The sequence below is a fragment of the Bradyrhizobium sp. S3.12.5 genome, from assembly GCF_040548225.1.
GTDB lineage: Bacteria > Pseudomonadota > Alphaproteobacteria > Rhizobiales > Xanthobacteraceae > Bradyrhizobium > Bradyrhizobium cytisi.
Genome location: NZ_JBEPRF010000019.1, coordinates 1 through 54,970 on the forward strand (window position 1 = coordinate 1; position 54,970 = coordinate 54,970).

Annotated in this window: 53 protein-coding genes and 2 tRNA genes; 29 read left to right on the plus strand and 26 right to left on the minus strand. The window is 63.9% G+C overall.

What is annotated here, in order from left to right:
* Nucleotides 1-117: 117 nt before the first annotated feature.
* Together nikR and ABIC09_RS25920 are read right to left on the minus strand one after the other, a co-directional pair.
* A complete protein-coding gene (nikR, locus tag ABIC09_RS25915; RefSeq protein ID WP_148749059.1) occupies nt 118-564 on the minus strand; it encodes a nickel-responsive transcriptional regulator NikR in 447 nt (148 codons plus the stop codon).
* 215 nt (nt 565-779) lie between these two features.
* Complete coding sequence (locus tag ABIC09_RS25920; protein WP_354111039.1) at nt 780-3,230, minus strand: heavy metal translocating P-type ATPase; 2,451 nt, start codon at nt 3,228-3,230, stop codon at nt 780-782.
* Between the two features lie 50 nt (nt 3,231-3,280).
* Here ABIC09_RS25920 and ABIC09_RS25925 point away from each other — a divergent pair, with 50 nt between their 5' ends.
* On the plus strand, nt 3,281-3,556 hold the full coding sequence (locus ABIC09_RS25925; RefSeq protein ID WP_148749057.1) for a metal-sensitive transcriptional regulator: 276 nt from the start codon (nt 3,281-3,283) through the stop codon (nt 3,554-3,556).
* Between the two features lie 115 nt (nt 3,557-3,671).
* Here the strand turns inward: ABIC09_RS25925 and ABIC09_RS25930 are convergent, their stop codons facing one another.
* The gene (locus ABIC09_RS25930) at nt 3,672-4,640 is read right to left on the minus strand and encodes a YiiX/YebB-like N1pC/P60 family cysteine hydrolase (protein WP_354111040.1); all 969 of its coding nucleotides are present in this window, start codon (nt 4,638-4,640) and stop codon (nt 3,672-3,674) included.
* A 188-nt stretch (nt 4,641-4,828) separates the two neighbouring features.
* On the opposite strand from ABIC09_RS25930, the gene ABIC09_RS25935 reads away from it, so the two are divergent.
* The gene (locus ABIC09_RS25935; RefSeq protein WP_354111041.1) at nt 4,829-6,217 is read left to right on the plus strand and encodes a flavin monoamine oxidase family protein; all 1,389 of its coding nucleotides are present in this window, start codon (nt 4,829-4,831) and stop codon (nt 6,215-6,217) included.
* A gap of 5 nt (nt 6,218-6,222) precedes the next feature.
* On the opposite strand, the gene ABIC09_RS25940 is transcribed toward ABIC09_RS25935, so the two are convergent.
* From ABIC09_RS25940 to pheS, 4 genes are all read right to left on the minus strand, one after another.
* Nucleotides 6,223-6,993, minus strand: a complete 771-nt coding sequence (locus ABIC09_RS25940) for a sulfite exporter TauE/SafE family protein (protein ID WP_354031263.1) — start codon at nt 6,991-6,993, stop codon at nt 6,223-6,225.
* Complete coding sequence (gene pheT / locus ABIC09_RS25945; protein WP_354031264.1) at nt 6,990-9,398, minus strand: phenylalanine--tRNA ligase subunit beta; 2,409 nt, start codon at nt 9,396-9,398, stop codon at nt 6,990-6,992. The genes ABIC09_RS25940 and pheT overlap by 4 nt, the downstream gene beginning before the upstream one ends.
* Entirely contained in the window at nt 9,395-9,865 is a 471-nt protein-coding gene (locus ABIC09_RS25950; RefSeq protein ID WP_354111042.1) for an endonuclease domain-containing protein, read from the minus strand. The genes pheT and ABIC09_RS25950 overlap by 4 nt, the downstream gene beginning before the upstream one ends.
* A gap of 86 nt (nt 9,866-9,951) precedes the next feature.
* Nucleotides 9,952-11,034, minus strand: a complete 1,083-nt coding sequence (pheS, locus tag ABIC09_RS25955; RefSeq protein WP_354031265.1) for a phenylalanine--tRNA ligase subunit alpha — start codon at nt 11,032-11,034, stop codon at nt 9,952-9,954.
* Nucleotides 11,035-11,185: 151 nt separating this feature from the next.
* On the opposite strand from pheS, the gene ABIC09_RS25960 reads away from it, so the two are divergent.
* A complete protein-coding gene (locus ABIC09_RS25960; protein ID WP_354111101.1) occupies nt 11,186-11,614 on the plus strand; it encodes a hypothetical protein in 429 nt (142 codons plus the stop codon).
* 8 nt (nt 11,615-11,622) lie between these two features.
* Here the strand turns inward: ABIC09_RS25960 and rplT are convergent, their stop codons facing one another.
* Together rplT and rpmI are read right to left on the minus strand one after the other, a co-directional pair.
* On the minus strand, nt 11,623-11,982 hold the full coding sequence (gene rplT / locus ABIC09_RS25965; protein WP_014490867.1) for a 50S ribosomal protein L20: 360 nt from the start codon (nt 11,980-11,982) through the stop codon (nt 11,623-11,625).
* Nucleotides 11,983-12,062: 80 nt separating this feature from the next.
* Nucleotides 12,063-12,263, minus strand: a complete 201-nt coding sequence (gene rpmI, locus ABIC09_RS25970; RefSeq protein ID WP_008539890.1) for a 50S ribosomal protein L35 — start codon at nt 12,261-12,263, stop codon at nt 12,063-12,065.
* Nucleotides 12,264-12,534: 271 nt separating this feature from the next.
* Here rpmI and ABIC09_RS25975 point away from each other — a divergent pair, with 271 nt between their 5' ends.
* Nucleotides 12,535-12,930, plus strand: a complete 396-nt coding sequence (locus tag ABIC09_RS25975; protein ID WP_354111043.1) for a hypothetical protein — start codon at nt 12,535-12,537, stop codon at nt 12,928-12,930.
* 64 nt (nt 12,931-12,994) lie between these two features.
* Here ABIC09_RS25975 and infC read toward each other — a convergent pair whose 3' ends face one another.
* Nucleotides 12,995-13,534, minus strand: coding sequence for a translation initiation factor IF-3 (infC, locus tag ABIC09_RS25980; protein ID WP_148749060.1), 540 nt, complete (start codon nt 13,532-13,534; stop codon nt 12,995-12,997).
* 252 nt (nt 13,535-13,786) lie between these two features.
* Here infC and ABIC09_RS25985 point away from each other — a divergent pair, with 252 nt between their 5' ends.
* Together ABIC09_RS25985 and ABIC09_RS25990 are read left to right on the plus strand one after the other, a co-directional pair.
* Nucleotides 13,787-14,575: an alpha/beta hydrolase gene (locus tag ABIC09_RS25985; RefSeq protein ID WP_354111044.1), complete on the plus strand. Its 789-nt coding sequence runs from the start codon at nt 13,787-13,789 to the stop codon at nt 14,573-14,575.
* Nucleotides 14,576-14,717: 142 nt separating this feature from the next.
* Nucleotides 14,718-15,185, plus strand: a complete 468-nt coding sequence (locus ABIC09_RS25990) for a nuclear transport factor 2 family protein (protein WP_354111045.1) — start codon at nt 14,718-14,720, stop codon at nt 15,183-15,185.
* 256 nt (nt 15,186-15,441) lie between these two features.
* On the opposite strand, the gene queG is transcribed toward ABIC09_RS25990, so the two are convergent.
* On the minus strand, nt 15,442-16,647 hold the full coding sequence (gene queG, locus ABIC09_RS25995) for a tRNA epoxyqueuosine(34) reductase QueG (protein WP_354111046.1): 1,206 nt from the start codon (nt 16,645-16,647) through the stop codon (nt 15,442-15,444).
* Nucleotides 16,596-17,288: a glutathione S-transferase family protein gene (locus ABIC09_RS26000; protein ID WP_148749048.1), complete on the minus strand. Its 693-nt coding sequence runs from the start codon at nt 17,286-17,288 to the stop codon at nt 16,596-16,598. The genes queG and ABIC09_RS26000 overlap by 52 nt, the downstream gene beginning before the upstream one ends.
* 169 nt (nt 17,289-17,457) lie before the next feature.
* On the opposite strand from ABIC09_RS26000, the gene ABIC09_RS26005 reads away from it, so the two are divergent.
* The 3 genes from ABIC09_RS26005 (at nt 17,458) to ABIC09_RS26015 (ending at nt 20,431) form a co-directional block, all read left to right on the plus strand.
* A complete protein-coding gene (locus ABIC09_RS26005) occupies nt 17,458-18,264 on the plus strand; it encodes an undecaprenyl-diphosphate phosphatase (protein ID WP_148749047.1) in 807 nt (268 codons plus the stop codon).
* A gap of 94 nt (nt 18,265-18,358) precedes the next feature.
* Nucleotides 18,359-19,687, plus strand: coding sequence for an FAD-binding oxidoreductase (locus ABIC09_RS26010; protein ID WP_354111102.1), 1,329 nt, complete (start codon nt 18,359-18,361; stop codon nt 19,685-19,687).
* Between the two features lie 3 nt (nt 19,688-19,690).
* Nucleotides 19,691-20,431 (plus strand): SDR family oxidoreductase, encoded by a 741-nt coding sequence (locus tag ABIC09_RS26015; protein WP_354111047.1) that lies wholly within the window; start codon nt 19,691-19,693, stop codon nt 20,429-20,431.
* Nucleotides 20,432-20,557: 126 nt separating this feature from the next.
* On the opposite strand, the gene ABIC09_RS26020 is transcribed toward ABIC09_RS26015, so the two are convergent.
* Nucleotides 20,558-21,523, minus strand: a complete 966-nt coding sequence (locus ABIC09_RS26020; protein ID WP_354111048.1) for a complex I NDUFA9 subunit family protein — start codon at nt 21,521-21,523, stop codon at nt 20,558-20,560.
* A gap of 152 nt (nt 21,524-21,675) precedes the next feature.
* Between ABIC09_RS26020 and ABIC09_RS26025 the strand changes: the two genes are divergently transcribed.
* Nucleotides 21,676-21,762 (plus strand) — tRNA-Leu (locus ABIC09_RS26025).
* 221 nt (nt 21,763-21,983) lie between these two features.
* The gene (locus ABIC09_RS26030; RefSeq protein WP_148749043.1) at nt 21,984-22,193 is read left to right on the plus strand and encodes an addiction module protein; all 210 of its coding nucleotides are present in this window, start codon (nt 21,984-21,986) and stop codon (nt 22,191-22,193) included.
* A 595-nt stretch (nt 22,194-22,788) separates the two neighbouring features.
* Here the strand turns inward: ABIC09_RS26030 and ABIC09_RS26035 are convergent.
* On the minus strand, nt 22,789-22,989 hold the full coding sequence (locus ABIC09_RS26035; protein WP_148749042.1) for a hypothetical protein: 201 nt from the start codon (nt 22,987-22,989) through the stop codon (nt 22,789-22,791).
* Nucleotides 22,990-23,877: 888 nt separating this feature from the next.
* Nucleotides 23,878-25,149: an MFS transporter gene (locus ABIC09_RS26045; RefSeq protein ID WP_354111049.1), complete on the minus strand. Its 1,272-nt coding sequence runs from the start codon at nt 25,147-25,149 to the stop codon at nt 23,878-23,880.
* 277 nt (nt 25,150-25,426) lie between these two features.
* Between ABIC09_RS26045 and ABIC09_RS26050 the strand changes: the two genes are divergently transcribed.
* The 9 genes from ABIC09_RS26050 to ptsN all read left to right on the plus strand — a co-directional run bounded on the left by ABIC09_RS26050 (nt 25,427) and on the right by ptsN (nt 35,287).
* Nucleotides 25,427-26,749, plus strand: coding sequence for a UbiA family prenyltransferase (locus ABIC09_RS26050; RefSeq protein WP_354111050.1), 1,323 nt, complete (start codon nt 25,427-25,429; stop codon nt 26,747-26,749).
* Nucleotides 26,749-28,476, plus strand: coding sequence for a hypothetical protein (locus ABIC09_RS26055; protein ID WP_354111051.1), 1,728 nt, complete (start codon nt 26,749-26,751; stop codon nt 28,474-28,476). The genes ABIC09_RS26050 and ABIC09_RS26055 overlap by 1 nt, the downstream gene beginning before the upstream one ends.
* Before the next feature lie 153 nt (nt 28,477-28,629).
* Nucleotides 28,630-29,244: a ribonuclease D gene (locus ABIC09_RS26060; RefSeq protein WP_148749038.1), complete on the plus strand. Its 615-nt coding sequence runs from the start codon at nt 28,630-28,632 to the stop codon at nt 29,242-29,244.
* 184 nt (nt 29,245-29,428) lie between these two features.
* The gene (lptC, locus tag ABIC09_RS26065; RefSeq protein WP_354085065.1) at nt 29,429-30,154 is read left to right on the plus strand and encodes an LPS export ABC transporter periplasmic protein LptC; all 726 of its coding nucleotides are present in this window, start codon (nt 29,429-29,431) and stop codon (nt 30,152-30,154) included.
* A 5-nt stretch (nt 30,155-30,159) separates the two neighbouring features.
* Nucleotides 30,160-30,891 (plus strand): LptA/OstA family protein, encoded by a 732-nt coding sequence (locus ABIC09_RS26070; RefSeq protein ID WP_354111052.1) that lies wholly within the window; start codon nt 30,160-30,162, stop codon nt 30,889-30,891.
* Nucleotides 30,892-31,106: 215 nt separating this feature from the next.
* Nucleotides 31,107-32,120, plus strand: coding sequence for an LPS export ABC transporter ATP-binding protein (lptB, locus tag ABIC09_RS26075; protein ID WP_354111053.1), 1,014 nt, complete (start codon nt 31,107-31,109; stop codon nt 32,118-32,120).
* Between the two features lie 91 nt (nt 32,121-32,211).
* Nucleotides 32,212-33,840, plus strand: coding sequence for an RNA polymerase factor sigma-54 (rpoN, locus tag ABIC09_RS26080; RefSeq protein WP_354111054.1), 1,629 nt, complete (start codon nt 32,212-32,214; stop codon nt 33,838-33,840).
* A gap of 173 nt (nt 33,841-34,013) precedes the next feature.
* Nucleotides 34,014-34,613 (plus strand): ribosome hibernation-promoting factor, HPF/YfiA family, encoded by a 600-nt coding sequence (gene hpf, locus ABIC09_RS26085; RefSeq protein ID WP_354031283.1) that lies wholly within the window; start codon nt 34,014-34,016, stop codon nt 34,611-34,613.
* Nucleotides 34,614-34,825: 212 nt separating this feature from the next.
* Nucleotides 34,826-35,287 (plus strand): PTS IIA-like nitrogen regulatory protein PtsN, encoded by a 462-nt coding sequence (gene ptsN / locus ABIC09_RS26090; protein ID WP_014438750.1) that lies wholly within the window; start codon nt 34,826-34,828, stop codon nt 35,285-35,287.
* A 147-nt stretch (nt 35,288-35,434) separates the two neighbouring features.
* Here the strand turns inward: ptsN and ABIC09_RS26095 are convergent, their stop codons facing one another.
* Nucleotides 35,435-36,073 (minus strand): TetR/AcrR family transcriptional regulator, encoded by a 639-nt coding sequence (locus ABIC09_RS26095; RefSeq protein WP_354031284.1) that lies wholly within the window; start codon nt 36,071-36,073, stop codon nt 35,435-35,437.
* Between the two features lie 285 nt (nt 36,074-36,358).
* Between ABIC09_RS26095 and ABIC09_RS26100 the strand changes: the two genes are divergently transcribed.
* From ABIC09_RS26100 to ABIC09_RS26110, 3 genes are read left to right on the plus strand one after another with little or no spacing between them, the layout of a single operon-like run.
* Nucleotides 36,359-37,162, plus strand: coding sequence for an SDR family NAD(P)-dependent oxidoreductase (locus ABIC09_RS26100; protein WP_148749031.1), 804 nt, complete (start codon nt 36,359-36,361; stop codon nt 37,160-37,162).
* Between the two features lie 36 nt (nt 37,163-37,198).
* Nucleotides 37,199-38,329 carry a DUF5938 domain-containing protein gene (locus ABIC09_RS26105; protein ID WP_354085070.1) on the plus strand — a complete coding sequence of 377 codons (1,131 nt, stop codon included), beginning with the start codon at nt 37,199-37,201 and terminating at the stop codon, nt 38,327-38,329.
* A gap of 57 nt (nt 38,330-38,386) precedes the next feature.
* The gene (locus ABIC09_RS26110; RefSeq protein WP_354111055.1) at nt 38,387-39,925 is read left to right on the plus strand and encodes an AMP-binding protein; all 1,539 of its coding nucleotides are present in this window, start codon (nt 38,387-38,389) and stop codon (nt 39,923-39,925) included.
* Nucleotides 39,926-40,698: 773 nt separating this feature from the next.
* On the opposite strand, the gene ABIC09_RS26115 is transcribed toward ABIC09_RS26110, so the two are convergent.
* The 8 genes from ABIC09_RS26115 to ABIC09_RS26150 all read right to left on the minus strand — a co-directional run bounded on the left by ABIC09_RS26115 (nt 40,699) and on the right by ABIC09_RS26150 (nt 47,907).
* The gene (locus ABIC09_RS26115) at nt 40,699-40,971 is read right to left on the minus strand and encodes a BQ00720 family protein (RefSeq protein ID WP_148749062.1); all 273 of its coding nucleotides are present in this window, start codon (nt 40,969-40,971) and stop codon (nt 40,699-40,701) included.
* Nucleotides 40,972-41,022: 51 nt separating this feature from the next.
* Nucleotides 41,023-41,448, minus strand: coding sequence for an Hsp20 family protein (locus ABIC09_RS26120; RefSeq protein WP_011083554.1), 426 nt, complete (start codon nt 41,446-41,448; stop codon nt 41,023-41,025).
* 242 nt (nt 41,449-41,690) lie between these two features.
* Nucleotides 41,691-42,776 carry a sn-glycerol-3-phosphate import ATP-binding protein UgpC gene (locus ABIC09_RS26125; RefSeq protein WP_354111056.1) on the minus strand — a complete coding sequence of 362 codons (1,086 nt, stop codon included), beginning with the start codon at nt 42,774-42,776 and terminating at the stop codon, nt 41,691-41,693.
* Nucleotides 42,777-42,782: 6 nt separating this feature from the next.
* Entirely contained in the window at nt 42,783-43,631 is an 849-nt protein-coding gene (gene ugpE, locus ABIC09_RS26130; protein ID WP_354085075.1) for a sn-glycerol-3-phosphate ABC transporter permease UgpE, read from the minus strand.
* On the minus strand, nt 43,631-44,512 hold the full coding sequence (gene ugpA / locus ABIC09_RS26135; RefSeq protein ID WP_148749065.1) for a sn-glycerol-3-phosphate ABC transporter permease UgpA: 882 nt from the start codon (nt 44,510-44,512) through the stop codon (nt 43,631-43,633). Before ugpA ends, ugpE begins: the two co-directional genes overlap by 1 nt.
* 55 nt (nt 44,513-44,567) lie before the next feature.
* Nucleotides 44,568-45,884 (minus strand): sn-glycerol-3-phosphate ABC transporter substrate-binding protein UgpB, encoded by a 1,317-nt coding sequence (gene ugpB, locus ABIC09_RS26140; protein ID WP_148749066.1) that lies wholly within the window; start codon nt 45,882-45,884, stop codon nt 44,568-44,570.
* Between the two features lie 220 nt (nt 45,885-46,104).
* Entirely contained in the window at nt 46,105-47,307 is a 1,203-nt protein-coding gene (locus tag ABIC09_RS26145) for a CaiB/BaiF CoA transferase family protein (RefSeq protein ID WP_354111057.1), read from the minus strand.
* Nucleotides 47,308-47,481: 174 nt separating this feature from the next.
* Nucleotides 47,482-47,907, minus strand: a complete 426-nt coding sequence (locus tag ABIC09_RS26150) for an organic hydroperoxide resistance protein (RefSeq protein ID WP_148749068.1) — start codon at nt 47,905-47,907, stop codon at nt 47,482-47,484.
* A gap of 156 nt (nt 47,908-48,063) precedes the next feature.
* Here ABIC09_RS26150 and ABIC09_RS26155 point away from each other — a divergent pair, with 156 nt between their 5' ends.
* A complete protein-coding gene (locus tag ABIC09_RS26155; protein WP_354085077.1) occupies nt 48,064-48,522 on the plus strand; it encodes a MarR family winged helix-turn-helix transcriptional regulator in 459 nt (152 codons plus the stop codon).
* 74 nt (nt 48,523-48,596) lie between these two features.
* Here the strand turns inward: ABIC09_RS26155 and ABIC09_RS26160 are convergent.
* Nucleotides 48,597-48,672, minus strand: a tRNA-Ala gene (locus ABIC09_RS26160).
* Between the two features lie 91 nt (nt 48,673-48,763).
* Complete coding sequence (locus tag ABIC09_RS26165) at nt 48,764-49,174, minus strand: TIGR02300 family protein (RefSeq protein WP_148749070.1); 411 nt, start codon at nt 49,172-49,174, stop codon at nt 48,764-48,766.
* A gap of 111 nt (nt 49,175-49,285) precedes the next feature.
* Between ABIC09_RS26165 and aroA the strand changes: the two genes are divergently transcribed.
* The 5 genes from aroA (at nt 49,286) to ABIC09_RS26190 (ending at nt 54,930) form a co-directional block, all read left to right on the plus strand.
* Complete coding sequence (gene aroA, locus ABIC09_RS26170) at nt 49,286-50,671, plus strand: 3-phosphoshikimate 1-carboxyvinyltransferase (RefSeq protein WP_502917702.1); 1,386 nt, start codon at nt 49,286-49,288, stop codon at nt 50,669-50,671.
* Nucleotides 50,668-51,306: a (d)CMP kinase gene (gene cmk, locus ABIC09_RS26175; protein WP_354111059.1), complete on the plus strand. Its 639-nt coding sequence runs from the start codon at nt 50,668-50,670 to the stop codon at nt 51,304-51,306. Before aroA ends, cmk begins: the two co-directional genes overlap by 4 nt.
* Before the next feature lie 264 nt (nt 51,307-51,570).
* Nucleotides 51,571-53,277: a 30S ribosomal protein S1 gene (rpsA, locus tag ABIC09_RS26180; protein WP_148749073.1), complete on the plus strand. Its 1,707-nt coding sequence runs from the start codon at nt 51,571-51,573 to the stop codon at nt 53,275-53,277.
* A 185-nt stretch (nt 53,278-53,462) separates the two neighbouring features.
* Nucleotides 53,463-54,443 carry a signal peptide peptidase SppA gene (sppA, locus tag ABIC09_RS26185; RefSeq protein WP_354031291.1) on the plus strand — a complete coding sequence of 327 codons (981 nt, stop codon included), beginning with the start codon at nt 53,463-53,465 and terminating at the stop codon, nt 54,441-54,443.
* 181 nt (nt 54,444-54,624) lie between these two features.
* Nucleotides 54,625-54,930 (plus strand): integration host factor subunit beta, encoded by a 306-nt coding sequence (locus ABIC09_RS26190; protein WP_007598410.1) that lies wholly within the window; start codon nt 54,625-54,627, stop codon nt 54,928-54,930.
* The last annotated feature ends 40 nt before the right edge of the window (nt 54,931-54,970 follow it).

Sequence of the window (54,970 nt, forward strand, 5' to 3'; positions counted from 1 at the left end):
ACGGCTGGAACCGTCTCGCTGCTACGCTCGAGGGATATGCTCTTGCTAACCAAGAACAAAATCCGGGAATCCCATAGCCCACAAGGGGAGAGGGGACGCACCGTCCTTGCGGCAAGCCTACTCATGCCGATGCCCGTGCTTCCGCACCTTCGCCGGCTTGCTCTCTCCCGTCGGGATCATCACCACACGTCCATAACGTACGCCACGCTCCGCGATGATGTGGTCGGCAAAGTGCCTGACCCCGGCGGCGTCGCCGCGCAGCGCCGTCATCTCCATGCAATTGTTGTCGTCGAGGTGGACGTGCAGGGTCGCCAGCGCGAGGTCGTGGTGGCCGTGGAATTCCTGCACCAGCCGCTTCGAGAGATCGCGCGCGGCGTGGTCGTAGACATAGACGAGGCCGGCGACGCAAGCGCCGCTCTGCGCCGTGTCCTCGCTCGATTGCTGCAGCCCGGCGCGGGCGAGGTCGCGGATAATCTCTGAGCGGTTCTGGTAGCCGCGCGCTTCGGCTGCGGCATCGATCTCCGCCAGCAAATCGTCCTCGATCGTGATCGTAATCCGCTGCATCAGGTCCTCTCCGCGGGTGGCGCTCTTCTTACCTCGCCCCGCTTGCGGGGAGAGGTCGGAATTCAAGCGTAGCTTGAATTCCGGGTGAGGGGGACTCTCCGCGAACGCAACTCTTACCGTCGTTGTGGAAGCAGCCCCTCACCCCAACCCTCTCAGCGCGAGCGAAGCTCGTCGCGACCCCGCGAAGAGCGGGGAGAGGGAGCGCGCCATCATCTTCACAGCCGCGTCGCGCGCAGCCGCAGGGCATTGCCGACCACGCTCACCGAGGACAGCGCCATCGCCGCGGCCGCGATGATCGGCGAGAGCAGTACGCCGAAGGCGGGATAGAGGATGCCGGCGGCAATCGGAATGCCGGCAGCATTATAGATGAAGGCGAAGAACAGGTTCTGCCGGATGTTGCTCATCGTCGCCTGCGACAGTTTTCGGGCGCGGACGATGCCGGTGAGGTCGCCCTTGAGCAGGGTGATGCCCGCGCTCTCCATCGCCACATCAGTGCCGGTGCCCATGGCGATGCCGACCTCGGCCGCCGCCAGCGCTGGTGCATCGTTGATGCCGTCGCCGGCCATCGCGACGCTGCGTCCGGCCTTTTGCAACCTGGTCACGACTGCGCTCTTCTGGTCCGGCAGCACCTCGGCTTCGATATCGGCGATGCCGAGCCTGCGCGCGACGGCTTCGGCCGTGGTGCGGTTGTCGCCGGTCAGCATGATGACCTTGATGCCTTCGGCCGCGAGCGCTTTCAGCGCCTCCGCCGTCGAAGCCTTGACCGGATCGGCGATGGCGAACAGTCCGGCGAGCCTGCCGTCGATCGCCATGTTGATGACGGTGGCGCCGTCGCCACGCAGGCGTTCGGCCTCCGCATCGAGCGTACTGGTGTCGATGCCGATCGATGTCAGGTATTTGGCGTTGCCGAGGACGACAGCCTTGCCATCGACCTTGCCGGTTGCGCCCTTGCCCGTCGGCGAATCGAATTGCTCGACCTGGCCGAGCGTGAGCTGCTTTTCTTTCGCGGCGCGCATGATGGCGTCGGCGAGCGGATGCTCGCTGGCACGCTCGACGCTGGCTGCAAGCCGAAGGATGTCGTCCTCGGCAAAGCCGGCCGGCGGCACGATCGCGACCACTTTCGGCTTGCCCTCGGTCAGCGTGCCGGTCTTGTCGACCACCAGCGTGTCGATTATCTCCATCCGCTCCAGCGCCTCGGCGTTCTTGATCAGAACGCCTCCTTGCGCGCCGCGGCCGACGCCGACCATGATCGACATCGGGGTCGCCAGGCCCAGCGCGCAGGGGCAGGCGATGATCAGCACGCTGACGGCCGCGACGAGGCCGAAGGCGAGCTTCGGCTCCGGGCCGAACCAGGCCCAGGCGGCGAAGGCGATGACAGCGACTGCGATCACGGTCGGCACGAACCAGCCGGCGACCTGGTCCGCCAGCCGCTGGATCGGCGCGCGCGAGCGTTGTGCATCGGCGACCATCTGCACGATCTGCGACAGCAACGTCTCGCGCCCGACCTTGTCGGCGCGCATGATGAAGCTGCCGGATTGGTTGAGCGTGCCGGCGATGACTTTTGCGCCAACCTCCTTGCTGACAGGCATGGATTCGCCTGTCACGAGCGATTCATCGAGCGAGGAGCGGCCCTCGAGAATGGTGCCGTCGACCGGCACTTTTTCGCCGGGACGTACGCGCAGGGAATCGCCGGCGTGCAGAGAGTCGATTTCGACCTCATGCTCGCTGCCATCAGGCTCGACGCGCCGTGCGGTCTTCGGCGCGAGCTGCAACAGCGCCTTGATCGCGCCCGAGGTGGCATCGCGGGCGCGCAGCTCCAGCACCTGGCCGAGCAAAACCAGCACGGTGATGACCGCGGCGGCTTCGAAATAGACGGCGACCGCGCCCTCATGGCCGCGGAAGGTGGTGGGGAAAATCTGCGGCGCGATGGTGCCGATCAGGCTGTAGACATACGCTACCCCCGTGCCCATCGCGATCAGCGTGAACATGTTGAGGTTGCGCGTCAGCAGCGATTGCCAGCCGCGTACCAGGAACGGCCAGCCGGCCCAGAGCACCACGGGTGTCGCGAAGACGAGCTGGATCCAGTTCGACAGCACAGGCTCGATCCAGTTGTGCGGACCCGCCAGGTGTCCGCCCATCTCCAGCACCACGGGCGGCACGGCCAGCGCGCCGCCGATCCAGAACCGCCGCGTCATGTCGGCGAGCTCCGGATTGGGCCCGGTGTCCAGGCTCGCGACCTCCGGCTCCAGCGCCATGCCGCAGATCGGGCAGCTGCCGGGTCCGACCTGGCGGATCTCCGGATGCATTGGGCAAGTATAGATCGTGCCCGCCGGGGTCTCCGGCTCGGGCGTTCTCTCTTTTGCGAGATATTTGGCGGGATCGGCAGCGAATTTAGTGCGGCAGCCGGCCGAGCAGAAATGGAAGGTCTCGCCGTGACGCTCGAAGCGATGCTTTGAGGTCGCGGGATCGACCGTCATGCCACAAACGGGATCGAGGACTTTTGGCGCGGCTGCGCCAAGGTCATGGGCGTGGTGATGGGCATGGCCAGCATGATCGCCGCAGCAGGACGAAGCCGCAGGCTTGGGCGGCGCCGCGGTCTTAGGCGAGCAGCAGCCTCCGGAATGCGTGTCCCCGTCGTGATGGTGCTTGTGGTCCGCGTCGTTCATTCCTGCACTCCGGCCTTGTAACCTATACCCGGTACGGGTATATAGGCGCCATGCGCAAGGACATCAAGGCATCCGTCGGAAAACGTCTCGGCCGGATCGAGGGCCAGGTTCGCGGCCTGTCGAAAATGGTCGAGGAGGACCGCTACTGCATCGACATCGTCACGCAGATCTCGGCAGTGCGCGCCGCACTGCGCCGGGTCGAGGAGGAGGTCTTGAAGGACCACGTCGCCCATTGCGTCGAGCACGCGATCGCAAGCGGGGACAAGGCGGATCAGCGCGAGAAGCTCGCGGAGCTAATGGCGGTGATTGGACGGGCGGAAAGGTAGGGTCTCACCGTCGTCATTGCGAGCGCAGCGAAGCAATCCAGAATCCCTCCGTGGAAGGATTTCTGGATTGCTTCGTCGCTTCGCTCCTCGCAATGACGACGGCGGGAATGATGGTCTAAGCCGCGATCTCTTGCGCCCGCGCACGGTACATCGCGAGCTCGTTCAGCAGCACAAATTGATCGGAGAAGGTGGCGTCTATCTCGGCCACTGCCTCACGCGTCACTTGCTCAGCCGGAATTTCGGCCGGCGTTTCTTCGTCAGCCGCTTCAGGAACGAGCGGCGGCGCACGGAGCGTTTCTGGAAACACACCGAATGAGCCCGCTACCTCCTCGAGCGGCTTTTGCTTGTCGGCCCAGTGCAAGGCTGTGTAGTCGAAGCCGTGCACGATGGTGGGTTTGACCACTTCGAAATAGGGCGAGATGTCGAAGTCGCGGGGCATGTAGAGCGAGGAATCGCGGATGTGCAGGATCTCGCGGCGGGCGGCGCGGCTGCCGGCCTTGGTGATCTTCGGCAGGATCGGATAGCGCACCGCGTCGAACGCCTGCGCGATCAGCGCCGAGCAGATGATCTTGGTCGGATCGCCCGACCCGATCGCAATCATGCGCCGCCGCCATCGCTGCGGTATCGGCAGAGGAAACAGGAAGCGCATCAGATCGATGATGTTCTTGGTGTCGTAGCCGAAGCCGATGCGGTTGATCGCATAGCGGCAGACCGTGGTGCGGTCCTCGTAGGACAGCCCGACCGGGCGGCAGATGCGGGTGTGGTAGGGGAAATATTTCGACAGCGGCGCGGAGGTGACGCCCTCGCCGATATTGGCCTCGATCAGCACATGCGGCTCGCCGTCGGGCTCCACCGCGCCTTCGACCGGACCGACATAGAGTGCGGCATGCGACCAGGTCGACTGCGTCAGATATTTGATGATGCCGGAGATGCGGTTGTTGCCCTCGACCAGCATGACATCGCCGGGCTGGATCACGCCGCGGAGATGCTCGGGGTCGCTCGGCGTGAACGGCTCATAGCCCGGCACCTCCTTCGAGAGGTACGCGGCAATCAACTTGCCGACTGAATCCAGGACCGTCCCCATATCGAACTCCCCCAGGCCTTTCCGGCCGCTTTTTTCCTTCTCTATCATGGTCGAAACGTGTTGCCATTCGGTTCATCAGTCTGTGAGATCAAGCACGATTGATTCACCATGATAGTTGCTGCGCAACATCAGATGCGGCAAGGTTCGCTTGCTGTTCCCGTTCGCTGCAAGTCCCCGGAAACCATGACATGACAATCACGCGCCGCGGCTTCCTATCGGCTTCGGCGGCCTTTGCCGCGATGCCGGTCCTGGGCGCAACGGCCGCGCCGCTGCCGCGCGAGGCTGACATTGTCGTGATCGGTGCGGGTGCGGCTGGAATCGCTGCAGCGCGGCGCGTCATGGCCGCCAATCGCAAGGTCGTCGTGGTGGAGGCGGCCTCGCAAATCGGCGGGCGCTGTATCACTGACAGCACCACATTCGACGTGCCGTTCGATCGCGGCGCGCGCTGGATGCACAATCCCGACACCAACCCGATGATCCGGCTGGCGCGCAGTGCCGGGCTCGATGTGTTCCCGGCACCGTCGGGCCAGAAGATGCGCATCGGCCGCCGCAACGCGCGCGCGGGCGAGACCGAGGAGTTCCTGGCGGCGCTGGTGCGCGCCAATCGTGCCATCGACGAGGCAGCGCGCGGCAAGTTGGATACGTCCTGCGCGTCGGTCCAGCCAAAAGATCTCGGCGATTGGGCGGGCGCCACCGAGTTCGTGCTTGGTGCGAGTTTTGCCGGCAAGGACCTGAAGGAGCTGTCGGCGATCGACAAGGCGCGTGCGCAGGACCGCAATGCCCCGATCGCCTGCCGCCAGGGTCTGGGTACCCTGATCGCCAGGCTCGGCGAGCAGGCGCCGGTTGCGCTTGCGACACCGGCAAGCCGGATTGTCTGGAGCAATCGCGACGTCAGCGTGGAGACGCAAGGAGGGAAGATCGCCGCGCGCGCCGCCATCATCACGGTCTCGACCAATGTGCTCGCCGGCGGCGCGATCAAGTTCGCGCCTGACATCCCCAAGCGCACGCTCGATGCGGCGTCCAAGCTTACGCTCGGCAGTTACGATCACATCGTGCTGCAACTGCCGGGAAATCCGCTCGGGCTCTCGCGCGACGAAATCCTGATCGAGCAGAGCAGCTCGATGCGCACCGCGCTGATGTTCGCCAATATCGGCGGCTCCTCGCTGTGCTCGATCGACGTCGGCGGCTCGTTCGGCCGCGATCTCTCGGAGCAGGGCGAGAGGGCGATGGCGGCCTTCGCAAAGGAGTGGATCACGAAGCTGTTCGGCAGCGAGGCGGTGGCCAATGTGAAGAAGACCGCTGTGACGCGCTGGAACGCCTCGCCCTATGTGATGGGCGCGATGTCGGCGGCCTCGCCCGGCGGCCAGCTGTCGCGAAAAGTCTTGACCGAGCCGATCGGTAACATGTTCCTCGCCGGTGAAGCCACGCATGAAACGCTGTGGGGCACGGTCGACGGCGCCTGGGAAAGCGGCGAGCGCGCCGCGGACGCCGCGCTCCGCAAGATCGGTGCGCTGAAGGATGAGCCGGCCGAAGTGCCGACGCAGTCGACGAAGCGGCGGCGGGCGCCGCGGCAGTAGGCGAACTACCGCAACACCCGGTCCAGCGCGGGCAGCCCGGTGATCACCGCCATCGCAATCAGCGCGTAGCAGATGCCGCGGAATATCGTTTCGCTGGCGCGGCCGAACAGCGATGCGCCGGAGGCGACGCCGATCGCGTAGACCGGGCCGACAATCAGCGACAGCACGAGTGACTCGCGGGAGATCAGACCGGTCGTGGCATAGCTGACCATCGAGAAGAAATCCGACGCGCCGAAGAACAGCACGATATTGGCGCGCGCGACGATGGGAGCAATGGGGCGGCCGAGCCAATAGCCGACGATCGGTGGCCCGCCGGTCTGCGCCAGTCCGCTGCAGAAGCCGGAGAGGCCGCCGATACCGACTGACAGCCAGGCGTGGTCCTTGCCGCGGTAGCGCCAGCCCGACAGCAGTAGCAGCAGCAGCGCGGCCACGAAGCAGGAGATGATCCAGCGCGTGGTGACGGGCTCGAGCACGCTGAGGAAATAGGTGCCGACGGGCACGCCGACCAGTGCGCCCAGCACGATCACTGCGGTCGCCTTGCGGTCGGCCTTTCGCCACGCGTCGGGCAAGAGCGGTGCGGCAGCAACAAAATCGATGACGAGGAGCAGTGCCGCGACCAGCCGCGGTGCTGCGACACTGCTCGCCAGCGGCATGAAGATCAGCGCCGAGCCGAAGCCGGAGAAGCCGCGCGCGGTGCCCGAAACGAAAGCGATGGCGCAGAGCGCCATCGCGATGGTGAGACTGACGTCCTTCGGGAGAAAATCCGCGAGGGTCATCCGCGAAGAGTGCCGGCGGTCTTCTTCGTGACCTCCGCCACGATCTTCGCCGCGACGGCCTCGATCTCCTGATCGGTCAACGTCTTCTCGCGCGGCTGGATCGTCACCGCGATGCCGATCGACTTCTTGCCGTCGTCGATGCCCTTGCCCTCATAGACGTCGAACACGTTGACGCCGGTGATCAGCTTCTTGTCGGCGCCTTGCGCGGCGCGCACGATATCGCCCGCCTTCACGGCGCGGTCGACGATGAAGGCGAAGTCGCGCGACACCGGCTGGAACGCCGACAGCTCGATCAGCGGCTTGGCGCGGGTTGGCTTCTTCTTGGTCTCGGGGATGCGATCGAGGATCACCTCGAACACCATCAGCGGGCCGTCGGCGCCGAGCGCCTCCAGCGCGCGCGGATGCATCTCGCCGAAAGTGCCGAGCACGTTCTGCGGGCCGATCTGGATCGTGCCGGAGCGGCCCGGATGCAGCCAGGCGGGGCCGCCGGCAACGATCTGGAGCGCCTGCATCGGAGCACCGGCCGCAGCCAGCACCGCGAGCGCGTCGGCTTTGGCGTCGAAGACATCGGCCTGCGCTGAGCCCGACCAGTGCCGTCCCAACCCGTCCGACGACGCAAGGCCGCGGCGTACGCCGCTTGCGGCCATGAACTGATCCTGCGGGCGATCGCCCCTGAACACCTGACCGACCTCGAACAGCACGACGTCGCCAAAACCGCGATCGGCATTGGCCTGTGCGGCTGCGACCAGGCCCGGCAGCAGGCTCGGCCGCATGTCCGATAGATCAGCGGCGATCGGGTTGGCGACTTCGAGCTCGCGCTGGCCGCCGCCGAACAATTGTGCCGCGGGCTTGGTGATGAACGACCACGTCACGGCTTCGGTCATGCCGCGGCTCGCGAGTGCGCGCCGCGCGCGGCGGGTGCGAAGCTGCAGTGGCGTCAGCACGGATTTGCGGGCGTCCTCGCCACGCTCGAACGGCGTCATCGGCACCTTGTCGACGCCGTAGATCCGGATGACCTCCTCGACGATGTCGGCCTTCCCGTGCACGTCGGAGCGCCAGGAGGGTACTGCGACCTTCACCACAGGGCCGGGCCCCGCCATCATGAAGCCGAGACGGGTCAGGATGAGCTTCATCTCGACCTGCGGCACCTCGATGCCGGAGAGACGCTTGACCTCGGTGAGCGGGAAATCGATCACGCGATCGTCGCCGAAGGTTTTGCCCACCACGACGTTCTCTGACGGAGTGCCGCCGCACAGCTCCATCACAAGCTTGGTGGCGAGCTCCAGCCCGGGCACCATGAAGGCCGGGTCGACGCCGCGCTCGAAGCGGTAGCGGGCATCCGAGTTGATGCCGAGCTTGCGGCCGGTCTGGGCGACATTGATCTCGTTCCACAGCGCCGATTCGATCAGCACGTCGGTGGTGTTCTCATCGCAGCCCGAGGCTTCGCCGCCCATGATGCCGGCGAGCGATTCGACGCCGTGTTGGTCCGCGATCACGCAGATCGAGGGATCGAGATTGTAGGCGCGGCCGTCGAGCGCGAGCAGCGCCTCGCCGTTGCGGGCGCGGCGCACCACGAGATTGCCAACCACCTTCCTGGCGTCGAACACGTGCAGCGGACGCGCGCGGTCGTAGGTCATGAAGTTGGTGATGTCGACCAGCGCGTTGATCGGGCGCAGGCCGATCGCGGTCAGCCGCTTCTGCAGCCATTCCGGCGACGGGCCGTTCTTGACGCCGCGCACAAGGCGCAGCGCAAAACCCGGGCACAGCGCGGCGTCCTCGACCGTGACCTTCACCGGACACGGGAACTCGCCCTTGATCGGCTTGATCGAGGCGTCCTTGAACTTGCCCATGTCGGCGGCGGCAAGGTCGCGCGCGATGCCGTGCACGCCGGTGCAGTCCTGACGGTTCGGCGTCAGATTGATCTCGATCACGGGATCGCCGAGCGCGGCCCATTCGGCATAGCCGGCGCCGATCGGCGCATCCGCCGGCAATTCCATGATGCCGTCATGGTCGTTGGAGATCTGCAGCTCTGCCGCCGAGCACAGCATGCCGCGGCTCTCGACGCCGCGAATAGTGCCGACACCGAGCGTGATGTCCTTGCCGGGAATGTAGGTGCCGGGCGGAGAGAACACGCTGACGAGCCCGGCGCGCGCATTCGGCGCCCCGCACACGACTTGCACCGGCGCGCCACCGTCACCGGTGTCGACCATGCAGACGCGCAGCCGATCAGCATTGGGATGCTGCTCGGCCGAAATCACCTTCGCAATGGTGAAAGGCTGCAGCGCCTTCGCCTTGTCCTCGATGTTCTCGACCTCGAGCCCGATCATGGTGAGCTTGTCGGCAAGCTTTTCCAGCGGCTCGTCGGTGTCGAGATGATCCTTCAGCCAGGAGAGGGTGAATTTCATGGCTGTGTGCCTCGGCTCTTATCGGTGATGACTGAGTTGCTTTGGTCGGTGTCAGTGTTCCCTCCCCCCTTGTGGGGGAGGGTCAGGGAGGGGGGTAAGCCGCGGGCTCCGGCAGAAGCTGCCTGGCGAATTACCTCAACGACTCCCTCCAAGTTCGTCATCACCTGATCGTTGGTAAAGCGCAGAACCTGAAATCCCTCGGCAGCAAAGAACGCGTCGCGACGTTGATCTGCCTTTTGTCGCTCTTCAAACTCGTGCGACTCCCCGTCGAGCTCGATGATGAGTTTCGAGGAGAAGCACACGAAATCGGCGACGTAATTTCCGATCGGCGTCTGGCGACGGATGCCGACACCATCCATGCGGTTAGCCTTCAGATAGCGCCAGAGCAGTGTTTCGGCGCGCGTCATCGCGCGGCGAAGTTGCTTCGCCCGGCTGCGCTGACGTTCGCTTACAACTGCGTGCGGCATCCGCGGCTACCCCCCTCCCTGACCCTCCCCCACAAGGGGGGAGGGAACGGAGAGAGTCATCGCAAGCCCTTCATTGGGCGCAAACATCACGAGCTCAGCCCCCCGGCAAGTGTCGGCACCTCGAGCGGCTTGAAGCCGTAATGGTTGAGCCAGCGGACGTCGTTGTCGAACAGCTGGCGCAGATCGGCGATGCCGTATTTCAGCATGGCGATGCGGTCGATGCCCATGCCCCAGGCGAAGCCCTGGTACTCATCGGGATCGATGCCGCAGGCGCGCAGCACGTTCGGATGCACCATGCCGCAGCCGAGAATCTCGAGCCAGTCCTCGCCCTCGCCGAAGCGGATCTCGCCCTTGTCGCGGCGGCACTGGATGTCGACTTCCAGCGACGGCTCGGTGAACGGGAAGAACGACGGCCGGAAGCGCATGTTGATGTGGTCGACCTCGAAGAACGCCTTGCAGAACTCGTGCAGGATCCATTTGAGGTGGCCGAGATGCGAGTGCTTGTCGATGACGAGACCTTCGACCTGGTGGAATTGCGGCGTGTGGGTCGCGTCCGAATCGATGCGGTAGGTGCGGCCCGGGCAGATCACGCGGATCGGCGGCTTCTGGGTGAGCATGGTGCGCACCTGCACCGGCGAGGTGTGGGTGCGCAACAGCATGCGCGAGCCGTCCTCCTTCGGATGGAAGAAGAACGTGTCGTGCATCTCGCGCGCCGGATGGCCTTCCGGGAAGTTGAGCCTGGTGAAATTGTAGTCGTCGGTCTCGATGTCGGGACCTTCGGCGACCGAGAATCCCATGTCGGCGAAGATCGTGGTCAGCTCGTCCCAGACCTGGCTCAGCGGATGGATGCGGCCGGCATCAGTTGCCGCATCGCGCAGCGGCAAGGTCACGTCGACGGTCTCCGATGCCAGCCGCGCATCGAGCGCCGCCGACTTCAGCACGTCGCGCCGTGCGGCAAGCGCCTCGGTGACCTTGTCCTTGGCCTGGTTGATCGCCGCGCCTTGCGACTTGCGCTCGTCGGGCGACATCTTGCCGAGCGTGGCAAGCAGCGCCGAGATCGTGCCCTTCTTGCCGAGGGCTGCGACGCGCACCGCTTCGAGCGCGGCTTCGTCGCCGGCGGCGGCGATCTGGTCGAGGATGGATGTTTCGAGCGTTGCGAGGTCGGACACAGTCAAATCCTTAGCTCCAAATTCGGCTGGGTTGTCGCCGCCCGAAGGCCGTAACGTCAAGCAAAAAGCCGGTCATTTCGAGCGTGGGACCAGCTGGGTTGAACCTCGCATGGGGGCCGGGCACCAAGGGGGATACGTGGAGGCCTTTGCGATGCTTTCGAAACGCTGCCTTGCTGTTCTTCTTGCCGTCGTGGCGGTCGTTCTGTCGGTGGCAGGCACCCCGGCGCGCGCCATGGTCTGCATGGACAAATCCATGACGCTGGACGAGGTCGCAGACACCATCAGCGCGCAGAAGAGCTGCGAAAGCGCGATGAAGGTCTTCAGGGATTGCGAACTGACCGCAAGCGGCGATGTCGGGCTCGGTGCTGCCGTCGAAAAGAAATGTGAGGCCGACTTCAAGTCCGGCCTCAACGCCGCGCAGGCGCAGGCCTACCAACGCGAGCTGCGCGTGTGCGACCGCAAGTACCGGAACAAGTCCGGCACCATGTATCTCTCGTTTACGGCATTCTGCCGGGCGGAGGTGGCCCGGCGGCGTTACTCCCACCACGCGCTGAAGGCCGCGGGCCGGAACGCCCGCTAGCGCAAGCCTCAGGCTGCGAGCGCAGCTTTGGCCTTCTCGGCGATCGCCTGGAACGACGCGGGCTCGTGGATCGCGAGATCCGACAGCACCTTGCGGTCCACGGTGATGCCCGACTTGGCGAGACCGTCGATAAATCGGCTGTAGGTCAGGCCGAACGGACGGACGGCAGCGTTGAGGCGCTGGATCCAGAGCGCGCGGAAAGTGCGCTTCTTGCGCTTGCGATCACGGAAGGCGTACTGCTGGGCCTTCTCGACGGCCGGCTTGGCGGCGCGGATGGTGTTCTTGCGGCGGCCGTAGAAACCCTTGGCGGCCTTGTAGACTTTCTTGTGCTTGGCGTGGGCGGTCACACCGCGTTTGACGCGAGACATGACAAAATCCTTCAGAGATGACTTGGTTTTTCGGATCGCCGCTTAAAGCGCGGCAGAGATGGCAATGATCGTGGACGCGGTCAGGCGTTCGGCAAGAAGTACTTCTTGACGTTGTCGCCGTCGGTCTTGAACAGCACGCGGGTGCCGCGGAGCTGACGGATCTGCTTCTTCGTCCGCTTGATCATGCCGTGACGCTTGCCGCGCTGGGCGTGCATCACTTTGCCGGTGGCAGTCACCTTGAAGCGCTTTTTAGCGCCCGATTTGGTCTTCAGCTTGGGCATTTGGCTCTCCTAATGGCCACAGAGTTCCGCCCGCGAAGGCGGCTGGCCGTCAAAATGCTCGTTAGAGCGTTGATTGTGCTCAGGTTTTGCGAACAAGCGCGAAACCCGCACGAAACACCGCCACGGCAGCCCTTAATCAGCCGGGCGATGAAGGTCGGCCTTATGACAGAGGACAGGCCAATTGGCAACGATGAACCGCCGGAACCTGGCCGCCGACTATTGGGGGTTACCACCTCATTGTTCACGTCGTCCCGTCCGGAGCAGGACCAAAATGGCCCATTTTTCCCAATCGATTTTGTCGGTTTTCGCCCGTCCGCGCCACCTGGCGCTATTCGCCGTGCTCGCTGCCGCCGTCCCCTCGGCCGCCGATGCCCGCATCGTCAGTTATGACGGGGTCTGGAATGTCACCTTCGCGACCACCCGCGGCAGTTGCAGCTCCGGTTACAGCGTGCCCTTCACCGTGACCGGCAGCCGGGTGTCGTCCGCCGGCGGCGGCCGGGTGTCCGGCACGATCAATCGCGGCGGTGCTGTCGCGGTCCAGGTGTCGGTCGGCGCCTCCCATGCCAGCGGCGGTGGCCGGCTTGGCGGCGCGGCGGGTGCGGGCTCCTGGAGGGGTATCATCTCTGGCGACGAATGCAGCGGCACCTGGCAGGCAACTCGAACCTGAAAACACAAACGGCCCGCCGGAGATCCGGACGGGCCGTTGAACTTTCAGTCCTGAAGAGCCGGCGTCAGCGCGGCGCCAGGACCATGACGACCTGACGGCCCTCGAATCGGGCATCCTGCTCGACCTTGGCGAGCTCGGCGACGTCGGTCTTGATCTTGTCCAGCAGCTTGGTGCCGATCTCCTGGTGCGCCATTTCGCGGCCGCGATAGCGCAAGGTGATCTTGACCTTGTCGCCCTCCTCGAAGAACCGCAGCATCGCGCGCATCTTCACGTCATAGTCGTGATCGTCGATCATCGGGCGGAGCTTGATCTCCTTGATCTCGACGGTCTTCTGACGCTTGCGGGCTTCGGCGGCTTTCTTCTGGGCGGAATACTTATACTTCCCGTAGTCCATGATCTTGCAGACGGGAGGGCTGACATTTGGCGAGATCTCGACCAGATCCATGCCGGCTTCCTGGGCCAACTTGATGGCAAGCATCGTCTCGACGGTGCCTTTGTTGTCACCGGTCTGATCGATCAGCTGGATCTGCGCATTGCGAATATCATCATTGATGCGCGGCCCGTCTTTGGCGGCAGGGGCCGGGGCTCTATTGGGACGGCGAATGGGTGGTTCTCCAAAGTTGTGAAAGGAAGCGGCTATTTTGCAGGAAGATGCGTTTGCCGGCAAGCAAGTCGCTCCTGCGGAGAGCGAAAACCCTCAAATGCGAGGCATTTTGGTCACGCCCATCGGCACGGTGCTCGACATAGACACCTTGCACCCGTTCCGCAAGCGTCCCAAAGGGTCAATACCAATATAGGGTTGCTTCGCGGAAATGCGCCCGGACAGCTCAAACCCCACAGCCAGAGTAAACGTTCCATGACCCCAGCAATTCCCGATGCCGTGCTCAACTTTGTCGAATTGGGCGAGGGTCCGTCGGCGCGCCGGATCGCGGTGCGCAGCCGCGCCGGACAAGGGCCCGGTCTGGTCTGGCTCGGCGGCTTCAAGTCGGACATGCAGGGCGGCAAGGCGGTGGCGCTCGACGGCTGGGCCGGCGAGCATGGCCGTGCCGCGGTCCGGTTCGACTATTCCGGCCATGGCGAATCCAGCGGCGATTTCGCCGACGGGACCATCGGACGCTGGCTTGAGGACAGCGTCGCGGTGTTCGAGCGGTTCTGCACCGGTCCGCAAATCCTGATCGGTTCCTCCATGGGCGGCTGGATGGCGTTGCTGCTCGCGCGCGAGATCAGGAAGCGTTCGGGACAGGCATCACTCGCGGGCCTGGTGCTGATCGCGCCGGCGCCCGACTTCACGGAAGAGCTGATGTGGAAGAACTTTTCGCCCGAGGTGAGGAAAGAGATCGAGACCAAGGGTTTTTGGCTGCGGCCATCCGAATATGGCGACGGCACGCCCTATCCGATTACGCGGAACCTGATCGAGGAGGGGCGCAACCACCTCGTGCTCGGCAGCGCCATCGATCTCGGCTGCCCCGTCCGAATTCTGCAGGGAGCCCAGGATCCCGATGTGCCGTGGCAGCACGCGTTCGCGCTGACGCATCGCCTGCCGGCCGACGACGTCGTGCTCACCATGATCCAGGACGGCGATCACCGCCTGTCGCGCCCGCAAGACATCGCGCGCATTCTTGCCGCGGTGGCGGAGATCGGGTGACGTGGTGCCCAGAATTCGATGTCATCATCCGCGAAGGCGGATGATCCAGTATTCCAGAGGCCGTTGTGTTTGAGCCGAAAAGTCTCGGCGTACTGGATGCCCCGCCTTCGCGGGGCATGACGGAGGAGAGGGAGAAACCCCAATGACCACCACCGCCATGCTGCGCGCCTTCTGCGACGCGGTCGAACAGCACAACGGTCGCGCCTTTGCCGATCTGTTCACCGACGACGGCGTCTATCACGACGTGTTCTACGGCGCGTTCGCCGGCCGCGACAAGATCGCCGCGATGGTCGACGACTGGTTCTATCGCACGGCGACGGATTTCCGATGGGACATGCATGATCCCGTCAGCAATGGCACCACGCTCTATGCGCGCTACACCTTCAGCTACACATCGACCCTGCCGGAAGCGAACGGTTCGCGGGCGATGTTCGAAGGTGTTGCGATCATGACGCTGCGCGACGGCAAGATCGTATCCTATCACGAGGTCGCCAACACCGCGCCGGCGTTCGTCGATCTGAAGTTTGCACCGGAGCGGATTGCGAAGATCGTCGGCAAGCAGGGCGCGGAGCTGAAGTCGCGGCCGGAGATGAAGCGGCATCGGGCGTAGCTGTCGTTCCGGGGCGCGCCACTTGGCGCGAGCCCGGAATCCATTCCGCCACCATTCTTGCGGCCTGATGGATTCCGGGCTCGTGCTTCGCACGCCCCGGAATGACAGCGGGGTTACCAACAACCACTGTCATCGCCCGGCTTGACCGGGCGATCCAGTACTCCGAGAAGGCTGTGATTAAATCGAGAGGCCGCGGCGTACTGGATGCCCCGCCCCAGTGCGCAACTGCGCACAAGGCGGGGCATGACACCGAGTGTTAGGAAGCGGCCTGCCACTCTTGACGCACGCTTTCGTCGCGTTCGTTGGCAGTCGCATTCGTCTTCATCGTCGCAAACTCATCCCGCGACAGCAACTGCCGCAGCGCCCACACAGCGGCCCCGCGCACCAGCGCACTCTCGTCTCCGAGCAATCGCCGCGCCTCTTCTGCCAAGGCTGCATCGCCGGAGTTACCGATCGCAATCAGCACGTTGCGCAAGAAGCGATCGCGACCAATCCGCTTTACCGGCGACTTCGTGAACAGCGCGCGAAACGCGGTATCGTCGAGCCGTGAAAGTTCAGCAAGACCGGGCGCACGCAGCTCGTCGCGTGCGGAGAGCCTGGCTTCACGTCCCTCCTGCGCAAACTTGTTCCAGGGGCACGCTGCGAGGCAATCGTCGCAGCCATAAATGCGGTTGCCGATCGCTTTACGAAACTCGCGCGGAATCGGTCCCTTGTTCTCGATAGTGAGATAGGAGATGCAGCGCCGCGCATCGAGCTTGTAGGGCGCGGGAAACGCTGCGGTCGGGCAGATGTCGAGACAGGCGCGGCACGAGCCGCAATGATCGATCTCGGCGCCGTCGCGCGGCAGCTCTAGCGTGGTGTAGATCGCGCCGAGAAACAGCCACGAGCCGAATTCGCGCGAGACCAGATTGGTGTGCTTGCCCTGCCAGCCGAGATGGGCCGCTTGCGCGAGCGGCTTCTCCATCACCGCCGCGGTGTCGACGAACACCTTGACCTCGCAAGTCTTTACCTCACGAGTCTTCACCTCACAAGTCGCGGTTGCGACCAGCCAGCGCGCCAGCGCCTTCAGCCGCTTCTTGATGAGGTCGTGATAGTCGTCGCCCTGCGCATAGACCGAGATCGCCGCACGCGTGCGCTCTCGCAGGATCGCGAGCGGATCCTGGTCGGGGCCGTAATTGACGCCGAGCATGATCACGCTGCGCACATCAGCCCACAGCCCGCGTGGATCGACCCGGCGCTCCGGCTGGTTCGCGAGCCAGTCCATGTCGCCATGGCCGCCGGAGGCGATGAACTCGAGGAAATGTTTTCCAGCGTTCTCGATCGTGCCGGGCTCAGTGATGCCGATGCAGTCGAAGCCGAGCGCGCGCGCTTCGCGCGCCAGCGCCGCCTTCAGTTCAGTCGGATCGGCGTTCAGAAATCCAGGTCCACGTAGGTCCGCGACGCCGGCACGCCCGCCAACCATTCGCTCAGCAGCGGACGGAACGACGGGCGGGATTTCACCCGCGCGTACCACGCCTTTGCTGCGTCGTCCTCGCTCCATGGCACGTCGCCCAGATAGTCGATCGCCGAGAGATGCGCCGCGGCGGCGAAATCCGCGTAAGTGGGCCGGTCGCCGGCGAGGAAGTTACGCGTCTGCGCCAGCCAGCCGATATAGGCGAGATGGTAGCGCACATTGGCCTTCGCCGCGCGCATCACGTCGGGTGAGGGCGGGCCGCCGCCATTCTCCTCGCTCATGAAGCGCTTGTAGATGCGCTCGGTGACCAGCGGGTGGGAGACTTCCTCGAAAAACTTTTCGTTGAACCAGGCCATCAGCCGGCGCACCTCGACGCGCTCGGCGATCGTCTCCGGCATCAGGCGCTTGGGGCCCATCTCGGCGCCATAGGCCTCGTCGAGATACTCCGCGATGATGGCCGCGCCGGGGATCGGCGGCTGCTCGTCGTCGACCAGCACCGGCGTCGTGCCGGCCGCATTGAGCAGCAGAAATGCCTCGCGCCGTTCCCAGCTGCGCTCCTCGGCCAGCTTCAGTTCGAGCCCGTATTCGCCCGCGATCAGGCGGATGAAGCGCGAATGCGGACAGAACGGATGATGAAACAGCGTAAACATGAAGCCTTTGACTATTTGATGGTGCTTAAGAATCCATCAATGTTTGTGCGGCGCCACACTAGTCTTTCAAAACCGCGAAGCAAGGGTGCGATGCCGCATTTTGCGATTGCGGGAAAGGGGCGAATGGGCGAGAAGAGCCCCGCTTTTCCAGCGGAAATGGACCGTAAATATGTCAGATGCAATACGGGCAGTGATCCTCGGCATCATCGAGGGTGTGACCGAGTTCCTTCCTGTTTCCTCGACCGGGCACCTGCTGCTTGCGGAGCGCTTCTTCGGCCTTGGCGAGGGCGCCTTCTGGGATTCGTTTACGGTTTTGATCCAGCTCGGCGCAATCCTTGCGATCGTCGTGCTCTACTTCAAGAAATTGTGGGACGTCGCGATCGGCATGTTCACGGGTGATGCCTATGCGCGCCGCTTCGTGATCGGCGTGCTGGTGGCGTTCCTGCCTGCGGTGATCGTCGGTCTCATCGCCGGCAAATACATCAAGAGCATGCTGTTCAACCCCTGGGTCGTGTGCTTCTCGCTGATCGTTGGCGGCGCCATCCTGTTGTGGGTCGATCGGCTCGATCTCAAGGCGCGCGAGCATGACGCCACCAGGTTTCCGCTGCTGATGTATCTCTATATCGGCATCGCCCAGTGCGTTGCGATGATCCCGGGCGTGTCGCGCTCCGGTGCCAGCATCGTCGCCGCGATGTTTTTGGGTGCCGACAAGCGGGCGGCGGCGGAGTTCTCGTTCTTCCTCGCCATCCCCACCATGATCGGCGCGTTCGCCTACGATTTCTACAAGAACCGCTCCGAGATGACGATGGACCACATGGGCATCGTCGCGATCGGCTTCGTGGTGTCGTTCATCACCGCGGTCATCGTGGTGAAGGCGTTCCTCGGATACGTCACCCGCCACGGCTTCGTGGTGTTCGCCTGGTGGCGCGTCATCGTCGGCACACTCGGACTGATCGCACTGGCGCTCGGCCATTAACCTTTGACAATCTGCTGACAAGCCTCAACGCAATATCAGCTTTTGACCGGTAGGCAGTGTCCGGAGCGGGGTGGCCCGCAGGCGGAGCTGAATGATGACCCTCGTCAGCGGCTGGGGGCGCTTCCCGGTCGTCGATAGCGAAGTGCTGCGGCCGCGGTCGTTCGAGGCCGTGGGTGCGGCTGTCGCTGTGACCGGCTCCGTGGCCCGGGGCAATGGCCGCGCCTATGGCGATGCCGCGATCGGCGCCGTCAGGACGATCGGGATGACCACGTTCGACCGTGTCAGGTGGTTCGATCCGGCAACTGGCCGCATCCGGCTCGAAGCCGGCGTGCTGCTGTCCGACCTGATCGACACCTTTGGCCCGCGCGGCTTCCTGCCGTTCGTGGTGCCGGGCACGCGATTCGTGTCGGTCGGCGGCGCCATCGCGGCCGATGTGCATGGCAAGAACCATCATGGCGAGGGCGGCTTTGGCCGCTACGTCGACAGCATTCTGCTGCGCACAGGTGTGGGCGAGACGATCGAGATCTCGCGCGAGCAGAATTCCGATGCCTTCTTCGCGACCGTCGGCGGCATGGGCCTCACCGGAATCATCCTCGAAGCCACGATGCGGCTGCGCGCCGTCGAGACCGGCTGGATCCGCGAGCGCGTGATCTCTGCATCCGATCTCGACGCTGCGATGCGCGCGCTCGAGGCGAGCGAGTCCGCGACCTATTCGGTGGCATGGATCGATTGCGTGGCGCGAGGGCGCGATCTCGGCCGCTCGTTGATCTATCTCGGTGAGCACGCCCGCGCCGACGAGCTTACTGAGGCCGCCGATCGCTTTCCAATCGGGAAAAATCCCCACCTCGCCGTGCCCTTCGATCTGCCGTCGATGACGCTCAATCGCATCAGCATCCGCGCCTTCAACGAGCTCTACTACCGCATGGGCGCAAGGCGCGCTGGCGGCGACCACGTGGTCTCGCTCTATCCGTATTTCTTTCCGCTCGACAGCATCGCTGACTGGAATCGCATCTACGGACGGCGCGGCTTCCTCCAGCATCAATGCGTGATCCCGGAGCCTGGCGCGCGCGCCGTGCTCGGCGACATCCTCGATCGTGTCTCGAAGCGCGGCGATGCCTCGTTCCTCGCGGTGCTGAAGAAGCTCGGCCACGGCGATGGCCTGCTGTCGTTTCCGCTGCCCGGCTACACGCTGGCGCTGGATTTTCCGGTGAAGGGCGACATCCTGAACTTCCTCGACGAGATCGACCGTCTCGTCGTCGCCGCCGGCGGGCGGCTTTATCTCGCCAAGGATGCGCGGCAGTCGCGCGCGACTTTCGAGGCCGGCTATCCCGCGCTGTCGCGCTTCAACGCGATCCGCAGATCGCTCGATCCCGCCGGAAACATCCGCTCCAGACTTTCACAACGCCTGTTCGATGAGGTTTAAGCCGTGACATCACGCAAGACCGTTCTGGTGCTCGGTGCCTCCTCCGATATCGGCCGCGCCGCGGCACGCGCCTTTGCCAAGGCGGGATACGATGTCGGCCTCGCCGGCCGCGATGTCGCCGCGCTGGAGCCCGACGCGGCGGATCTGCGCGCGCGCTACAGCATCGAAGCGAGCACGTGGAGATTCGACGTGCTCGACACGGGATCATTCGATGGCTTTGTCGCCGGTCTTCCCGTGTTGCCGGACGTTGTCGTCTCGATCGTCGGCCTCCTCGGCGTCCAGCAAAATGCCGAGAGCGATCTCGCGCACGCCACCACGATCATGCGCTCGAACTACGAGGGACCGTCGCTGATCCTCGGCCTGTTCGCCGAAAAATTCTTAGGCCGCGGCAATGGCACGATTGTCGGCGTGTCGTCGGTGGCAGGCGATCGCGGCCGCGCCTCGAACTATGTCTATGGCTCGGCGAAAGCCGGCTTCTCGGCTTTCCTGTCGGGCTTGCGCGCCCGAGCCAGCCGCGGCGGCGTGCACGTCGTCACGGTGAAACCCGGTTTCGTCCGCACCAAAATGACCGAAGGCATGAAGCTGATCGGTCCGCTCACCGTCGATGCGCCTGTCGTCGGCGATGCGATCCTGGGCGCGGTCGAGAAGAAGACCGATGTCGTCTATGTCAGCGGCAAATGGCGTCTCGTGATGCTCATCATCAAGACGCTGCCGGAGGCGGTGTTCAAGAAATTGAAGTTCTGATGTTGCTGCAGCTCGCGCGACAAGCTCGTCATGCCCGGCCTTGTGCCGGGCATCCACGTTCTTAGCATCCGCGTTAAGAAAGACGTGGATGGCCGGGTCAAGCCCGGCCATGACGGCGCGGAAGCCTCACACGCTCTTACGCTGGAATTGGCCGGCGGCGCGAAAGCGCCAGAGATATTGCGGGGCGATCGCTTCCAGCGAATCGGGGGTGATGCCGAGGCCTTCCAGCGTCAGGCCGGCAGCCTTGGCCGCATCCGACACGACATTGTCGCGCTCGAGCAGCGTGACCTGGTCCGGCGTCAGCTTGAACGCACCCGGCGCAAATTGCAGGAAGTTGGCCTGGAAGCGGGCGAGGCCGAACGACAGCGGCACCAGCATCGGCTTGCGATCGGCAATGGCCACGATGGCCTCGATGATCTCGCGCATGGTCAGCACCTCCGGCCCGCCGAGCTCGTAGGTCGCGCCTGCCTTGGCCTTGCCGTCGACGGCGTCGGCGATGGCGGTTGCGACGTCGCCGACATAGACCGGCTGCATCCGGGTGCTTCCGCCGATCAGCGGCAGCACCGGCGACATCCGCGCCAGCGCCGCGAAGCGGTTGGTGAACTGGTCCTCGGGCCCGAACATCACGGAGGGACGGAAGATCGTGGCCGCCGGCACCGCAGCCGTCACCGCGGCCTCGCCGGCCGCCTTGGCCTTGGCATAGCGCGAGGGCGATTCGGCATCGGCGCCGATCGCCGAGACGTGGATCAGCCTTGCGCCGACGGCGGCCGCCGCCTTGGCGACGGTCTCGGCGCCCCTGGCCTGGACGGCGTCAAAGGTCTGCCCGCCGCCCTCAGTGAGGACGCCGACCAGATTGATCACGACATCCGAATCACGCACCGCCGCCTCGACCGAGGCCGGATAGCGCAGATTGGCCTGGATGGTGTGGACCTGGCCGACCTTGCCCGAGGGCTGGAGGTATCCGGCCAGTTCCGGCCGCCGCACCGCGACCCGGATCCGGTAATCCCGCTTGCACAGCGCGCGGACGACATTCCGGCCCAAAAACCCCGATCCGCCGAAAACCGTGACGAGAGTTTCCAGATTCGATGCCATGAGATCTATTCCCGGGGTCCATTCCTGCGGAAGAGCAGAGTGTTGTCAGGCTTGTATCGGCCCGGTTTGCAATGCGCAATCGGCAAGCCGAACCATGAATTGACAACAGCGTCACTGAACCGTAGTAACCGCCTCCGTGCCCCAAACGGCATGCCCAGGTGGTGGAATTGGTAGACGCGCTGGCTTCAGGTGCCAGTGGCTTAACGGCCGTGAAGGTTCGAGTCCTTTCCTGGGCACCAGCTTTTTTCTTTGGATGCCCCTCAAGGCGCAGCCCGAGGCTTGGTAGGCCGCTCACCCGTCGTGGGTGGTGGCGGTAGCTCGATACGCAATATTGTTGCGGAATAGTCCCAAAATCATCGGAGCCCGCTCTTTCCGTTCATCGCGGCGATAACGATATTGGTCTCGACGGTTCCGTGCGAATTGTGATTTCGTTGGCAAAAGGGCCAAAGGATTCGGGACTATGGCAACGCTCGACATCAGCCGATTAACGCCCAAGGAACGGCTCGACCTCATCGGCGAGCTTTGGGACAGCCTCTCCGCTGCCGACGTGACGTTGACCCCGGCACAGGTGGCCGAACTCGACCGTCGGCTTGCGACGTTTGACGCGGATCGTCGCGAATCGATCCCCTGGGAGGATATCGACACCGAGCTTGACCGCCGGTCCCGATAAGTGGCCAGGATTCTTTTTACGCTTGCGGCGAGGGCGAACCTCGCCGAGGCCGTCCGTTGGTATGACACCCCTCAAGAACACACGTCGCGCGTTGCTACGCCGCCTCCCTTACATTTTCTTATTTCGTGAAACGCACGATGCGGTCTATGTCGTTGCGGTGTTTCACACGAGTCGCGATCCCTTGGTCTGGAAGCAGCGCTCGTAGCATCGCCAAGCGTTCAAGAATTTGGTCCCAGCGGAATTGCTTTGCTTTTCGATTGAACGTTTAGAGCGAGCGCTTGCGGCAGCTGGGTTCAAGCCTCATCGAAACCTCGCTTTCATCGGCCGATCTTCTTGATGCATGTGGGTTCGCTGCTGGGGTGAGGGATGCAATCCCAGTCGGGTCCAAAGCCCGCACCAGCGTTCCGCTGTGGTAAGAAAGGGTAGTAAATTACAACCGCAGCAAACATGGTGACAACAATAATTGCTGACACCAGCATCCACACGATGCCTGCGCGATCGGGATTCCACTGGAGCCGCCGAATCAATCGATGCTTCCTTGGATTGGGTTGTTTCACGGTGGTGTCATCGATGCGGCATCAGCCGTGACAGCGGTTTAAGTCTCATCGAACTCGTCGCCTCCGGTGACAGAGAGATCCAGCCCGTCATCGACCGCGTCAACAAACAGGCGTGTCCCGTCATTGAACTCAATCCCGATCTCTTTTGGCCGGTGACGCCACACCACGTTTACGACTTTCCCTCGAAGTAACTCCGTTAGTCTCGCCGCTTCGTCATCTAAATTGGCATTGCGGGTCATGGAGAGCGATCCTCTCGACAGGTTGACCCGGTCACGACTGTGGGTCCGTGAAACATTCGATCGCAAGGGCCAGCTCAAGGTCGACCAGCTTCGCCAGAGTGGCTACGGGTAGCTCGTCACCCAAGTATCCGTCGCCAAAAAACTGAATGATTACCTGCGCTGTGCCGCCCGTCGATTTGAGGTCGGCGAAAAACGTCTTGTGAGGCTCAAGTCTATCGACAAATCTCGTCACCTCTGCGGCATACCATTGATCCACGAGACTGCACCGGACGCAGTGTCTCCATCGCGTATCGTGGTAATTTCCCTGGAGGAGAGTGCCCTTCGGGGTCTTCCTGGGCTCTCCAACACGATGACCAAAGTGCGCGTCCAACCCAAGCGCGGTGCTAATGTCTGTGGGCTCCAACGTTGGGTGCACAATAAATAGCTCAATATCGATCCGTCGCGGCATACCCCCTTCTGCGGCCTTAGCTTCAAACTGTTCCGTCACATCGTACTCCTGGCGCGGCTCGAACCGGCTTGAAAACGGTACACAACGCCGGTTCCTACCGGACGGCTGAAAATCCCAGCAAATTCGGGCTTTCTCGATGGTCGCAATCCGGTCCTTTCCTGGGCACCACTTTAAGTCGGTGCGACCGTTATTCGGCAGCGCCACCTCGTAGAAAATCTAGTCTTTTGGTCCCGTTTACGGATCACGTCTGGTCGACGTTACCGGCAAATTTCGCCTCTAGTCGGTCAAAATTCTCAGAACTCGGCTTTACCCGACCCGTCTTCGCGTCGTCGAGCCCGCGCGCGATCGCGGCGTCTAGCGCAACCAGCCTTGTGGGCAAGGTTTTCAAGGGCGTCGCCCGAGTTCGCTCGTATCGCCATGCTGCTTCACCTCCAGCGCCCTCACACCACACTCCGCCCCGCCCTTTCCGTCACCGACTTCTGCACAAAATACATCGCGACCAGCGTGATGATCGTCGTGGTGACGACGACGTAGCCGATCCGCTCGAAATGGAGCAGCGAACCATCAGGTTGTTGCGAGATGATCGCAGCCGCAAGCACCGAGCCGAGCCCGCCGGAAAGCTGCTGGAGCGAGGCGCTGACTGCGCTGAACGAGCCGCGTTGGCTCTGATCGGGGATCGCCGATATCAGCGCCTGCGACGGGATCATGCGCGAGAAGATGCCGACGAACAGCAGCACGTTGACGATGATCGCGGTCACCAGCGAGACGTGGCCGAGATGGGTGTAGATCAGCACCATGACGACGGTCATCGCGCAGCCGAACACGAAGGTCGGATATTTGCCGAAGGCGTCGCTGGCGCGGCCGACCAGCGGTCCTGTGACGATGCTGAACAGGCCGGAGACCAGATAGATCGTCGGCAGATGCACGATGTCGATGCCGATATTGTTCACGGTGAAGGCGCTGGAATACGGCATCAGCATGTAGCCGCCGGTCGCCAGCAATGTCGTGACCGCGAAGGCCAGCGTGTAGCGCGGCTCGCCGATGGTCGCGACCAGATGGTGGAACGGGTTCTTGTCCTGCTTCAGCTTCAGATGCGCGTCGACCGGCTCCATGGCGAAGGCGATGACGGCGATCGCCAGGATCGACAGGGCGATGATCGCAAAGAAGCAGACATGCCAGCTCCAGTGACTGGCGAGAAACAGTCCGGCCGGAACGCCCAGCACCTGGCTCGCGGCGAACGCCGTCTGCACGAATCCCATCACGCGGCCGCGCAAATGCAGCGGAAACAGATCGGTCACGATGGCCAGCACGATCGAGCCGATCACGCCGCCAAACAATCCGGTCACGATCCGGCCGAGCAGCAGCACGTGGTAGGTCTGCGCCAGCGCGCAGAGCAGCGTTCCGAGCGTGAAGCCGACATAGAAGAACAGCAGCAGCCGCTTGCGATCGAAACGGTCGGCAAAGCCGGCGGCGAGGATGCCGGAGAGTCCGGCGCTGAACGCATAGGCCGACACCGCGACGCCGAATTGCCCAGCGGTGATGTCGAGCGAGGGCATCAGGATGGCGCCGAGCGGCGACATGATGATGAAATCGAGGATGATCGTGAACTGGGCGAACGCGAGCAATGCCACGAGGAGTGACTGGTAGCGCGAAAAGCCGCGCTGGCGTTGCTGTTGATCGTCGATCGGCGCGGCGAGCGTCTGGTCTGTCATGGCACCTGATGCATGTGAGAAGCTGGGCTCAGATAGGGTGGGCGAGCGCGATTTCCACGGGCGCGGGCCTCAAGTTCCGCTGGTATATCGCGCGCACGCCGGATTGTGGGATCCCGGCAACACAGCCTGGCGGCGGACCCTCTCGGCCGCCGTTCGGCCGGTCGAATTAAGCCGCCCTTAGCGAATGCTCCCTAGGCTCGCGGCCGTCCATTTTCCTGCTCCCCGGCCTCCCCAGCCCTTGGGCCGGCCGTGTCGCGGTCAGTCAGAGCGTTTTCGGATGGAGCAGCCCGTCAGGCAGCATGATCGGAGTGAGGCCGCGCCGGCAGCGCCCGCGTCCGGGCGCACCCTCGTCATCGATCTCGAGGGCGCCCTGTTGCGCTCGGAGCTGCTGATGGAGGCGCTGTTCTCGAGTCCCGCGCGCATGCTGGCCCGCTTCGGTGCGGGGGGGCGCGCCGGCATGGCGGCGCTCACGGATATTCTGGCGCGCGCCGAGCTCGACTACGCCCAGCTTCCCTATGATGCCGACGTGCTGAACCAGGCGCTGGCGGCGCGGGCGCGCGGCGCCAAGATTTTCCTGGTCGCCGGCCGCTTCGCCAATCATGCCGCTTGCATCGCCGCCCATCTCGGTTTTGACGGCGTCATTACGGCGGCCGATCTTGCTGCGGGCGATCATCTGCCGTTCGATCGCGCCGCGATCGAGCGCATCGGGCATCGAAGCCGCGGCCGCGCGAGTCTGAATACCTGGGCGAAGGCGCTGCGGGTCTATCAATATGCCAAGAACACGCTGGTGTTCGTGCCTGTCATCACGGCGCATCAGCTGAACCTTGCCACGCTCGGCACCACGCTGCTGGCGTTCCTGGCGTTCTCGGCCTGTGCGTCGGGCGCCTATCTGATGAACGATCTGCTCGACCTCGCCGCCGACCGCGAGCATCCGACCAAGCGCCATCGCGCGCTCGCGGCGGGCGACTTGCCGATCTCCTCGGCGCTATCGGCGATCCCCGCGCTGTGGCTGTTTGCCTTCGCCGCCAGCCTCTGCATCTCCTTGACCTTCCTCGGCGTGCTCGCCGCCTACCTCGCCACCACCATCGCCTATTCGCTCGTGCTCAAGCGCAAGATGCTGGTCGATGTCGTCACGCTCGCCGGCCTCTACTCCTTGCGCATCGGCGCGGGCGCGGTCGCGGCCGGCGTCGTGCTGTCGGAGTGGCTGATGGTGTTCTCGCTGTTCGTGTTCACCTCGCTCGCGCTGATCAAGCGCTTCAGCGAGCTCAGCATGCGCCAGGGCGAAGGCCTCGCCGATCCCTCCAACCGCGACTACCGCATCAGCGATCTGCACATCATCGCCGCGATGGCGGCGGCGAGCGCCATGAATGCGGTGACGGTGTTCGCGCTCTACGTCTCGTCCTCCGCGGTGACGCCGCTCTACAGCCGTCCCTGGCTGCTGTGGCTGCTGGCGCCGCTGCTGCTGTACTGGTTCGGCCGCGCCCTGATGATCGCGCATCGCCGCGAGATGCCCGACGATCCCATCATCTACGCCTTCCGGGACGGCGCGAGCCGCACCACCGTGGCGGCGATGGTCTGCATCATGCTGGCGGCGATCTGATGAGCCTGGCGATATCGAGCCTGGGTACCGCGAGCCGGAAGGGCTTGCGGGCGCTCTCGCCTGCGATCGTGGATACGCTGGTGATTGCGGCGTTCGCGGCCGTGGTGTCCCTGCTGCGCACCGGCTTCGCCTTCGGCATCTGGAACAACCTGTTCCATCTTCCGATCGTCGCCGGGCTCGGCAACGAGCCGCAGTTTCACGATGACGCCTTCATCCAGTCCCTGCGCTATTTCGCCTCCGGCGTCTGGATCCTGCTGAACGACACCCAGAAGGACGTGGGGCAGACGGAAGTGCTGTTCTTCGTCCTGAATTATCTGTCGCGCCTGTTGTCTTTCGTCGGGTTCCTGTGCTGCGCCTCGCTGCTCGGCGTCGTCACGCGGCGCGACAAGATCGTCTTCAGCCTGATCCTGTGCGCGATCGCGTTCCTCGATGGTTACGGCCGGGCCGGCATGGGCGGACTGTTCGTGAACTATTTCACGCATTCCGAGATCGCCAACGGCACCGTCCTGCTCGCAATCTATTTCGCGGCGCTAGGATGGTTCACGTCGGCGGCCATTGCCTGCGGTGTCACGTTCTTCGTCAATGCCTTCGTTGCCGTCTGGCTGGCGCCGCTGCTGGTTCTCGTCGCGGTCACCTCGATGCTTCGAGGCGAGACGACGCTGCGGACCGTCTGCTGGCGGACCCTCGCCGGGCTCATGATCTCGCTCCCCATTGCCTATCCGGTCTTGCATGCCGTGCTCGGCAATCCAGAGTTCGGCAAGCCGCCCGGTTTCGACTATCCGGCCTATCTCCGTGAATATTATGCCGGCCATTCGCTGATCACGGCGGTCGATTTCGACAGCATCCTCGTGATGGTCGCGGTGATCGCCGCCGGCGCCGCCGCGTTTGCGTGGTTCGGCGCCGGGGCGCGCGCGTTGCGGGCGGCCTATCTCGGCGCGGTCCTGGTCTATGCGGTCGGTATCGTCATTCCATTCGTCTCCGGCGCAAATCTCGTTCTCAATCTTCAACTGCTGCGTTCGGGGACCCAGATCTATCTGTTGGCCGGACTTGCCATGGCGGCGCTCGCGACCAACTGGCTGAGCCGTGACCGTGCGATCGCCTTCCTCCCGGGGTGCCTGATGGTGCTTTGCCTTGGCATCAACGGCATCGCAATCGCGCTGGTCGTTCCACTGGTTGTGGGCGTGATCCTGGCCACGGGCGTGACGGACGACGCGCCCGCCTCGCATCGCCGGTTCGGCTATGCGGCGTTGGCGCTGGCGGGTCTGGTGCTATGGCCGCTTGCGGTCTGGCAGAACGTCGCCGTCAACCGCCTCTTCAACGATGCGGTCGGTGAGTGGCAGGACGTCGGCAATTGGGCGCGCGCTGCGACACGGACCGATGCGATCTTCCTGCCGCTGCCCCATCGCGCGGAAACCACGACGGCGCATCCCGGGGACCTCGCGCTCGCGCGGGTGACGATCTTCGAATTCGTGGCGCATCGCCGCATCTGGGTCGACCAAAAGCGCGGCGCCGCCGCGATGTGGACGCCGTCCTACTACCCAATCTGGCACGAGCGCATGACCGAGACGGAGGCGCTGGAGTCCCACGCCGCACGATTGGCCTATGCCGCGGGGCACGGCATCGATTACGTCGTCGATCGCTGCGAGACGTTGTCCTCGCAGCGTGACGTGGTGTTCCGGACCGGACGGCTCTGCATCTCGGCCGCCGAACGCGCGCCGGCCGGTTGAAATACGGCCCCGATGCTTGCGCCGACCGTGGCCAGCAGCTACATCGCGGCGCGCAAGGCTGCTGGCGGATGTTCGGTCCGGCCGGCCCTCGCCAGTTGCCGCTTCAGGCATTAATTTGATCTAGCGCCGATTCGATTGAGGGTTTGAAACGCCATGACCGTACGCCTGCATCGCGGCGACCTGCCTGACCTCACCCGCTACACCGGCGCGGTGGCGATCGACACCGAGACCATGGGGTTGAACCCGCACCGCGACCGGCTCTGCGTGGTCCAGCTCTCGCCCGGCGACGGCAGCGCCGACGTGGTGCAGATCCCCAAGGGTCACACCGACGCGCCGAACCTGAAGGCGCTGCTAGCCAATCCCGCCATCACGAAGATCTTCCATTTTGCGCGGTTCGACGTCGCGGTGCTGTACCAGAGCCTCGGTGTGATGACCGGGCCGATCTACTGCACCAAGATCGCCTCCCGCCTGACCCGTACCTATACCGACCGCCATGGCCTCAAGGACCTCGTGCGCGAGGTGCTCAATATCGACCTCTCCAAGCAGCAGCAATCCAGCGACTGGGGTTCCGACAGCCTGAGCGAGCCGCAGCTTGCCTACGCTGCCTCGGACGTGCTGCACCTGCACGCCCTGCGTGAGCGGCTCGACGCCATGCTGGTCCGGGAGGGCCGCACCGCGCTGGCCAAGGCCTGTTTCGACTTCCTGCCGACCCGCGCCCTGCTCGACCTCCAGGGCTGGGCGGAAGAGGACATTTTCGCGCACTCCTGAGCCGTTTAGCGGCACCCAGGCTGAGGCTGCCGCCCCGTTTCGGACACTTTCGTAACGGCCTGTCCAAAGCTGGTATGCCCAAGGCTGCCTATTCCAAAGGCTGCATATTCCTGAGGTCGCGGGTACAATGGGGCGCCCTCGATTGGAGCCTTCTGACCAGGCAAGCGATGCCCCCGGAGCAGCGGTGAACTCGGCCCAGTTTCCAACCTACGACGCCGCGCTTGCGGCGAAGTTTGCCCGCGCGGCGCGCCACAGCCGCCTGGTGCGGATTCTGCGCATCGCGGTGCCGGTGACCGTGGTTCTGGCCATGGCCTCGATCGTCGCGGTGTCGACCTTCCTCAACCCCTTCACCATGATCCCCGTGAAGGTCGATTCCGGAAACATGGTGGTGACCGGCACCAGGATCACGATGGAATCGCCGCATTTGTCCGGCTTCACACCGGACCAGCGGCCCTACGAGCTCTGGGCCAAGACCGCGACACAGGACATCACCGACCCCGACCACGTCGATCTCAATGACCTCAAGGCAAAGGTGCTGATGGAAGACCAGTCGACCCTGTTTCTTGATGCCCGCACCGGCCGCTTCGACAACAAGCAGCAGCAGCTCGATCTGCACAAGGACATCTTCCTGCGCACCTCGACCGGCTACGAGGCGCGGTTGAACTCGGCGTTCGTCGACATGAACAAGGGCACGGTCTCCTCCGATGACCATGTCGACGTCAAGCTGACCAACGGCACGCTGACCGCGGATAGACTGCGCATTACGGAGGGCGGCGACGTCATTCGCTTCGAAGGCAATGTCGTGATGCATCTGGACAAGATCAGCACGGATGACGCGGCGCCCGCGCCGGTCGAGCAGCCCGCGCCAGCGCCTGTGAAGTCCAAGAACAAATCTGCGAACTCAAAGTGATTTTCATGGCTGATTTTTTTCCGCGCAACGACAGCAGGCGTCGCGCCATCGTCGCAGCGATCGCGCTTGGCGGCGCTGCGCTGATTGCGGCCGGCGCAGCCCTCGCGCAAAGCACGATGCAAGGCGTGCCCAATGCGATGCAGGGCTTTTCGCAGAACCGCGATCAGCCGATCCAGATCGAGGCCGCCTCGCTCGAGATGCGCGACAAGAAGAAGGAAGCGACCTTCGCCGGCAATGTGAAGGTCGTGCAGGGCGACACCACCATGACCTCGAAGACGCTGGTGGTGTTCTACGAATCGAGCAGCGACAAGGCGGCCGCGCCGCAGGCTGCGCCGGCCCAATCCGCTTCTGCAAAAGGCCAGAAGGCGGCGCCGATGCAATCGGCGACACCGGGGCCGGGCGGCGCCTCCTCGATCAAGCGGCTGGAAGCGCGCGGCAGCGTCGTCGTCACCCAGAAGGACCAGGTGGTGACCGGCGAGACCGCGGTGTTCGACACCAAGACCAACCTCATCACCATGCTCGGCGGCGTGGTGCTGACGCAGTGCCAGAACGTGCTGCGCGGCGACCGCCTCATGGTCGACATGACCACCGGCGTCTCCCGGGTGGAATCCGACAGCGGCAAGGTGCAGGGCCTGTTCATCCAGTCTCAGGGCGGCGCGAACGGCAAATGCGGAACGCCGGTAGCCCCGGGCGCGGGCTCGCCCTTGCAGTTGCCAGGTTCAGGTAAACAAAAGTAAATTCAAGAGCTTGGCCCAGGTGCGGCCGATCCGAGGTTGAAGCTTGCCCGGCGAGGCTGTATCTAGCGCGCAGGGCTTTCTAAGCGGGGTCCGCCGCTTTTCGGGCGTGTTTCACTGGGCATGAGACATCCCTACACTCATGCTGCGTCGGCGAAGCAAGCGGCCGGCGCGGCAGACCGCGCGAGCACCGCGCAGGATCCGTAAAGAAGGCGGGGATGGTCGATCTATTCAGCATGTTCCGTCGGCGCCCCGCCAAGCGCGGCCGGCCAGGATTTGCCCGTCAGGACATTACCGCGCTCGGTGACAGCGTCGGCGGCCTGGTGGCGAGCCCGGTGCGGGACGCGCCGCCGATTGCCCGTGACCAGCCCATGCAGGCCTCGGACCCTTATGGCGTTGAGGCCCGGCCGCGGACGCGTCAGCCGGCCGCTCAACCGCCCAAAGCCAAATCCAGCGCCAGGCCCGCTGCAAAGTCCAACGGCACGGGCGGACCGCAACTCCTGAAGCGGCCGGGCTTCCTGGCTGTGCATAGCGTGGAAAAGAGTTTCGGCAGCCGCCAGGTCGTGCGCGGCGTCAGCATCTATGTGCGGCGCGGCGAAGCGGTCGGCCTGCTCGGTCCGAACGGCGCCGGCAAGACCACCGTGTTCTACATGATCACCGGGCTGATCAAGGCCGATCGCGGCGCGATCGAACTCGACGGCCACGACGTCACCAAGCTGCCGATGTATCAGCGCGCGCGGCTTGGCATCGGCTATCTGCCGCAGGAAGCCTCGATCTTCCGCGGTCTCACCGTCGAGCAGAACATCCGCGCCGTGCTCGAAGTGGTCGAGCCCTCGCGCAAGAAGCGCGAGCATCAGCTCGATTCCCTGCTCGACGAGTTCAACATCACGCGCCTGCGGAAATCGCCGTCGATCGCGCTGTCCGGCGGTGAGCGCCGCCGCGTCGAGATCGCGCGCGCGCTCGCAACGCGTCCGAACTACATGCTGCTCGACGAGCCCTTCGCCGGCATCGATCCGATTGCGGTCGGCGACATTCAGGACCTGGTTCGCCATCTCACCAATCGCGGCATCGGCGTGCTCATCACCGACCACAATGTGCGCGAGACGCTCGGCCTCACCGATCGCGCCTATATCGTCTATGCCGGTGAAATCCTGACGGAGGGGAGCCCGGACGAGATCGTCGCCGATCCGGATGTTCGTCGCCTTTACCTTGGCGAGGAGTTCCGCCTCTAGCCCTTTTTTCCATTTCGTCAAGGCGTGTACATCGGGCCAGGACTAAGATAAGCAAGAATTGGACCAATTTTTTGGGAACGGTTCTTGTTAAATGGCGCTTACGCAGAGATTAGAGTTCCGGCAATCGCAGTCGCTGGTCATGACGCCGCAGCTGATGCAGGCGATCAAGCTGCTGCAATTGTCCAATCTCGATCTCACCACCTTCGTGGAGGAGGAGCTCGAGCGTAATCCCCTGCTGGAGCGGGCCAATGACGAGGCCCCCGGCGGCGAAGCCCCGGCCGAGGCCGGCCAGTTCAGCGACAACGATGGCGATGATTCAGGCAGCCATGGTGCTGATGACGGTTTTGGCGGCAGCGGCAACGCCTTCGAGCCGGGCCAGGAAGAATGGATGAGCAAGGATCTCGGCACCCGCGCCGAGATCGAGCAGACCCTGGATACGGGCCTGGACAACGTCTTCTCGGAGGAGCCCGCCGAGGCGGCGGCGCGCAACGCCCAGGACGTCGCGCCGACCACCTACACGGAATGGGGCGGCGGCGCCTCCGGCGACGAGGACTACAATCTCGAAGCCTTCGTCGCGGCGGAAACCACGCTGGGCGACCATCTTGCCGAGCAGCTCTCGGTTGCCTTCACCGGTGCGGCGCAGCGCATGATCGGGCAGTATTTGATCGACCTCGTCGACGAGGCCGGCTATCTGCCGGGCGATCTCGGGCAAGCCGCCGAACGGCTTGGCGCGTCGCAAGCCGACGTCGACGGCGTTCTTGCCGTGCTGCAAAAATTCGATCCGCCCGGCGTCTGCGCGCGCAATTTGAGCGAATGCCTGGCGATCCAGCTCCGCGAGCTCGACCGCTACGATCCCGCGATGCAGGCGCTGGTCGAGCATCTCGATCTCCTTGCCAAGCGCGACATCGCAGGTCTGCGCAAGGTTTGCGGCGTCGACGACGAGGACATCGCCGACATGATCGGCGAAATTCGCCGCCTCAATCCCAAGCCCGGCATGAAGTTCGGCTCGGCGCGGCTGCAGACCATGGTGCCGGACGTCTATGTCCGCCCGGGTCCGGACGGCGGCTGGCATGTCGAGCTCAACAGCGACACCTTGCCGCGCGTGCTGGTGAACCAGACCTACTATTCCGAGCTGTCGAAGAAAAAAGGCAAGGACGGCGACAAGTCGTATTTCACCGACGCGCTGCAGAACGCGACCTGGCTGGTGCGCGCGCTCGACCAGCGCGCCCGCACCATCCTGAAAGTCGCGACCGAGATCGTGCGCCAGCAGGACGGCTTCTTCACGCACGGTGTCGCGCATCTGCGGCCGCTGAATCTGAAGGCCGTCGCCGACGCCATCCAGATGCATGAATCCACGGTGTCGCGCGTCACCGCCAACAAATACATGGCGACAAATCGCGGCACATTCGAGTTGAAATATTTCTTCACGGCGTCGATCGCCTCGGCCGACGGCGGCGAGGCGCATTCGGCCGAAGCCGTGCGTCACCACATCAAGCAGCTGATCGATTCGGAGCTACCGGCCGCGATCCTGTCGGATGATACCATCGTGGAACGCTTGCGCGCCTCGGGCATTGATATTGCCCGCCGCACGGTCGCGAAGTACCGCGAAGCCATGCGCATTCCGTCCTCGGTGCAACGCCGTCGTGACAAGCAGAGCGCTCTTGGTAACGTCCTTTCCACCGCAATGTCCGATCGCTCCCGCAACACCGAACCGGCCTGATTGCGCTGGCGCGAAATCGCGCTACTCTCATCCTCCCTGTCGCGATCGATCCAAGCACGCGCATGATCCGGAAAAGTGTCCGGCGGTTTTCCGGCCAGATCATGCGCAGGGAACAACCCGAGCTGCGATGACGCAGTCATGGTAGCTCGGCGTCAAACCAAGCGAGGCATCACATGACTCTTCGGATTTCGGGCAAGAGCGTCAGCGTTGGCGAGGCCCTGCGCGGCCGCGTGACCGACCGGACCGATGAGGTCCTGCGTAAATATTTCGACGGCAATTATTCCGGCCACATCACCCTGAGCAAGGATGGCTTCGGCTTCCGGACCGATTGCGCGCTGCATCTCGATTCGGGAATTACGCTGGAGGCCGAATCGAACGCGCCGGACGCCTATGCTAGCGCCGACCAGGCTCTGATCATGATCGAGAAGCGGCTCAAGCGCTACAAGAGCCGGCTCAAGGACCGTTCGGCCCGCAAGACCCATGTCGCTTCCGCGGCGCTGGCTGCGCTCGACGCGACTGCTTACGTGCTCGAGGCGCCGGGCGAGGGGGAGGACGACGACGAGGTCACCGGCTACAGCCCCGTGATCATCGCCGAGGCCACGACGTCGCTAAAGCAGATGTCGGTCAGCGAAGCCGTCATGGAACTCGACCTCAGCGGGGCACCCTGCCTGGTATTCCAGCACGGTTCCTCGGGCCGGGTGAACATCATCTACCGCCGCGCCGACGGGAATGTCGGCTGGATCGACCCCCCGGGCGCCAAATCGGGCGGCTAGGAGTCCCCGTATCAACCACAGCCCTTAACAATGAGCAGGGCAAAGCCGCACGCGGGAGTTGGCACCGGGATTGCGTTGGAGTAGAAGCGCCCCAACATCAGGATCGGGGCTAAGTCCGCCTCCTGCTTCACCTTCTTGACGCCGGCCGGGCTCGATCTGATCGAGCCGGCCAATTCGGAACCTGACGGTTTAATTCACCTCGGAACACTTCCATGCCGATTACCGATCTGGTCGCGCCCGAGGCGATACTTCCGGCATTGAAGGTCAACAGCAAGAAGCAGGCGCTCCAGGAGCTCGCAGCCAGGGCCGCTGAGCTGACCGGCCAGAACGAGCGCTCCGTGTTCGAGGTGCTGCTCCAGCGCGAGAAGCTCGGCACCACCGCGGTCGGCTACGGCGTCGCCATTCCCCACGGCAAGCTGCCCAAGCTGGAAAAGATTTTCGGCCTGTTCGCCCGGCTCGATCGCCCGATCGATTTCGAAGCGATGGACGGCCAGCCGGTCGACCTCGTCTTCCTGCTGCTCGCCCCCGAAGGCGCCGGCGCCGATCATCTGAAGGCACTGGCCCGCATCGCCCGCCTGCTGCGCGACCAGGACATCGCCAAGAAGCTGCGCGCCTCGCGCGATGCGCAGGCGATCTATTCGGTGCTGGCGCTGCCGCCCGCGACCGCGGCGTAATCGCTCGTCATCGAGCGCGTAGCTGTCTCAACGCCGTCATTGCGAGCGCAGCGAAGCAATCCAGAGTCCCTCCGCGGAAAGATTCTGGATTGCTTCGCTGCGCTCGCAATGACGACGCGGAAACATCGCCGACGCGTCTCGTGCGCTTCAGCAGACCGTCGGCAGCAGGTGCCGGACTTCGTCGAGCAGTTCGGGCATCGCCGTCTTGTCACCCGCGAGGTGCTTGAGCAGAGCACTCTGGAATAGACCGTCGAACAGTGCATAGAGCGCGGCTGGCGACGACGCCGGCCGCTTGCCGCCGAGCTCGGCATAGCGGGAGGCGATGCGCCAGATCATCGCTTCCAGGCTCTTGTCGATCTCGAGCACGTCCTTGCGAAACGCCGCCTCGAACATCGCCTGCGAGCGCAGGTCGTACCAGAGACGGTGCATACGGGCTTCGTTCTGCAGCGTTGCGGCGAGCTTGGCGAGGAAACCCTCCGTCAGCTCGTCGCGGCTCGTTGCTGTTGCGACGACATCATCATATCGCGTCACGCACTTCGCCTTGTAGTGGCGGACGCAGCAGCAGATCAGGTCGAGCTTGTCGCTGAAATAATAGTGGAACACGCCGTGCGTGAACGCCGAGTTCTGCGCGATTTCGCGCAGGCTGGTGCGTGCGAAGCCGAGCTCTCCAAGCGTTTCGAGCGCGGCCTCGGCAAGCTCGATGCGCCGTGCATTGAACTTCTCGTCGCGCAGCACCTCGGCCGCATCAGCCACACGCCGGGCCGCTCCCGTCACCTGCCGCGCCATCTTGTCCTTATCCTCAGTCCCGTTCTTTTAAGGACTTATACCGCGCCGACCGCGGAATGCTCCATCCCCTCACAACCACTTCCTTTGACAACTGTCAAATTCGTTCTTGACAAGTGTCAAGCTTCTAGCGGAGGTTCGCACCAAGAATTTGGACAGTCGTCAAGACATCCGACCATGGAGGAACGCTTCGCTGGGTGCCGCCGAAAGGCTTGGCACCCATCGACCTGGTGCGCGCCGATTGGCGCAGCACGCATCGATCAATCACCAGCAACGGAGGAGTGCGTCATGAGTGGGAAGAGCCTTGCAGGCAGGAAAGCCCTGGTCACCGGCGGTGCTAGAGGAATCGGCGCGGCCATCGCGCAGGCGTTGGCGCGAGCCGGCGCCTCGATCATGATCGCCGACATCCTGGAAGAGACCGGCCGTGCCAGCGCGGCCGCAATCGCGAAGGAAGACGTGACGACGGGATTCGTCCAGCTCGACGTCACCGATGACGCCCAATGGGAGCGGGCGATCGCCAAGACGGTCGCAACCCTCGGTGGCTACGACATCCTGATCAACAATGCCGGCATCGAGATCACGTCGCTGATCTCCGAGGTCAAGGCCGAGGACGCGCGGCGGATGTGCGACGTCAATATCGTCGGCACCGTGCTCGGCATGAAGCACGCCTTCCGTGCCATGCGCCCGGGCGGGCCGGCCGGCAAGGGCGGCGCCGTCGTCAACATCGCCTCGGTTGCGGCGACGATCGCCTTTCCCGGCATCGCGGTTTATTCGGGCACCAAATCCGCGGTCGACCGCATGACGCGGGTCGGAGCGATGGAAGCCGGCAAGCTCGGCTTCGGCGTGCGCGTGAACTGCATCTATCCGGGCCTGATACCGACCGACATGGGCATGCAGCTCGCCAACGACATCGTCAAGGTAGGACTCGCGGCTGACGTCAACGCCGCAGTCGGCTCGGTGGTCGAGCAAACCCCACTCGGCCGGCTCGCAGAGGTCTCGGACATTGGCGATGCCGCGGTGTTCCTGTGCTCGAATGAGGCGCGCTTCATCACCGGCATCGGACTGCCGGTCGATGGCGGCATGGGCATGTGACAACAAGGCCGACAACAAGCAATTTGGAGGATCGCAATGAGCGAGAAGAAGCCCGTCATCGTCTATGGCGCTTCCGGCTACACCGGCCGGCTGGTCTGCGAATACTTACGCGAGTACAACATCCCCTTCATCGCCGCCGGCCGCAGCGCTGAGAAGCTCAACGCCGCGATGAAGTCGAATGTGGCCGGCATCGAGACCGCCGACTACGAGGTGGTTAAGGTGCCGCACACCGTGGCCGCGCTGACTGAATTGTTCAAGGGCGCCTCGGTGGTGCTCAACACCGTGGGCCCCTTCGCCAAGTTCGGTGGCGAAGTGGTGCAGGCTTGCCTGGCTTCCAAGTGTCATTACAGCGACACCACCGGCGAGCAGGACTGGCTGATCACGCTCGAGCAGGAGTGGGGCGCGAAGTTCGCCAATGCCGGGCTGCTGTTGGCGCCAGGCATCGCGCAGATGTACACCACCGGCGAGATCGCCGCGCAGCTGTGCCTGGAGACGCCCGGCCTCGACACGCTGGACATCGCCGTGTTCTGGGGTGGCAGCCCGACCATCGCATCGACGCAGACCATCCTGGTCAACGCCGCGATGGCCAAGGCCTACTACTTGGAGCAGAACAAGTACGTCGAGCATCAGCCCGATGCCGGCCTCTACAACCTCGCCATCCCCGGCCAGCACGAGCTGGCGCTGGCGCTGCCCTGGGGCGGCACCTCGCACCCGGTGTGGTTCAAGCGCGATCCGCGCGTGGCCAACGTGAAGGTGCTGGGCGGCGTGTTCAACCGCGGGCTGATGCTGGCCGTGCCGCAGATCGTCGCCGCCGCGCTGGACGCGACCAAGGACATGAAGCCCGACGACCGCTACGCCGCGTTGGCGCAGACCGCCGCCGGTGTGATGAACACTATGCCGCCGCGCGAGAACCCGCGCGTCAACAAGTCGCTGGATTCGGTGCATGCCTCCGGCCCGTTGGGGCGCGCGCACTGCGTCATCAATGGCAACAGCAACTACAAGCAGACCGGCATGTTGCAGGCCTATGCCGCGGCGCACCTGCTGCAGCAGCCTCCGAAGCGCGTGGGGTTCGCCTCCGGCTGCCAGGCGTTCGGCCATCACGAGCTGCTCGGGCAATTGCGCAGCTTCGGGCTCGTCAGCAAGCCTGTTCTGACCGTGCACGATTAAGTCAATCGCGGGTGGCGCGGTCCTCCGCGTCACCCGCTACCGCTTCGGGTGTTGATCATGCGCTTCATCGATTACCTGGACAAAGGTGCCTCGCTCGGCGCTGGTGCGCCGTGCCTGACCATGGACGGGCGCGACCTCAGCTATCGCGAGGTGCAGCGGCTGAGCTACCGCGTCGCGCGCGGGCTCGCGCGATCGGGTATTGCTGCCGGCGAGAAGGTCGCAATCCTCTCCGGCAACGATCCGGTCGCGTTTGCTTGCGTGTTCGGCATTTCCCGTGGCGGTGCGGTCTGGTGCCCGATCAATCCGCGCAACGAGGCGGTCGAAAATCGGCTCATCCTCGACCAATTCGACTGCAGCCTGCTGCTGTTCCATTCAAGCTTCGCACCGATGGTCGAGGCGGTGCGTGCAGAGCTGCCAAAGCTGCGCGCCCTCGTCTGCCTCGATGCCGAGTTATCCTTCGCCCCCTCGTTCGACAGCTGGCTCGCCGGCCTCGCCGACGACCGCTATCAACGCGAGACGGTCGACGATCTCGCGATGATTCCCGGCACCGGCGGCACCACCGGCAAGCCGAAGGGGGTCATGCTGTCGGGCCGCAATATCGAGGCTATGACGGCCCTGACGCTGATGGGCTATCCTTTCAAGGGGCGTCCGATCTATCTCGCGCTCGCGCCGCTGACCCACGCGGCCGGCGTGCTGTGTTTCCCGATCATGGCGCTTGGCGGCCGCATCGTGATCATGCACCACCCCGACATCGCCGAATTTCTTGATTTGATCGAGCGCTATCGCGTCACGCATACCTTCCTGCCGCCGACCGTGATCTACATGCTGCTCGATCATCCAAAGCTCGATTCCGCGAAGCTCGGGTCTCTGCAATGCTTCTGGTACGGTGCGGCGCCGATCTCGGCCGCGCGGCTTGCGGAGGCGCTCCAGCGTATCGGGCCGATGGCGCAGTTGTTCGGTCAGACCGAAGCGCCGATGATGATCTCGATGATGGCGCCTAGCGAGCATTACAATGCCGACGGCACGATCGCGATAGAGCGTCTCGCCTCGGCCGGGCGGATCAGCCCGCTGGTGCGGGCCGGCATCATGGATGGCGACGGCAATTTGCTGCCGACCGGCGCACGCGGCGAGATCGTGGTCCGCGGTTCGCTGGTGATGGAGGGCTATTACAAAAATCCCGAGGCGACAGTGGAGGCCTCGGCGCATGGCTGGCACCACACCGGCGACATCGGCTACATCGACGACAACGGCTACCTCTATATCGTCGATCGCGCCAAGGACATGATCATCACCGGCGGATTCAACGTCTACTCGATCGAGGTCGAGAACGTGCTGCGGGCGCATGAGGTGGTGCAGGATTGCGCCGTGATTGGCCTTCCGGACGAGAAATGGGGTGAGCGGATCGTCGCCGTGGTGCAGCCCCGCGCCGGCCAAAGCGTCGATACGATTGCGCTGGCGGCGTTCGTCAAGCAGCGGATCGGCAGCGTCAAGACGCCGAAGCAGATCGAAGTCTGGGACGATCTGCCGCGCTCCAAGGTCGGCAAGGTGCTGAAGCCGGACATCCGCGCGCGGCTGTCGGATCGCTCAGGCGATTAGAGGGTGCGCGACAAATAGCGCACGATCTTGCTGCCGTTGTGCATGATCGCGCTGCAGACCTCGGCAAATCCCAGCGCAGCGTGAAAGGCATCCGACGCCGGTTTCGGCGGCTGCCGATTGACTTCGCAGACGATGCGATCGTGTCCGGCCTGACATGGGCTTGGTTTCCGGAACGTGTGGCGGCGCCTGCGGCGTAACTTAAAGCCACTCGTCCATATCGTGTGGTTCCGATCGGACCTTCGCGCGAATCGATAGTCGAGCAAAGTTGACGATTGCGAGCGGCGAATTCGCGAGCGCAGCGACAATGTCTGCACCGGTTGGCTGAGTATTTGACTCACGAAGGCCTGGTTGAGCCGACACTCTGTTGGAATCGACAGTCAGCACTTCCCCCCTATCTTGATCGCTTTCGTCGAGTCCGGGCATTCCGCGCTCCGTCCTAGTCGTGATTTGAAGAAGCTCAGTCGCAGTCGTGAAGACGGTGTACTCCCTCTCCCGCTTGCGGGGGAGGGCTGGGGCGGGGGTGTCTCCGCGTTGGGAGTGTTTGAGGGCTGCGGAGAGTATCCCCGCGAGGAGGGAGCCCCCACCCGGCGCTTCGCGCCGACCTCCCCCGCAAGCGGGAGAGGTTGAGGGAGCCCGTGGCTCGATCGAGCGAATCTCGAGCGGTCCTGGTGCTTTGCCAAGTGTGCAAAATGAAAACTGTGCAAAATGAAAACGGGCACGCCTTCGTGCGAAGGCATGCCCGCCAAAACTCAAATCGTGCGACGCGCGCGTGCTCAGTGCACGCTCACCGCTTGCAGCTCGTTGCTCCAGGCATTCGCAACCGCGGCTTCGCGGCTGTCGGTCAGCATGATCGGCGTGCCGTCGGCGGCGTGGAGCGCGAACAGCTTGAGGCCGGGCGCAATCTTCGGGGCTTCGGGAAACAGGCCGGGCACATCCTCGGAGCGGATCTGCTTCACATAGGCGATGTGGCCTTCGCCGAGGCTTGCCAGCGTCTCCGGAGAGACCGTCTTGGCTTCATATTCGAACGCAACATGACCTTCACTCATGGTCTCGACTCCTTCACAGAAACTAAGCGGTCGAGTCCGCTACTCGTTCCATTATTCGTGCTCATTGATAGCGATTGTCTTAACGATCCTCTCCGGTTCTGGCCGGGCAAGATCAATCGACAACAACCCGTTCTTCAGATCCGCACCCAGCACCAGCATCCCCTCCGCCAGCACGAAAGTGCGCTGGAAGTGGCGCGCGGCGATGCCGCGATGGATGTATTGCCGGGTCTTGTCGTCCTGCTGTCGTCCGCGGATCACGAGCTGGTTTTCCTCAATGGTTACATCGAGTTGGTCGCGGGTAAATCCGGCGACCGCCAGCGTGATGCGCAACCGCTCGGGCTGGCCGTCCGACCGGTCGCACCTCTCGATATTGTAGGGAGGATAACCGTCGGCGCCTTTGACGACGCGATCGAGCACGCGCTCAATCTCGTCGAAGCCCAGAAGGAACGGACTGGATAACGTGGGAACACGAGACATAGTTTACAAAGTCCTCTCGAAGCGACTTTGGCATTTCAGGGCCCGGAAGCGGCGCCCCTTGGTCAGCAATATGGGCATATCCCCATGTGGGTTCAAGGACGTAGCAGGGGCTGTGGATTCACTGCTTCCGCCGTCGCCCCGCCGTGACGAATTTGCGGGCGATTTATCCCAATGAAAACAGGCCCCGTTCTACTGTGCATGGGGTTGTTTTGGGTCTTTAGTCGGCTGTTCTGTCGGACCCGTCAGGCCTCGATCCGCGTCCGCCCGTCGCCGCTGAACAGGTGCAGCTTTTGGCGCACTGCCGCGACGCGGATCTTCTCACCGATCGCCGGGGCCTCAGTCCCGGGAATGCGGACGATGACTTCGCCCGGCGGCAGCTCACCCGGAGTGGCGGCAACGCGCTGCTCGTCCTGGGCGCGCGAGCCGTAGATAAAAGTTTCGGCGCCGACGCGTTCGATCGCTTCCACCGTCAGCGGCAATGCGACGCCGCCGGCCGGGGTCTGGTCGGTGATGACAAAATCTTCCGGACGGATGCCGAGGATGCCTGCCTCGCCCGCGCTGCCGCCAAGCTGCGACTTGATCTCCTCGGTGCGCATCGACATCAGATTCATCGGCGGCGCGCCGATGAAGGAGGCGACGAAGGTCGTGGCCGGCTTCTCGTAGATCGCGAGGGGATTGCCGATCTGCTCGACCTGGCCGCCATTCATCACGACGAGGATGTCGGCGAGCGTCATCGCCTCGAGCTGGTCATGGGTGACGTAGACCGACGTCGTCTTGAGGCGGCGCTGCAATTTGCGGATCTCGACGCGCATCGCGATGCGTAGCTTGGCGTCGAGGTTCGACAGCGGCTCGTCGAACAGAAACACCTTCGGCTGGCGCACGATGGCGCGGCCCATGGCGACGCGCTGGCGCTGACCGCCGGAGAGCTGGCGCGGCTTGCGCTCCAGCATCGCCGAGAGCTCGAGCACGCGCGCGGCTTCCTCGACGCGGGTCTTGATCTCGGCTTCCTTCATGCCGCGATTGCGCAGGCCGTAAGCCATGTTGTTGAACACGCTCATATGCGGATAGAGCGCGTAGTTCTGGAACACCATCGCGATGTCGCGATCGGCGGGCTCGACCTGGTTGACGACGCGGCCGCCGATGTCGATCTCGCCGCCGGTGACGGTCTCGAGCCCCGCGACCATGCGAAGCAGCGTGGACTTGCCGCAGCCGGAGGGGCCGACCAGCACGCAGAACTGGCCGTCGCCGACATCGACGTTGACGCCCTTGATGGCCTCGAAGCCGCCGGGATAGGTCTTGCGAACGTTGCGCAGGGTGACGTTGGCCATGACTCTCTACTTCTCCGTCTCGACCAGGCCGCGCACGAACAGTTTCTGCATGGCGACGACGACGAACACCGGCGGCAGCATGGCCAGCACGGCGGTCGCCATCACGATCGGCCATTCGGTCAGCGCATCGTTGGTGGTCATCATCTTGCGAATGCCGATCTGGATGGTCTGCATGTCGTCGCGGGTGGTGATCAGCAGCGGCCAGAGATATTGATTCCAGCCGAGGATGAAGAGGATCACGAACAGCGCGGCCATGTTGGTGCGCGACAGCGGCAACAGCGTATCCCAGAAGAAGCGCAAGGGGCCGGCGCCGTCGATGCGCGAGGCCTCCAGCAATTCATCCGGCACGGTCATGAAGAACTGGCGGAACAGCAGCGTTGCCGTGGCCGACGCGATCAGCGGCAGCGCGAGGCCGGCGTAGCTGTCGAGCATGTGCAGGTCGGCGACGATCTTGTAGGTCGGATAGATGCGGACCTCGACCGGCAGCATCAGCGTGATGAAGATGATCCAGAAGATCGGCATCCGAAAGGGAAAACGGAAATAGACGATCGCATAGGCGGAGATGATCGAGATCGCGATCTTGCCGATCGCGATCGCCAACGCCATCACCAGCGAGTTCAGCATCATGTTGCCGACCGGCTCGCGGGTCGAGCCGCTCGTGCCGACGAAGATGGTCTGGTAGTAGACCTCGAAGAAATGGCCGCCGGGCAACAGCGACATCTGCCCGTTGGCGATCAGCGCGTTGTCCTGGGTCGAGGCGACGAAGGCGACGTAGACCGGGAAGGCGACGATCGCGATCCCGATCCAGAGGATGATGTGGGCGACGTAGCGTCGAAAGCCCTCTTGCTCGACCATCAGTAGGTCACCTTGCGTTCGACGAAGCGGAACTGGATTCCGGTCAGCACGATGACCATGACCATCAGGATCACCGACTGCGCCGCGGAGCTGCCGAGGTTTCCGCCGATCAGGCCGTCGTTGTAGACCTTGTAGACCAGGGTCTCCGTCGACTTGCCGGGACCGCCGCGGGTCATGGTGTCGATGATGCCGAAGGTGTCGAAGAAGGCGTAGACGATGTTGACGACCAGCAGGAAGAAGATGGTCGGGGACAGCAGCGGGAAGGTCACGGTCCAGAACCGGCGCATCGGGCGCGCGCCGTCGATCGCAGCAGCCTCGAGCACGCTCTTCGGAATGCTCGCGAGCCCTGCGAGGAAGAACAGGAAATTATAGGAGATCTGCTTCCACGCGGCGGCAAGGATGACCAGTGTCGCGGCCTGATTGCCGTCGAGCAGCGGATTCCATTCGATGCCGGCGGCGCGCAGATAGCGCGAGAGCACGCCGAGCGAGGGATGCAGCATGAAGACCCAGAGCACGCCGACCACGGGCGGCGCCACGGCATAGGGCCAGATCAGCAGCGTGCGGTAGACAGCGCCGCCGCGCATCGGCTTGTCCGCCATCACCGCGAGCAGCAGCGCCACGGAGAGCGAGGACGCCGCGATCGCAAACGAGAAGAAGAAGGTTCGGACGATCGTCTCGAAATAGGCGGGATCGCTCAACAGCTCGACATAATTCTCGAACCACACGAAGCTCGTCGAGAGGCCGAAAGCGTCCTGCAGCAGGAAGGACTGAATGACGGCCTGCACGGCCGGCCAGTAGAAGAAAATCAGAACGATCGCGAGTTGCGGCGCAACCAGCGCGTAGGGCAATAGCTTTGATTGGAAAATGGCTTGCTTTTGCATGATGGGGGTGGCGCCGGCGGGCCGCTCGTCGTGCGGTTCCGCCGGCGCCTTCGCCTTATTTTACGGCGGTCTTTTCGAACTGACGCAGCATCGTGTTGCCGCGCTCGACGGAGGCATCGAGCGCCTGCTTGGCGGTCTTCTTGCCGGCCAGTGCCTGCTCGATCTCTTCGGCCCAGACGTCACGGAGCTGAACCATGTTGCCAAGGCGCAGGCCGCGCGAGTTCTCGGTCGGCTCCTTGTTGGTCAACTCGAGCAACGGAGTCTCGAGATAGGGCTGATCCTTGTAGAAGCCCTCGGCCTTGGCCTTTTCGTAGGCGGCCTTGGTGATCGGCAGATAGCCCGAAGCCTTGTGGATGTAGACCTGACGATCGGTGTCCGAGAGGAAGGTCAGGAATTTGGCGATGCCCTTGTATTCGTCGGCCGACTTTCCGCCCATGACCCAGAGCGAAGCGCCGCCGATGATCGAGTTCTGCGGTGCGCCCTTGACGTCAGGATAATACGGCATCGGCGCAGCGGTGAAGTTGAACTTGGCCTGCGCCTTGACGTTGCCGAAGAAGGCCGACGAGGTCAGGTAGATCGCGCACTCACCCGAGGTGAAGCGGCCTTCGCCCTGGTTGGTGCGGCCGGCGTAGTCGTAGGTCTTGTCCTTCTGCAGCTCGACCAGCTTCTCGAGATGCTTCTCCTGCAGCGGCGCATTGAACTCGAGCTTGGTGTCGAAGCCGTCGAGGCCGTTCGCCTTGCTGGCCAGCGGCACGTTGTGCCAGGCGGAGAGCTGCTCGAGATTGACCCAGGTGACCCAGGAGTTGGAGAAGCCGCAGGTCGGATGGCCGTTGTCGTGCAGCTTCTTGGCGACCTCGAACACTTCGGGCCAGGTCTTCGGGATCTCCGCGTTGACCTTCTTCAGCTCGTCGAGGTTGACCCACATGACGGTCGACGACGAGTTGAAGGGGAAGGACAGCATCTCGCCCTTCGAGGTCGAATAGTAGCCGGTGATCGCGGACAGATAATTCTTCGGATCGAACTTCTCGCCGGCATCGGTCATCAGCTTGTAGACGGGCTTCACGGCGCCGGTCGCGGCCATCATGGTCGCGGTGCCGACTTCGAACACCTGCATGATGTGCGGGGCGTTGCCGGCGCGGAACGCGGCGATGCCGGCGTTCATGGTGTCGGGATAGCTGCCCTTGTAGGTCGGGATGACCTTGTAGTCGCTCTGCGATGCATTGAAGTCGTTGGCGAGCTTGACGATGACGTCGTTATTCGCGCCTGTCATCGCGTGCCACCACTGGATTTCAGTCACGGCCAGCGCCGGCGAAGCCGTCATGCCAACCGCAAATGCAACAGCGGCAGCCGCCCCAAAATATCGAAGAGCCATCAAGTACCTCCCTTGGCCGTCAAAAAGAAGCGCTTGCGCTAGCAGCGCCACATGACGTTCACATGACTGTGTAAGCGGCCGAAACGAAAGCAGCAAGCGCTGCCAAAAGGGAAGCCATCAAATAGGCGAAGACGCGCGCTCGGGCAGCCTCCTCCGTCCGCAGTGTACATGCGTGCCCGTGCCGCACTGCGGCATTTGCTTGGGTGACGAGGCGAGGGCCCTAGCGCTTGCGCTCGGGCCCGCAGACTACGCCGCTCTCGACCATCGCGTCGATCTCCGCCTTTGAGTAGCCGAACTCGCCCAGCACCTCCTGGGAGTGCTGGCTGAATTTCGGCGGCAGGCGGCGTAGGCTCGGCTTGCTGCGATCGAGCCGGATCGGCGAGGCCACGCCCTTGTACCAGTCCTTCTCGATGACATCGCCGCGCGCGATCGTGTGCGGGTTGGTCAATGCCTGGTCGATCTTCTGCACCGGGCCCGCGGGCAGGCCCGCGGCCAGCAGGCGATTGCACAGCGGCTCGGCCTCGTGCTGGCTGAACACCGCGGCAAGCTCGGCGCGCAGCGCGTCGCGGTTGGCGATGCGGTCCTTGTTGCGGGCAAAGCGCGGATCAGTGCCGAGCTCGGGCTTACCGATCTCCTTGGCGAGCTTGCGGAAGGTGCCGTCATTGCCGACACCGATGAAGATGTCGTCGGTCCTGGTCGGGAAGATCGCGTAGGGCACGAGGTTGGGATGCTCGTTGCCGGTGAGGCCGGGCGGCTTGCCATGCATGAAATAATTCGCGGTGTGCGGATGCATGATGGCGAGGCCGGTCTCGTACAGCGTCGTCTCCAGGAACTGGCCCTTGCCGGAGCGCTGCCGCTCGGACAGCGCCATCAGGATGCCGATCGCTGCGTAAAGACCGGTGGTGATGTCGACCAGCGGCACGCCGATCCGCATCGGCCCGCTCTCCGGCGAGCCGGTCGCCGCGATCATGCCGGTCATGGCCTGGATGATGGCGTCATAGCCGGGATTGCCGCCGCGCGGCCCGTCGGCGCCGAAGCCGCAGATCCGGCAATGCACTAGGCGCGGGAATTTCTGGCTGAGCACGTCGTTGCCGATGCCCCATTTCTCCAGCGTGCCCGGCTTGAAATTCTCGATCAGGACGTCGGCCGTCTCCAGCATCTTGAGCAGCACGACACGGCCGCCTTCGGAGGCGAGGTCGAGGCCGATGGAGCGCTTGTTGCGGTTGATGCCGACGAAATAGGCCGCGTCTTCCTCGTGGAAGGGAGGGCCCCAGTCGCGCACCTCGTCGCCTGCCGGCGGCTCGACCTTGATCACGTCGGCGCCATGGTCGGCGAGGATCTGGGTGCAGTAGGGACCGCCGAGCACGCGCGTGAGATCGACGACGCGCAGTCCGCTCATTGCGCCCAAAACGGCTTCAGTCATGCCTTCGCTTCCCCTGTGTCGACGTTTGATCACAGGCCTAGCGAGGTTCGTCCAAGCCAGCAATGGCTTGCCGCGTGGGGGCGTATGCGTCGCCGCGCAATCCCGCGGCGCGGCAGATCTGGCGGAAGCGGCCGGCCCAAGGGGGATCTCGGGCCAGCCAAATCCACCGTCAGATCAGACGACCGTCAGGCGGACGTCGACATTGCCGCGCGTCGCGTTGGAGTACGGGCACACCTGATGTGCCTTCTCGACCAGCGCCTCGGCGTCAGCGCGGGACAGCCCCGGCAGCGAGACGGCCAGATCGATGTCGAGGCCGAAGCCGCCTTCCGAGCGCGGGCCGATGCCGACGGTCGAGGTGACGGAGGCGTCGGCGGGAACCTTCGGGCCGCCCTGCGACGACACGAACTTCATCGCGCCGATGAAGCAGGCGGCATAGCCGGCCGCAAACAGCTGCTCGGGATTGTTGCCGGCGCCGCCGCCGCCGCCGAGCTCCTTCGGTGTGGTGAGCTTGACGTCGAGTGCGCCGTCGAGGGTCGCGGCGTGGCCGTCACGGCCGCCGGTGGCTTTTGCGCTGGTCTTGTAGAGGACGTTCACGGACATTTTCGTCTCCTCAGGGTCTTCGGGTTGTGGTGGCGCCTGTATCGCAAACAATTAGATTGTGCGCAATTGAAATTTGCATGCCTCACATTTAATTGTTCGCAATTGAATGTCGGCCCGCCCGGTCCCACAATGCGGGTCAATCACGTGAGATTCTCTATGGCCCGGAAATTATCGACCCTGGATCCGCAACGCCTCGACAACCAGATCTGCTTCGCCGTCTATTCAGCCGCGCATGCCTTCAACCGCGTCTACAAGCCGCTGCTCGACCGGCTCGGCCTGACCTATCCGCAATATCTGGTGATGCTGGTGCTGTGGGAACGCGACGACGTGCCACTTAAGGATATCGGCGAAAAGCTGTTTCTGGATTCGGGCACGCTGACGCCGCTGCTCAAGCGACTCGAAGCCGCGCACCTCGTCAAGCGCACGCGCTCCAGCGAGGATGAGCGTCAGGTCCTGATCGCGCTGACGCCGCAGGGGCACGCCCTGAAGGACAAGGCGCGCAGCGTCCCCCAGTCGATCCTGGCCGCGTCGGACTGCTCGGTCGCAGAGCTGGTCGCAATGAAGGACGAGATCGTCGCGCTGCGCGATCGGCTGAATGCGGTGATTGGGGAGTAGGTCGCTAAAGCCCGGCCTCGCTACGAGGGACTTCCCGGGCTTGCCCAGCCGAAGCTCGCGAAGCGAGCGAAGGCTGGTGGAGCCAGGCGGGATCGAACCGCCGACCTCTTGCATGCCATGCAAGCGCTCTCCCAGCTGAGCTATGGCCCCTTAAGTCCTGGGACGATCCTGGTGGATCACTCCCGACCGGCGAGCCTGGTGACTCGCGCGGTGCACCCTTTTTCACAGATCAGGGCTGATCTCAAGTCTCTTCATCGCCTCCGACATCACCAATGATGTCGGTCACGTCCTCATCGCCTTCTTCTTCGTCGGCAATGAAGGTCGAATCATCGTCATCGTCGTCGTCGATGGTCTCGTCGACCTCGATATCGTCCTCGGATTCGGGGACGACGGCCTTGACCTTGCCGGTGTTCTCCTCGGCATCGGCCTCCTCGAGGGAGACCTCTTCGACCTCGGCCGGCTCCGGCGTGGTGTCCGCCGCTGCTGCAGCGTGGCGGGCTTCGGCGCCGCGCGGTACACGCGCCGGCGCCACGGGCGCGATCGGGACCACTTCGCCGGTATAGGGCGAGATCACCGGAGTCTTGTTGAGGTCGTAGAACTTCTTGCCCGTAGTCGGGCAAATACGTTTGGTTCCGAGTTCGGACTTGGCCACGGCAGAGGAATCCTGGGATGTCTGAAAAGCGGTGTTTCACTTGGCTAGTTGGCGGCCCGCTGTCAATAGCGCATTACGAGAGAAAGACATGCTCGTGACGGCGGAGGGACCATGTGGTACCTGCCCGCAGCCTCTTCGGACGCATTCGAGGACACAATCTTGACCCATTCCGACAAGCCGACGCCGCTCAAGTCGCGCGCAAGCGGTCCCCTGACCGGAAAAGTACGGGTGCCCGGGGACAAGTCGATCTCCCACCGCGCCCTCATCCTGGGCGCGCTGGCTGTCGGCGAGACCCGGATTTCAGGCCTTTTGGAGGGCGAGGACGTCCTCAACACCGCCAAATCCATGCAGGCGCTCGGCGCCAAGGTCGAGCGCACCGGCGATTTCGCCTGGAAGGTGCAGGGCGTCGGCGTCGGAGGCTTTGCCCAGCCCAAGGCCGCGCTGGATTTCGGCAACTCCGGCACCGGCTGCCGGCTCGTTATGGGCGCCGTCGCCGGCTGTCCGATCTCGGCGGTGTTCGACGGCGATGCCTCACTGCGCAGCCGTCCGATGCGCCGGATCCTCGATCCGCTGGAAAAGATCGGCGCCAAGGTTGTTTCCGCCGCCGAGGGCGGCCGGCTGCCGCTGACCGTCCAGGGCGCGCGCGATCCGCTGCCGATCACCTACAAGACTCCGGTCGCCTCGGCCCAGATCAAGTCGGCGGTGCTGCTGGCGGGCTTGTCTGCGCCGGGCACCACCACCGTGATCGAGAGCGAGGCCAGCCGCGATCACACCGAGCTGATGCTGAAGCATTTTGGCGCGGATATCACCTCGGTCGTCGAGGGCGCTCACGGCCGCCGCATCACGCTGGTCGGCCAGCCCGAGCTGCATGGCGCCACCGTCATCGTGCCCGCCGATCCGTCCTCGGCGGCATTTCCGGTCGTCGCGGCGCTGATCGTCGAAGGCTCCGATGTCGTTCTTTCGGACGTGATGACCAATCCGCTTCGGACTGGCCTTTTTACGACGCTGCGTGAAATGGGCGCTTCCATCGAGGAAAGCAAAGCGCGCGGTGACGCCGGTGAGCCGATGGCGCAGTTGCGTGTGCGCGCGTCAAAACTGCGCGGCGTCGAGGTGCCGCCGGAACGCGCGCCCTCAATGATCGATGAATATCTGGTGCTGGCGGTCGCGGCTTCGTTCGCCGAAGGCACGACCATCATGCGCGGCCTGCAGGAGCTGCGCGTCAAGGAATCCGATCGGCTCGAGGCCACCGCGGACATGCTCCGCGTCAACGGCGTGAAAGTCACGGTCTCCGGCGACGATCTGATCGTCGAGGGCCGCGGCCACGTCCCCGGCGGCGGCACGGTCGCCACGCATATGGACCACCGTATCGCGATGTCGGCGCTGGTGATGGGCTGCGCGTCCGATCAGCCGGTGACGGTCGACGACACCGCTTTCATCGCCACCAGTTTCCCGGACTTCATTCCGATGATGCGGTCGCTAGGGGCCGAGTTTTCATGATCATCGCCATTGATGGACCCGCGGCCTCGGGCAAGGGCACGCTCGGCAAGCGCCTCGCCCATCATTACGGCTATCGTCACCTCGATACCGGCGTGATCTATCGTGCGGTCGCCTACGCCCTGATGCAGTCCGGCCATGATCTCCGGGACGAGGTGGCTGCAGTGCAGGCCGCGCTGGAACTCGATCCCGAAAAGTTCGGCAATCCCGCCCTCAAGACCCAGGCGGCCGGCGAAGGCGCCTCCATCGTTTCGGCGATCCCCAGGGTTCGCGAGGTCTTGCTCAATTTCCAGCGGCAATTCGCCGCCGGTCCGCCCGGCGCGGTGCTGGATGGCCGGGACATTGGAACCGTGATCTGCCCCGATGCCGACGTGAAGATTTTCGTCGTGGCTGATCCAAAAGTCCGCGCCCGCCGCCGCACCATGGAGGCGAGGGCGCGGGGCGAGGAGGCGGACGAGGCTGCGGTGCTCGCCGACATCATCCAGCGCGACGAACGGGACAAGAACAGGCCAATTGCGCCTTTGAAACCGGCCGCGGATGCTTACTTGCTAGATAACTCCCAACTGGATATAGAAGGCGGCGTCCGGGCCGCCATCGACATTATCGAGGCCGTCCGAGCGGGCCGGTCGCGGGGTTAAGCCGCAGCCGTCATTGGAGGAAGCGCCCGCTCCCGCTCTTTGAGGTCGATACTCTCGGTCCCTGTTTGGGGCCGACGTGATCCAGGCTCCGGACAAAAGATTCCACGTATCGCACGTGCGGGCCCAGCCGGCCCGCTTTCGCTGGTCCGGCTTCAGGCCGGAGCAGCGAGCGGTCGCCCGAAGGTTTTGTGGACCTTCCGACACTGCACGCCCGATACGCCCAAAAACCCAACGGCCGGCAAGACATCCGCAACTGGAGAACAAATGGCTTCGATTTCCGCTGATACCTATAGCCCCTCGCGTGACGATTTCGCCGCGATGCTCGACGAGTCCTTTGCAGGTGGCAACCTGCAGGAGAGCTCCGTCGTCAAGGGCAAGGTGGTTGCAATTGAAAAGGACATGGCCGTCATCGACGTCGGCCTGAAGACCGAAGGCCGCGTTGCGCTGCGCGAATTTTCCGGCCCCGGCCGTGACAGCGAGATCAAGGTTGGCGACGAGGTGGAAGTGTTCCTCGATCGCATCGAGAACGCCCTCGGCGAGGCCGTGCTGTCGCGCGACAAGGCGCGCCGCGAGGAGAGCTGGGGCAAGCTGGAGAAGGCGTTCCAGAACAACGAGAAGGTCACGGGCGTCATCTTCAACCAGGTCAAGGGCGGCTTCACCGTCGACCTCGACGGTGCCGTTGCCTTCCTGCCGCGCTCGCAGGTCGACATCCGTCCGATCCGTGACGTTGCGCCGCTGATGAACAACGCGCAGCCGTTCCAGATCCTCAAGATGGACCGCCGTCGCGGCAACATCGTCGTCTCCCGCCGCACGGTTCTGGAAGAGACCCGCGCCGAGCAGCGTCAGGAGCTGGTGCAGAATCTCGAAGAGGGTCAGGTCATCGACGGCGTGGTCAAGAACATCACCGATTACGGTGCGTTCGTTGACCTCGGCGGCATCGACGGCCTGCTGCACGTCACCGACATCGCGTGGCGCCGCGTCAACCACCCGACCGAGGTGCTCTCGATCGGCCAGACCGTGAAAGTCAAGATCATCAAGATCAACCACGAGACGCACCGCATCTCGCTGGGCATGAAGCAGCTGCTGGACGATCCGTGGCAGGGCATCGAAGCCAAGTACCCGCTGGGTGCCCGCTTCACCGGCCGTGTCACCAACATCACCGACTACGGTGCGTTCGTCGAGCTCGAGCCGGGCATCGAAGGCCTGATCCACGTATCCGAGATGTCGTGGACCAAGAAGAACATGCACCCCGGCAAGATCGTGTCGACCTCGCAGGAAGTCGACGTGCAGGTGCTGGAAGTCGATTCCGTCAAGCGCCGCATCTCGCTCGGCCTCAAGCAGACCATGCGCAACCCCTGGGAGGTCTTCGTCGAAGGTCACCCGACCGGTTCGACCGTCGAGGGCGAGGTCAAGAACAAGACCGAGTTCGGCCTGTTCCTGGGTCTCGAAGGCGACGTCGACGGGATGGTCCATCTCTCCGACCTCGACTGGAAGCTTCCGGGCGAGCAGGTGATCGACAACTACAAGAAGGGCGACGTGGTGAAAGCCGTGGTGCTCGATGTGGACGTCGAGAAGGAGCGCATCTCGCTCGGCATCAAGCAGCTCGAAGGCGACCCCTTCGCCGAGCCGGGCGATGTCAAGAAGGGCGCGGTCGTGACCTGCGAAGTGCTCGAAGTGAAGGAGAGCGGCATCGAGGTGAAGATCGCCGGTACCGACTTCACCACCTTCGTCAAGCGCTCGGAGCTCGCGCGTGACCGCAACGACCAGCGCGCCGAACGCTTTGCCGTCGGCGAGAAGGTCGATGCCCGCGTGATCCAGTTCGACAAGAAGGCCCGCAAGGTCCAGGTGTCGATCAAGGCGCTCGAAGTCGCCGAAGAAAAGGAAGCCATCGCGCAGTACGGCTCCTCGGATTCGGGTGCGACGCTCGGCGACATCCTGGGCACCGCGCTCAAGAACCGCGACAGCAAGTAAGCGAAACGCTTCTTTTCGCTGACATCAAAGCCCCGGCGCGAGCCGGGGCTTTTTTGCTGCGGCTCCGTTCGGGCGACGCGGGGCCTTGTTTTCTTCAAATTGCGCCGCAATTGATGTATCCAGACAAGCCATTGGTCACGTTGTGACGGCACAACGCCAGCGGCCTTTCATTTGGAGATATTCCGATGTCGCTCGATTCGGACATCATCGTCGATCGCCGCAGGATCCGCCGCAAGCTGACGTTCTGGCGCGTGATGGCCGCGCTGATCGCGATCGCTGCGATCGCGGGCTTTGCATTGATCGCAACACCCGGCGCGCGCGGCACCTTCGCTACCGCCGGCTCGATCGCGCGTGTGCAGATCGATGGCCTGATCCGCAGCGATTCCGACCGCACGCAGGCGCTGGAGCGGCTGGAGACTTCGCAGGCCGCCGCCGTCATCGTTCACGTCAACTCGCCGGGCGGCACCACCGCCGGCTCCGAGCAGCTCTATGACTCGCTCACCCGGCTGAAGGCGAAGAAACCGCTGGTCGTCGTGGTCGAGGGTCTCGCCGCCTCCGGCGGCTACATCACCGCCATTGCCAGCGATCACATCATCGCCCAGCAGAGCTCGCTGGTCGGCTCGATCGGCGTGCTGTTCCAGTTTCCCAACGTCTCGGACCTCCTGAAGACCATCGGTGTCAAGGTCGAGGAAGTGAAGTCGACGCCGCTGAAGGCCGCGCCCAACGGTTTTGAGCCGACCAGCCCCGAGGCCCGGGCCGCGCTGGATGCGCTGGTGAAGGATTCCTATGCCTGGTTCAAGGATCTGGTGAAGCAGCGCCGTGGCATGGATGACACGCAGCTCGAAAAAGTCGTCGATGGCCGCGTCTTCACCGGACGCCAGGCGATCGATCTCAAGCTGATCGATCAGCTCGGCGACGAGAAAACCGCCGTGACCTGGCTCGAGGAGCAGAAGGGCGTCAAGAAGGGTCTCAGCGTGCGCGATTACAAGCTCGAGCCACGCTTTGGCGACCTGACGTTCCTCAAGACGGCAGCCGCGGTGACGCTGGAAGCGCTTGGATTCGGCTCGATTGCACACCAAATCGCGCAAACCGGCGTCGTGCAGGCGGTCGATCGCGTCGGGTTGGATGGAATGCTGGCCCTGTGGCAGCCGGCTGCGTCGAATTGACCGGAAAGGCGGGAACAACGCGAGCTCAAGAGCTTTTTCCCGTCTCGCGGGTAGCTGCGCAGCCCGCTTTTTCGGCATTTGTCACGCATTTTCACGACGCTCAAGCTTCATTTAGCGTCTTGACAGATCAAGGCATTTTCACGGAAATGGTCATCCGCACGCTCCCGGGTCCTATCTCTCGATGATCAAATCCGAACTTGTTCAGCGTATCGCCGAGCACAACCCGCATCTGTACCAGCGGGATGTCGAGAACATTGTGAATGCGATTCTCGAGGAGATCGTAGCGGCACTCGCGCGCGGCGACCGCGTCGAGCTGCGCGGCTTCGGCGCTTTCTCGGTGAAGCACCGCCCTGCGCGCGCCGGCCGCAATCCACGTACCGGCGCCCATGTCCCCGTCGATCAGAAGAGCGTTCCGTTCTTCAAGACCGGCAAGGAAATGCGCGAGCGGTTGAACCGCGATCATCCGGATCCTGGCGCGCCGGATTAAGTCTGTCGTCCGGGCTTAACCGAACGGCCGCATGATGCGG

What these genes read in the sequence shown, in the direction of transcription:
- ABIC09_RS26050 (WP_354111050.1), top strand. Translation starts at nt 25,427, where the DNA reads ATGGAGCAGCCCGTCAGGCAGCATGATCGGAGTGAGGCCGCGCCGGCA.
- ABIC09_RS26070 (WP_354111052.1), top strand. Translation starts at nt 30,160, where the DNA reads ATGGCTGATTTTTTTCCGCGCAACGACAGCAGGCGTCGCGCCATCGTC.
- ugpE (WP_354085075.1), bottom strand. Translation starts at nt 43,631, where the DNA reads ATGGTCGAGCAAGAGGGCTTTCGACGCTACGTCGCCCACATCATCCTC.
- ABIC09_RS26100 (WP_148749031.1), top strand. Translation starts at nt 36,359, where the DNA reads ATGAGTGGGAAGAGCCTTGCAGGCAGGAAAGCCCTGGTCACCGGCGGT.
- ABIC09_RS26115 (WP_148749062.1), bottom strand. Translation starts at nt 40,971, where the DNA reads ATGAGTGAAGGTCATGTTGCGTTCGAATATGAAGCCAAGACGGTCTCT.
- rpmI (WP_008539890.1), bottom strand. Translation starts at nt 12,263, where the DNA reads ATGCCCAAGCTGAAGACCAAATCGGGCGCTAAAAAGCGCTTCAAGGTG.
- ABIC09_RS26125 (WP_354111056.1), bottom strand. Translation starts at nt 42,776, where the DNA reads ATGGCCAACGTCACCCTGCGCAACGTTCGCAAGACCTATCCCGGCGGC.
- ABIC09_RS26055 (WP_354111051.1), top strand. Translation starts at nt 26,749, where the DNA reads ATGAGCCTGGCGATATCGAGCCTGGGTACCGCGAGCCGGAAGGGCTTG.
- lptB (WP_354111053.1), top strand. Translation starts at nt 31,107, where the DNA reads ATGGTCGATCTATTCAGCATGTTCCGTCGGCGCCCCGCCAAGCGCGGC.
- ABIC09_RS26005 (WP_148749047.1), top strand. Translation starts at nt 17,458, where the DNA reads ATGTCAGATGCAATACGGGCAGTGATCCTCGGCATCATCGAGGGTGTG.
- ABIC09_RS26105 (WP_354085070.1), top strand. Translation starts at nt 37,199, where the DNA reads ATGAGCGAGAAGAAGCCCGTCATCGTCTATGGCGCTTCCGGCTACACC.
- ABIC09_RS26095 (WP_354031284.1), bottom strand. Translation starts at nt 36,073, where the DNA reads ATGGCGCGGCAGGTGACGGGAGCGGCCCGGCGTGTGGCTGATGCGGCC.
- ABIC09_RS26035 (WP_148749042.1), bottom strand. Translation starts at nt 22,989, where the DNA reads ATGACCCGCAATGCCAATTTAGATGACGAAGCGGCGAGACTAACGGAG.
- nikR (WP_148749059.1), bottom strand. Translation starts at nt 564, where the DNA reads ATGCAGCGGATTACGATCACGATCGAGGACGATTTGCTGGCGGAGATC.
- ABIC09_RS26045 (WP_354111049.1), bottom strand. Translation starts at nt 25,149, where the DNA reads ATGACAGACCAGACGCTCGCCGCGCCGATCGACGATCAACAGCAACGC.
- ugpB (WP_148749066.1), bottom strand. Translation starts at nt 45,884, where the DNA reads ATGGCTCTTCGATATTTTGGGGCGGCTGCCGCTGTTGCATTTGCGGTT.
- ABIC09_RS26145 (WP_354111057.1), bottom strand. Translation starts at nt 47,307, where the DNA reads ATGACTGAAGCCGTTTTGGGCGCAATGAGCGGACTGCGCGTCGTCGAT.
- cmk (WP_354111059.1), top strand. Translation starts at nt 50,668, where the DNA reads ATGATCATCGCCATTGATGGACCCGCGGCCTCGGGCAAGGGCACGCTC.
- ABIC09_RS25930 (WP_354111040.1), bottom strand. Translation starts at nt 4,640, where the DNA reads ATGGGGACGGTCCTGGATTCAGTCGGCAAGTTGATTGCCGCGTACCTC.
- ABIC09_RS26150 (WP_148749068.1), bottom strand. Translation starts at nt 47,907, where the DNA reads ATGTCCGTGAACGTCCTCTACAAGACCAGCGCAAAAGCCACCGGCGGC.
- ABIC09_RS26110 (WP_354111055.1), top strand. Translation starts at nt 38,387, where the DNA reads ATGCGCTTCATCGATTACCTGGACAAAGGTGCCTCGCTCGGCGCTGGT.
- ptsN (WP_014438750.1), top strand. Translation starts at nt 34,826, where the DNA reads ATGCCGATTACCGATCTGGTCGCGCCCGAGGCGATACTTCCGGCATTG.
- aroA (WP_502917702.1), top strand. Translation starts at nt 49,286, where the DNA reads ATGTGGTACCTGCCCGCAGCCTCTTCGGACGCATTCGAGGACACAATC.
- ABIC09_RS26155 (WP_354085077.1), top strand. Translation starts at nt 48,064, where the DNA reads ATGGCCCGGAAATTATCGACCCTGGATCCGCAACGCCTCGACAACCAG.
- ABIC09_RS26060 (WP_148749038.1), top strand. Translation starts at nt 28,630, where the DNA reads ATGACCGTACGCCTGCATCGCGGCGACCTGCCTGACCTCACCCGCTAC.
- ABIC09_RS25940 (WP_354031263.1), bottom strand. Translation starts at nt 6,993, where the DNA reads ATGACCCTCGCGGATTTTCTCCCGAAGGACGTCAGTCTCACCATCGCG.
- ABIC09_RS25985 (WP_354111044.1), top strand. Translation starts at nt 13,787, where the DNA reads ATGACCCCAGCAATTCCCGATGCCGTGCTCAACTTTGTCGAATTGGGC.
- ABIC09_RS25990 (WP_354111045.1), top strand. Translation starts at nt 14,718, where the DNA reads ATGACCACCACCGCCATGCTGCGCGCCTTCTGCGACGCGGTCGAACAG.
- ABIC09_RS25950 (WP_354111042.1), bottom strand. Translation starts at nt 9,865, where the DNA reads ATGCCGCACGCAGTTGTAAGCGAACGTCAGCGCAGCCGGGCGAAGCAA.
- rpsA (WP_148749073.1), top strand. Translation starts at nt 51,571, where the DNA reads ATGGCTTCGATTTCCGCTGATACCTATAGCCCCTCGCGTGACGATTTC.
- queG (WP_354111046.1), bottom strand. Translation starts at nt 16,647, where the DNA reads ATGGTTGGCGGGCGTGCCGGCGTCGCGGACCTACGTGGACCTGGATTT.
- ABIC09_RS25975 (WP_354111043.1), top strand. Translation starts at nt 12,535, where the DNA reads ATGGCCCATTTTTCCCAATCGATTTTGTCGGTTTTCGCCCGTCCGCGC.
- hpf (WP_354031283.1), top strand. Translation starts at nt 34,014, where the DNA reads ATGACTCTTCGGATTTCGGGCAAGAGCGTCAGCGTTGGCGAGGCCCTG.
- ABIC09_RS26020 (WP_354111048.1), bottom strand. Translation starts at nt 21,523, where the DNA reads ATGGCATCGAATCTGGAAACTCTCGTCACGGTTTTCGGCGGATCGGGG.
- ABIC09_RS25925 (WP_148749057.1), top strand. Translation starts at nt 3,281, where the DNA reads ATGCGCAAGGACATCAAGGCATCCGTCGGAAAACGTCTCGGCCGGATC.
- ABIC09_RS26120 (WP_011083554.1), bottom strand. Translation starts at nt 41,448, where the DNA reads ATGTCTCGTGTTCCCACGTTATCCAGTCCGTTCCTTCTGGGCTTCGAC.
- rplT (WP_014490867.1), bottom strand. Translation starts at nt 11,982, where the DNA reads ATGTCTCGCGTCAAACGCGGTGTGACCGCCCACGCCAAGCACAAGAAA.
- ugpA (WP_148749065.1), bottom strand. Translation starts at nt 44,512, where the DNA reads ATGCAAAAGCAAGCCATTTTCCAATCAAAGCTATTGCCCTACGCGCTG.
- pheT (WP_354031264.1), bottom strand. Translation starts at nt 9,398, where the DNA reads ATGAAATTCACCCTCTCCTGGCTGAAGGATCATCTCGACACCGACGAG.
- ABIC09_RS25960 (WP_354111101.1), top strand. Translation starts at nt 11,186, where the DNA reads ATGCTTTCGAAACGCTGCCTTGCTGTTCTTCTTGCCGTCGTGGCGGTC.
- sppA (WP_354031291.1), top strand. Translation starts at nt 53,463, where the DNA reads ATGTCGCTCGATTCGGACATCATCGTCGATCGCCGCAGGATCCGCCGC.
- ABIC09_RS26030 (WP_148749043.1), top strand. Translation starts at nt 21,984, where the DNA reads ATGGCAACGCTCGACATCAGCCGATTAACGCCCAAGGAACGGCTCGAC.
- ABIC09_RS26190 (WP_007598410.1), top strand. Translation starts at nt 54,625, where the DNA reads ATGATCAAATCCGAACTTGTTCAGCGTATCGCCGAGCACAACCCGCAT.
- ABIC09_RS25935 (WP_354111041.1), top strand. Translation starts at nt 4,829, where the DNA reads ATGACAATCACGCGCCGCGGCTTCCTATCGGCTTCGGCGGCCTTTGCC.
- ABIC09_RS25920 (WP_354111039.1), bottom strand. Translation starts at nt 3,230, where the DNA reads ATGAACGACGCGGACCACAAGCACCATCACGACGGGGACACGCATTCC.
- ABIC09_RS26000 (WP_148749048.1), bottom strand. Translation starts at nt 17,288, where the DNA reads ATGTTTACGCTGTTTCATCATCCGTTCTGTCCGCATTCGCGCTTCATC.
- rpoN (WP_354111054.1), top strand. Translation starts at nt 32,212, where the DNA reads ATGGCGCTTACGCAGAGATTAGAGTTCCGGCAATCGCAGTCGCTGGTC.
- ABIC09_RS26010 (WP_354111102.1), top strand. Translation starts at nt 18,359, where the DNA reads ATGACCCTCGTCAGCGGCTGGGGGCGCTTCCCGGTCGTCGATAGCGAA.